This is a genomic window from Rhizobium sp. P1_C7, from assembly GCF_056406295.1.
Window position 1 is genome coordinate 334,148 of the sequence record NZ_JBFUAL010000001.1, and the last position, 56,231, is coordinate 390,378.

Consider the following 56,231-nt stretch of genomic DNA (forward strand, 5'->3'; position numbering starts at 1 on the left):
CGCCCACCTTCTCGAAGCCGAGCTTGCGGTAGAGGCCGAGCGCCGCGGCGTTTCCATCGTCGACCTCAAGGAACATGCTCTCGCCGCCGCGCAGCTTCGCCTCGCGCATCGCCGCCTGCATCAGCCGCCAGCCGAGACCGGCCCGCGCCACCTTCGTCTGCACGGCGATCGTCAGAATTTCCGCCTCCCCGGCGACCTCGCGGGCAAGTACGAACCCTGGCAGCGGCTTCTTCAAAAAAGCATTGGTCTGCCGCGCCACGAAGCCGAAGACATTGCTCTGTGTCAGCAGGCTATAGAACTCGCCATCGCCCCAGGGACGGGCAAAACGTTCGCCGTGCAGGGCCGCGACCGAGCGGCAGTCGTCGCTATCCATTGCGACGATTTCGAATTCCGGCTTCAGCGTCAGATAGGATTCCAGCATGGTCATACTCGCGCAATTGCGAACCCGGCCTGCGGCTTGGCGTCAGGTCCGCGCAGATAAAGGGGCTTCGGCTTTCCGGAAGAGGGATCGGCGGCGGCGCCGAGGCGCGCCACGATGGAGATCGGGAAGTGATTGGAATGGTCGCCGGTCGCGTCGGGCCTCAGCAGCGGTGTCGCCGAGCCGGTTACTGCACCATCGAACACCGTGGAAAACGCCTGCGCTTCCTCGATGGTGGCGGCACGTGCTTCATCGTGAGGCTTGCCCTCTGCGTCGAAAGCCTGGAGATAGATTTCGTTGCGCTTGGCATCCATGGCGGCGAGCACCGATTGTCCTGGCGACCGTAGTCGTTCGGCCTGCGCCATGACCGCGAGCGTCGTGACGCCGACGGCGGGAACGCCAAGCGACAGAGCAAAGCCGCGGGCTGCGGCCACGCCGACGCGAATGCCTGTGAAGGAACCCGGGCCGACGGTAACGGCGATGCGATCGACAGAGGAAAGAGCGATGCCCGCCTGGTCCAGCGCGCGATCGACGACCCCCATCAAATGCTCTGCATGCCCCTTGCCGATCATGTCCGATGCCTCCCCCAGCACCGTATCCCTGCCGCTGTCATAGAGAGCGGCAGCGCAATCCACACCTGCGGTGTCGAGCGCCAGTATGATCATGGCATCAATTTCCGAATAGAGCGTTCCTGACTGTCCATACATCGCGGCACCGCGTTTGCAAACGCTGCGCCATGGCGATTTCAGGTCCAGGTCGTCAGACGGCTTCGACTTCCTGCACTTCCGGAACGAAATGGCGCAGCAAATTCTGTACGCCGTGCTTCAGCGTTGCCGTCGAGGACGGGCAACCGGCGCACGAACCCTTCATGTTGAGATAGACCTTGCCGTCCTTGAAGCCGCGGAAGGTAATGTCGCCGCCATCCTGGGCGACGGCCGGGCGGACGCGCGTCTCGAGCAGTTCCTTGATCGTCAGCACGATCGACTCGTCACCCTCATCGAAGAACTCGCCGCCGGCATCGAGATCTTCGGACAGGATAGATGCGTCGCCCATGACCGGCTTGCCGGACATGAAGTGCTCCATGATCGAGCCGAGAATGGCGGGCTTCAGGTGCTGCCACTCCTGATCGTCCTTGGAAACGCTGATGAAGTCGTAGCCGAAATATACGCCGGTCACGCCGGGGATGTCGAAAAGGCGAGCCGCGAGCGGCGATGCCTGCGCCGCGTCGCCGCTCAGGAACTCTGCGGTGCCATTTTCCATGACGACCCGACCCGGCAGGAACTTCTGCGTGGCGGGATTCGGCGTGGCTTCGGTCTGAATAAACATCTCGTTCTCCGTGCGGCAGGCATTTTGCCCGAGCCGTCTTTAGAATTCTTCAAAAGAGAAAATAAGCCGATTGGGGACTCTATTCAAGAGATCAACACTCAAGAAAAGACGTCATGCCAGCGCGTCGAGTTCCTCGTCGGTCAGTGTATCGGGAAGCACGGTGACGGGAATGGGGAAAGCCGCTCCACGGCCGGCGACGGACGAAACCAGCGGTCCCGGCCCCTCCTTTGCGGAGCTTGCGGCAAGGACGAGGATCGCGATGTCCCGGTCCTCCTCGATCACGGCGTTGATCTGCTCGGCGGCACTGCCTTCGCGGATGACGATCTCCGGCTCGATGCCGATCGTCTCCCGCACCAGCTGCGCCGATTTCGCCACGACGGCCTCGGCTGCCTCACGCGCCTCGGCCCGCATGATCTCTTCCACGCCCAGCCACTGCTGAAAGTCGCCTTCCGGGATCAAGTAGACGAGCACGAGGCCGCCATTGGAGTTTTTTGCACGCCGGCCCGCATAGTGGACGGCGCGTTGGCACTCGGGCGTGTCATCGATGACCGCCATGAATTTGCGGCGATGGCCTTCGAGCCGGGAGAGTCGTTTTGATACCATGGAGCGGACTCTGACACGCGATCTTGAGGATTTGCAAGTCCTCGTTTTCACCTGAACCGATCGCTGGCAAAGCGATGGGATCAGGCAGGCACGAGGCCGTAAAGCAGCATGATTTCCTTCACATGCTCGATGTCGGGCTTGCCGACGACATTCATGGCCGCGGCGATTTCCTCGAAATAGCGACGGCCGATCAGTCCGGGAGTCATGGTGATCAGGACCCGGGCAGTCTCCACATGAAGGTTCTCGTGGGTGTGCACGAAGCCGCGTGGAATGAACACCGTTTCACCTGGGTGTACCTCGTGCTTCTTCCCGTCGACGGTGGTCGTCATCGTCCCTGATATTCCGTAGATCACCTCGTCCACGTCGCGGTGGAAATGCGCAGCCGGCACTCTGGTTTGCGAAGGTACGACGAACTCGAACATCACGAGGCTTTCCGAACTCTGATCCTCGTCGATCAGGAACCGGACTTCCATGGTGCCGATCTGGATGAGCCTGCGATCACGCATCAGAGCCTCCAACGGGTTCGATGAGAGTACGCCGTGGTCCCCGGTTCGACAAGTCCGGGCCGCCCGGGCCGCCCGGACGAGGTATCAGTGGAGGAAGCCGACGATGTCGCGGACTTCCTTCATGGTCACTTCGGCGCGGGCTCTGGCGCGCTCGCCGCCGTTGCGCAGGATCGCGTCGATGTGGCTCGTATCGCTCATCAGGCGGCGCATCTCGGCAGTGATTGGCGAGAGAACAGTGACGGCCAGATCAATCAATGCCGGCTTGAAGACCGAAAACTGCTGGCCGCCGAATTCGGCCAGCACTTCGGTCTTGGTCTTGTCGGCAAGTGCCGCATAGATGCCGACAAGATTGTCGGCTTCCGGGCGACCCTTGAGGCCGTCGAGCTCACCAGGCAGGCCGTCCGGATCGGTCTTTGCCTTGCGGATTTTCTTCGAGATCGCGTCCTCGTCGTCCATCAGGTTGATTCGCGAGAGGTCCGATGGATCGGACTTCGACATTTTCTTGGTGCCGTCGCGCAGCGACATGACACGCGGGGCCGGACCATCGATCAGCGGCTCCACCATCGGGAAGTACGCATGCACCGGCTCGTTGCCGACGGTGATGTCGATGCCGTAGCCCGCCCTGCGGATGTGCTCGGCATAGTCGAGGTTGAACTTCATCGCGATGTCGCGGGCAAGCTCAAGGTGCTGCTTCTGGTCGTCGCCAACAGGAACATGGGTTCCGCGGTAGGCCAGAATGTCGGCGGCCATCAGGCTCGGATAGGCATAGAGGCCTAGCGAGGCCTGCTCGCGGTCCTTACCGGCCTTGTCCTTGAACTGCGTCATGCGGTTCATCCAGCCGATGCGCGCGACGCAGTTGAAGATCCAGGCGAGTTCCGCATGCTGTGGCACGGCCGACTGGTTGAAGACGATATGCTTTTCCGGATCGATGCCTGACGCGATGAAAGAGGCTGCGATCGAACGGATCTGGTTCGGCATGTCCTCATGCACCAGCTGCGCCGTCAGCGCATGCATGTCGACGACGCAGTAGATGCAGTCGTTGCCGTCCTGCAGCGCCACGAACTTGCGGATCGCGCCGAGATAGTTGCCGAGATGGAGATTTCCCGTCGGTTGAACACCGGAGAAAACGACTTTCTTGAATTCGCTCATTCTGGCCTCGATTAGGCTTGTGGAGGGCCCCAGGGCCAACGGCCCATGTTGCTAACGTCGCGGCTTATGCACGGGGGAGGGGCAGCAATCAAGGGGCTCGGATCGGTTGGCTGTCGACCGGGACAGTCCTCCACGCGCGCCTCATCCGTCACGCGGCCTCGTCACTTGTGGTTTGACCATGCCATTCACTAGGACGGGGTACTGGAAATTGCCGCGAAGGAGTAAAAATAGATGGCGCTTCCCAGCGCCCGTTCGGCGGTTTTTGCGCGCAACTCCGGTCGCTCTGCATTCCCCTCTCAACGTCGCCCGGGGAGAAGCTTACGGTTCCCCCGGGGACCTTGTGCGCGGCACAGCCAAGTCCGGAGCTCAACTCGGCAAGGCATTCGCTCTGGCCGCCGTCTCCGGAGGGAGACCACTTTCTGAGAACCCTGGATGAGAGAGCATGTGTCGGTCTCCCGCACCCAGCCGGCCCCACCTCGCCGCAACGCCTTGCGGTGATCCGACGACGGGACGCGGGGATTGTAGATACGGGTTTGGGGAAATCGATTTTAATTTTTCTGTGAATTTTCTAATTCAATTTTAATTGTGCGGTAATTTATACCTCTTTTTAGGTATATTGAATTTATCAAATCGACGTAAATAAGGGGGTAAGAAAGGTATCACCAGTAATAAATTTCACAAAATCGCCATTTTTGGGGAATGCGTTTCCGTCCGCAAATATGAGCATCGGGCTTTGCCGATGTCGTTCTCGGGGGGGAATAACCATGCATACTGCATTTTCCATCGCGATTGCCGGACTTTTCAGCCTTTCCTGCTTTGACGGCGTTAGTGCCCAGAACGTGCGTAGATTGTCTATCGGACCTTTGAAACATCCCCAGGTCGTTGCCTACACCCTGCAAAACGTCAGCGTGCGAGCGAATTGTTTTCCGCCGCAACTGAGGGGGATTCTAGCTTATATTGCCCTGAAAACAGGACGCCGCCCGCTGGTCACATCGGGCTTCCGGCCGCATTCGGGACGGTCGCATTCGCAGCACCGCAACTGTGCCGCCGCCGATATCCGTATACCGGGGGTCTCGGATCGAACGATCATCGCGATCGCTGCCGGCGCGCCGGGCATAGGCGGCATCGGCCGCTATTGCAACGGCATAGTCCATGTCGACGTCGGCCCGAAGCGGCGATGGGTCTACTGCTAGGACGCAGGCTGCCTGGTGAGGGCTTCGCCTGAAATCCCGCTCTGTGATTTAGATCAGGATTCAGATGTTAGTTCGATTAGACGTACCTGAAGTCATCCTGATCTAGCCGTCCGTCTTAACAGCGGGCTTGCGGTTGATGTTGCGCCGGATCATGCCGAGGTTTGCGCCGCCGATCAGGAACGCGGTCGCGAAATAGACGATCATTGCAATGCCGATCAGCAGGCCGAGCGTTCCGACCTTCGTTACCAGCGGTGCTGCGGAAGCCAGCGACGGTTCCCAGCGGTGCTGCAGATACACGATCACCCCGCCCATGACCGCCGCCGAAATTACGAGCAGGGCGGCGCGGCGCGCGAGCGCCCATTCCCAGACGAGGTGGCCGCGACGCAGCAGCGTGCCGAACAGCAGCACGGTGCTGATCCAGCCCGCTGTCGCCTCGGCGACGGCGATGCCGGGCGCACCCAGACGTGGAAACAGCGTCAGCGCAGTGGCGCAGTTGATGGCGACGGCGACGGCCGAAAACCGCATCGGCGTCTTGGTGTCCTCGCGGGCGTAGAAGCCGGGCTGCAATGCTTTGATCAGCACGAAAGCGGGCAGGCCGATACCGTAGATCGCCAGGATGGAGGCGACGATCGCTGTGTTTTCCTGATGGAAGGCGCCGCGTTCGTAGAGCACGCGGATGATTTCGTCGGAGAGAATCCAGAGCGCGAAGGCCGCCGGGATCGTCAGGAACAGGACGAATTCGATCGAGCGGTTCTGCAGGTTCCCGGCCTCGCGCAGATTGCCGCCCTTGAGCGCCCGCGCGAGTTCCGGCAAAAGCACCACGCCGACGGCTACACCGACGACGCCCAGCGGAAGCTGATAGATGCGGTCGGCATACTGCAGCGCGGCAATGGCGCCCTCGCGGCTGGAAGCAATTGCCTGGCCGATCATCTGGTTGATCTGCGTAATGCCGCCCGTGACGGCTGCCGGAACCGCAAGGATCAGCAACCGTTTTACGTTGGGCGTGAAGCGGGGAAAGCGAAGCCCGATGCTCATGCCCGCGTGAAGGACGCCGAAATAGACGACGACAAGCTGCAGCACGCCCGCTACGAGCACGCCCCAGGAGAGATACCATGCGGTCGCAAGCGGTTCCGCGCCGGTGTAGAGCGCATAGAACAGCGCGCCGATCATCACGATGTTCAGGAAGACGGGCGCAATCGCAGCTGCAAAGAAATGATGCAGCGAATTCAGCATGCCGCTCATCATCGCCGTCAGCGACATGCACATGAGGTAGGGGAACATCACCGCAGCCATGCGCACGGTGATCGAGAACTTTTCCGGATCGTTCGTGAAGCCTGGCGCGATGACGAACCGCACCAGAAGCGGCATCGCCAGTTCCATCACGATGGTGATGAGCAGCAGCACTGAAAACAGGACACCGAAGACTTCCTCGGAAAAGCGTTTGGCACCGTCGATACCGTTCGCCTCGATCTCCTTGGCGAACAGCGGCACGAAGGCGGCGTTGAACGCGCCCTCGGCAAACAGCCGGCGGAACAGGTTCGGAAAACGGAAGGCGGCATAGAAGACGTCGGCCATCGGGCCGGTGCCGAGAGCTGCCGCCATCAGCGTTTCACGGGCAAAGCCGAAGATGCGGCTGCCGAGCGTGGCGCCGCCGACGGTGGCGAATTTCTTGACAAGGCTCATGCGTAAAGGCTCATGCGGTTGAATCCGCTTTCTTTTCAGTCGGGGCGCCGCTGCGTTGCGTGGTCGCCGGCGCGATGATGCCGGAGGGCATGCGCTCGCGCAGCTCGTCCTGCTCCTCGGCCATGACCGCCTTCATACGTGCGGTGATGTTTGATCGCTTGCTGTCGCCGGAGATCTTTTGGCCAACAAGGTCGGTGACGTAAAAGGTATCGATCACCTTCTCGCCGAAGGTGGTGATGCGCGCCGACTGGATGTCGAGCGACAGGTCGGAGAGCACGGCAGTCACCTCGGACAACAGGCCCGGCCGATCTAGGCACTCTATCTCGATGACGGTGAACTTGTTCGACAGGCTGTTGGAGATGTTGACCGACGGCGGAATGACGAAGGCCTTGCTCTTCTTGCGGTTCTTTGCGCGGGTGGCGATCACCTCGGGCAGGCGCTTGCGGCCGGAAAGAACGTCCTCGATCATCCGCCCGATGGTGCCGGCCCGGCGAAGCTCGTCTGCATCGTCCTTGAACTCGCGGCTGACATGGATAGTGTCGAGCGCACGGCCGTCCGATGTCGTGAAGATCTGTGCGTCGACGATGTTGGCGCCGGCGGCTGCGCAGGCGCCGGCGATGACGGCAAGCAGGCGCGGGTGGTCGGGCGAGAGAACCGTGATCTCGGTGATGGCGTGGAAGCTGTCGGTGCGCACCATCGTGGCCAGCGCCTGGCCCGATTTGTCGGCCTGGCGGATGAAGCCGGCGTGGCGCACCTGGTCTTCGAGCGGCACCGAAAGCAGGTAGGGCTGGTAGTGCAGCCTGCTGTAGATCTTACGGTCCTTCTGGTTCCACTCGGACAGCGCGTTGAACAGCGCCTCGGCCGCGAAATTGGCGCGCTCCTTGCGGGAGACTTCGGAGAAGCCGCCGGCGAGCAGCAGCTCGGTTTCGTAGTAGAGCGTGCGCAGCAGCTGCCCCTTCCATCCGTTCCAGACGCCCGGACCGACGGCCCGGATGTCGCAGATCGTCAGGATCAGCAACATTTTCAGCCGTTCGAGCGACTGCACCCGGTCGGCGAAGTCGGTGATCGTCTTGCGGTCGGTAAGGTCGCGGGTCTGGGCGACCATGGACATGGTCAGATGTTCCTCGATCAGCCAGACGACCGTCTCCGTCTGTTTCTGCGACAGCCCGAAGCGGGCGCAGAGTTTACGGGCGACGCGCGCCCCGGCGATCGAGTGATCCTCCTGGCGGCCCTTGGCGATGTCGTGCAACAGAACGGCGACATAAAGCGCGTCGCGGTCTTCGATCCCGGGCATCAGCTTGTTGGCAAGCGGGTGCAGGTCGTCGGCCTTGCCCTTGTCGATTTCCGACAGAACGTCGACGGTGCGGATCAGATGCTCGTCCACCGTATAGTGGTGGTACATGTTGAACTGCATCATGGCGACGATCTTGCCGAACTCGGGGATGAAGCGGCCGAGCACGCCGGCCTCGTTCATCCGCCTGAGGATAAGCGCCGGATCACGCTTGGAGGTGAGGATGGACATGAAGAGGCGGTTTGCCTCCTCGCCTTCCCGAAGCGTGTTGTCGATCAGGCTCAACGACCTTGTAACGCGCTTCAGTGCATCCGGGTGGAATTCGAGCCCGTTGATGTCGGCAACATGGAACAGGCGAATGATGTTGATGGGATCGCGCTTGAATACGTCGGGGCTGGCGAGCGCGATACGGCCACGATCCTCCATGAAATCGGTGCTGCCGGCAATCTTGCGGCTGCGATGGGCAAAGCGGCTGATGACGCCCGACAGTCCCGGCGTCGACTTGGCCTGCTGGTCTTCGAGCGCTGCGCAGAGAATGCGCGTGAGATCGCCGACATCCTTGGCCACCAGGAAGTAGTGTTTCATGAAACGCTCGACGGCCGAAAGGCCGGGGCGTGAATGGTAGCCGAGTGCCTCGGCGATCTCGCGCTGGATGTCGAACGAGAGCCGTTCCTCTGCCTTGCCGGTCAGGAAATGCATGTGGCAGCGCACGGCCCAGAGGAAGTCGTCGGCCTTTTCGAAAAGCCGGTATTCATGCCTGGAGAGAACGCCGAGGGCCACGAGTTCGGCGGTGTCACGGACGTGGTAGTAGTATTTGGAGATCCAGAACAGCGTGTGCAGGTCGCGCAGTCCGCCCTTGCCTTCCTTGACGTTCGGCTCCACGAGATAGCGGGTGTCGCCAGCCTTGCGGTGGCGCTCGTCGCGCTCGGCCAGCTTCGCGGCGATGAATTCCGGGCCGGTGCCAGTGACGATTTCCTTGTCGAAGCGCGTTTCGAGGTCCGTCTCCAGCGACTTCAGACCACAGATGAAGCGCATCTCGAGGATCGCCGTGCGGATCGTCATGTCGGACTTGGAAAGCGCGATGCATTCTTCCAGCGTGCGGGTCGCATGTCCGACCTTGAAGCCCATGTCCCAGAGGACATAGAGCATAAACTCGACGGCCCTGTGGGTTTCTTCCGCCGGTTTCGGCTGGAACAGGAAAAGCAGGTCGATGTCGGAGCCCGGCGCCAGCGTATCGCGGCCGTATCCGCCGACGGCTGTCACAGCGAACTTGTCTTTCTGCGCTGGAAAGACATACGCCGTCGCGAATCCGTAGAGGACGGTGATGATCTGGTCCTGCAGCCAGGAGATGCGGCGGGCACAATTGAGGCCGCTGCCGTCGACGGAAAGCAGCTCGCGTGCCTTGTCGCGGCCTTCGCTGCTTGCCTTCTTGAGGATGGCCAGCAGGTCGGAGCGCATGACATCCGGCCGGTTCGTGCTGGTCTCGGCCACACCGGCGCACATCTGACGCAGATAGGCAGTGTCGAGGATATCGGAGAAATCGATGGTGTTCGTCATCGCCATGCGCAGGGCGGCTTCCTGTTCGCGCGGCGCGACCGCGTCCGCCTCTCGTTTCGTCTGCATGCGCTATAGCCTCTTTGCCCCGTATTTGACACGGGTTTTCATACTGCAAGAACCTTTAATTTTGGCGAAAAGGTGATGTCCTCCCCCGCGTCGGGGAGAAGCCGGTAAACGCACCGCGATCAGGCTGCGAATTGTGCCTTCATGGAGTATAGGACCTGGCGCGTTTCGCTGGCGATTTCGTCAAGCGTCTCCTTGTCGCATTCGCGGTAGCCTGCCTTGGCGATAGACAGCGCGAGGTCGCAGATCACGGCGCAGCGACGGATAATCTCCAACTTTCCGCAGGGCGAGGCCCAGCCGCGCGGATTGCCGTGCTCGTCGGAAAGCCGTAGCGCTTCGACCGCAGTGAAGATGTTGGCGAGAAACTGCGTTTCGCGCAGCAGGCGGTCCAGGAACATCGGTCAACCCTGCTTGATCTTCTTCTTCAGGTCGTAGAGCGCATCCAGCGCCTCGCGCGGCGTCATGTCGTCGAGGCTCATGTTCTTGAGCGCTTCGTCGACCTTAGACGGCCCGCGTGCGGCATCCTCGCGGCGTACCGCCACCTGAAACAGCGGCAGGTCGTCGATCAACTGGCTCGCCGGGTTCTTGCGGTCGGCGTCTTCGAGCCGGGCCAGCACGTCGCGGGCGCGCGCCACGACCGACGCCGGCAGGCCCGCGAGACGGGCGACCTGGATGCCGTAGGAGCGGTCAGCCGCACCGGGTCCGACCTCGTGCAGGAAGATGACGTCGCCGTCCCATTCCTTCACGCGCATCGTCGCGTTCGATAGCCGCGCAAGCTTCTCGGAAAGCACGGTCAATTCATGGAAGTGGGTCGCGAAAAGCCCGCGGCAGCGGTTCGCTTCGTGCAGATGCTCGACGGATGCCCAGGCGATGGAAAGGCCGTCGAACGTTGCGGTCCCTCGCCCGATTTCGTCGAGGATCACCAGTGACCGCTCGGTCGCCTGGTTGAGGATCGCCGCCGTCTCGACCATCTCGACCATGAAGGTCGAGCGTCCGCGCGCGAGATCGTCGGATGCGCCGACGCGCGAGAACAGCCGGTCGACGATGCCGATATGGGCCGACATCGCCGGCACGAAGGAACCAATCTGCGCGAGGATCACTATCAGTGCGTTCTGCCGCAGGAAAGTCGATTTACCGCCCATGTTGGGACCGGTGAGCAGCCAGATCGCCCCGTCTCTGCCGTCGGTCACAGGCGAGAGGTCGCAATTGTTGGCAACGAAGGGACCGGAGGATTGGCGCCGCAACGCCTGCTCGACGACGGGATGGCGCCCGCCCTCGATCGCAAACATCTTCGAGCCGTCGACGACCGGCCGGCAGTAGGCCTGCTCTTCCGCCAGTAAGGCAAGACCGGCTGCGACATCGACAATGGCGAGCGCCCGGGCGCCGGCCTTGATCGATTCCGCTGAGTCAACAACGGTAGATGTCATCCGGTCGAACGCCGCGAGCTCGATCGAAAGCGCCCGATCGGCTGCGTTGGCGATCCGGCTTTCGAGGTCGGCAAGCTCGGTCGTCGTGAAGCGCATCGCGTTCGCCATCGTCTGGCGATGGATGAAGCGCGCCTTGGCTACGGCCGTATCCGTCATCGGCCCAGCATTGCCGGCTGTCACCTCGATGAAGTAGCCGAGCACATTGTTGTGCTTGATCTTCAGCGACTTGATCCCGGTCTCGTCGGCGTATTGCAGCTGCAGGCCGGCGATCACCCGGCGGGATTGATCGCGCAGTGCCCTGACTTCGTCGAGTTCGGCGCTGGCGCCCTCGCGCAGAAAGCCGCCGTCGCGTTTCAGAAGCGGCAGCTCGTCGCCCAGCGTTTCAAAGAGCAGTTGCGCCAGATCGGACGGCAAGTCGCGCAGACCGGACAGTGCCTCCGCAAGTTCCTCTGGCAGCAGCGCGCCGCCAAGCAACTCGGCCACGTCGGCTGCAGCCTTCAAACCCTGGCGGATCGCGGCCAGATCGCGCGGTCCGCCGCGGTCGAGCGCAAGGCGCGACAGTGCCCGCGGCATATCAGGAACATGCTTCAGTTGGTCGCGCAGGTCGCCGCATAGCGACGGTTCCTCAATGAGGAAGCCGATCGAATCCAGCCGCTCGGTGATGCGGACGGGATCGGTCAGCGGCGACATCAGCCGCTCGGCGAGCAGCCGCGCGCCGCTGCCGGTGACGGTGCGATCGATCGCCTTCAGCAGCGAGCCGTTGCGGTCGCCGGACAGCGTGCGAGCAAGCTCGAGGTTGGCCCGTGTCGCCGGATCGATGAAGAGGGTCGAGGCGGCACTTTCCCGCTCCGGCTTGCCGAGCGGCGGCCGCTCGGCAATCTGGGTCTTCTCGACGTAGGCGACGGCCGCGGCCGCGGCCGCCAGCTCGGCCCGCGAAAAAGTACCGAAGCCGTCAAGCGTCGAGACACCGAAGTAGCGCGCAATGCGGCCCTCCGCCGTGGCGCTATCGAACAGCACGGAGGGCTGCGGAACCGCAGTACGACCGAGAACGTCGAACACCGGCTTCAGCTCGGGATCGTGAAACATCGTATCCGGCAGGATCAGCTCGCGCGGATCAATCCGCAGGATATCGGCCAGAAGCCGCGACGCCTCCGTTTCCGCGAGCCGGAAGACGCCGGTAGAAATGTCGATCCAGGCCAATGCCATCAGGGGTTCCGACGCGCCGCGAATCCGGGTAAGCGCCATCAGGTAGTTCGATTCCGAAGGCGAAAGCAGCTTTTCTTCGGTGACCGTCCCCGGCGTCACCAGCCGGACAACGTCGCGCTTGACGACCGACTTGGCGCCCCGCTTCTTGGCCTCGGCGGGATCCTCGATCTGTTCGCAGACGGCAACGCGAAAGCCGAGCCCGATCAGCTTCTGCAGGTAGTCGTCGGCTGCATGAACCGGAACGCCGCACATGGGAATGTCCTGCCCCATGTGCTGGCCGCGCTTGGTCAGCGTGATGCCGAGCGCGCGGGACGCTGCCAGTGCATCCTCGAAGAACAATTCGTAGAAATCGCCCATGCGATAGAACAGCAGCGAGTCAGGGTTCTTGCCCTTGATCTCGATGAATTGCTCCATCATCGGCGTTGCGCAGGCGCGGCTTTCCTCCGTAGCAAGCTCGGCAGCCGAAAAGGCTTCGTGTCTGGAGTCCATTCGTTCGTTCACGGAGGTGCGTTTTTCCCAAAAAAGAGGTGCCAACCCTATCCGCCCGCCGCTATAGATGACAACCGCGATTGAGGAAGAGCAACGCGTCACCCACAGGACGTTGGAGGAAAAATGCCCGATACCGAAAAGAAGCAGCGGCCGCTGACGTCCGTGACTGACAGTGAAGCGCTTGAGTTTCATGCGATGGGCCGGCCCGGAAAGCTTGAGATCACTCCGACCAAGCCGATGGCGACGCAGCGCGACCTGTCGCTTGCCTATTCGCCAGGCGTGGCCGTTCCGGTGAAGGCGATCGCTGCGGATCCGGCGACCGCCTATGACTATACAACGCGTGGCAACATGGTGGCCGTCATCTCGAACGGCACGGCAATCCTCGGCCTCGGCAATCTGGGGGCATTGGCGTCGAAGCCAGTCATGGAAGGCAAGTCGGTGCTTTTCAAGCGCTTCGCCGACGTCGATTCCATCGATCTCGAAGTCGATACGGAAAATGTCGACGAGTTTATCAACTGCGTACGCTTCCTCGGCCCTTCGTTCGGCGGCATCAACCTCGAAGACATCAGGGCGCCCGACTGTTTCATCATCGAGCAGCGCCTGCGCGAGCTGATGGATATCCCGGTTTTCCATGACGACCAGCACGGCACCGCGATCATCGCCGCGGCCGGCCTCATCAACGCGCTGGAATTGACGGGCCGCGACCTGAAGACGACCAAGCTCGTCTGCAACGGCGCGGGTGCTGCGGCAATCGCCTGCGTCGAGCTTATCAAGGCGTTGGGGTTTGCGCCCGAGAACATCACGCTGTGCGATACCAAGGGCGTGATCTATCAGGGCCGCACCGAAGGCATGAACCAGTGGAAGTCGGCACATGCGGTGAAAACCAAGGCGCGCACCCTTGAGGAAGCCATGAAAGGCGCCGACATCGTTTTCGGCCTTTCGCAGAAGGGTGCCTTCTCCGACACGATGATCCGCTCGATGGCTGAGCGGCCGATCATCTTCGCGATGGCCAATCCCGATCCGGAAATCACCCCTGAGGAAGTTGCCGGCATCCGCGACGATGCAATCATGGCGACCGGCCGTTCCGACTATCCGAACCAGGTCAACAATGTCCTCGGATTTCCCTATATCTTCCGCGGTGCGCTCGATGTCCGTGCCACGACAATCAACGACGAGATGAAGATCGCCGCCGTCAAGGCGCTGGCCAGCCTGGCGCGCGAGGACGTGCCGGACGATGTTGCGGCCGCCTACCAGGGCAATCGCCCGCGCTTTGGCGCCCAATACATCATCCCGGTCCCTTTCGATCCGCGGTTGATTTCGGCGATCCCCGTGGCGGTCGCGCAGGCTGCGATCGATAGCGGCGTTGCCCGAAAGGCGATAGCCGATATGGCCGGTTACGCGCGCGAACTCTCGGCCCGCCGCGATCCGATCGCCTCGACGCTGGCAAGCCTCTATGAGCGCGTGCGCCGCCGCCCGAAGCGGCTTGTGTTTGCCGAGGCGGAAGAAGAGCAGGTGATGCGTGCGGCTCTCTCCTACGCCAACCAGGAGCTTGGCACGGCGATCCTGCTCGGCCGCGAGGACTTGATCCATGCGACCGCCGAGCGCGCCGGCATCGATCTCAACAGGCCGGGCCTGGAGATCGTCAACGCCCGCATCTCGACGCGCGTCGAGGTCTATATCGATTATCTTTACGCACGCCTGCAGCGCAAAGGCTACCTGCATAGAGATGCGCAGCGCCTGATCCATAACGACCGCAACCATTTCGCCGCGTGCATGGTGGCGCTCGGCGATGCGGACGGCATGGTCACCGGCATTACGCGCAATTATTCGACCGCGCTCGACGACGTGCGCCGCTGCATTGACATGAAGCCTGGACATCGTGTGATCGGCGTGTCGATCGCACTCTGCCGCGGCCGCACCGTCTTCGTCGCCGATACCGCCGTCCACGACATGCCGTCAGCCGAGGAGTTGGCCGATATCGCTGTCGAAGCGGCAGGTTTCGCGCGTCGCATGGGTTATCAGCCCCGCGTCGCGATGCTTGCCTACTCCACCTTCGGCCATCCATCGGGCGAGCGCTCGGAGCGGGTGCGCGAAGCGGTCAACATCCTCGACAAGCGCCGGGTCGATTTCGAATACGACGGCGAGATGGCAGCGGACGTGGCTTTGAACCGCAAGGTCATGGAGCAGTATCCCTTCTGCCGCCTGTCCGGCCCGGCAAACGTGCTTGTCATGCCGGCCTTTCATTCCGCCTCGATTTCCACGAAGATGCTGCAGGAACTCGGCGGCTCGACCGTCATCGGTCCGATCCTCGTTGGTCTCGACAAGGCCGTGCAGATCACCTCGATGGGCGCAAAGGATTCCGACATCGTCAACATGGCGGCGATAGCAGCCTACACGGCGGGATCGTAGCCGGGGGTGGTCAGAAATCAATCGACGTCACGCCAGTGGCTCTCCCTCATCCGACAGGCGGGATGAGGGAGTATCCTCTGACGGGCCGATGAAAATCAGCTGGAGAACCGCCCGGCGTCTGCGCCGTAGTAGTTCAGATAGCGATCCGAGATGCTGGCGATCGGAAGAACGATCAGCACATCCGTCGTGTTGAACGCCTGATCGATGACGGCTGTGGAGCCGACCATGGCGCCGAGGCGCAGGTAGCCTTTGATCAGCGGCGGCAACGCTGCCAGAGCCCGCTTCGGATTGACCGCCTCGACGGGCATCAGGTCCATGTCGCGGGCAAGGTGTGGCAGTGCGCCGACCGACCATTCGTCCTTTGCGACGACGTTGTGACGAAGGAACGACAGTGCCAGCGCGTGGCTTTCCGGGTGAACGCCCGGGAACGAGGCGCAGCCGAACATCGCGCTCATGCCATGCTTCAGGGCATAGGCCCAGTTGCCTTGCCAGAGAAGCTCGACGATGCGCTTGGTACGGTAATCAGGCAGAACGCAGGAGCGACCGAGCTCCATGAAGCGCTTATCCGGATGACGCGCGATGAGCTCGTCGATCGCGAACTCGGAAGCCGAGTAAAATCCGCCATTTGCCATTGCGACATCCTGGCGCAGCAGGCGGTAGGTGCCGACGATCTGGTCTTCGCTGTCGCCTTCGATCGAGCGGTCAAGCACCAGCAGATGGTCGCAGAAAGCGTCGTATGCATCGACATCACGCTTGCGTCGCATCGCCTCGGCCGGCAATTGCGCCTGCATTTCCTCGACGAACACGCGGTAGCGAACCGCCTGGGCAGCATCCACTTCGCTCGGTGTGCGGGCAAGGCGGGTTTCCAGATTGCCGATGCGGCCGAGGACATCGCCTTCCTTCGGCGCAGCCGCTCTTGACGGCGGGTGAGCCTCGGTAACGGTGTCACGCTTGAAGATGTCTACGGACATGACGATTCTTTCATTGCCGGCTCTCGAGACGCCATAGAACACTTATATGTTACATGAAAGTGACATTTTTAACCCCCTGATACGCAGGAAACGCAAGGGCTGGTTTGACCCTTATAGCGCCTCAGCGCGGCGTGCGGAGAGAGCGGCGACAGCTTGAACTTCCGTCAGAAGCCTTATCGGATCGACTGGCTTCAGCATGACGCGGTTTGCGCCATTCAGCAAGACTTGGCGACGCGATTCGTCACGCTTGTCTGCGGTCAGGACAATGATCGGCACGGGAGGAACGTCGAGCCGGCGTTCATGGCCGCGTAGCCGGCCAAGCATTTCGATGCCGTCACCGCCGGGCATGGAAAGATCGCTGATGATGATGTCGGGACGCACGCTCCCTTCCGCCAGTGCGGCGTCGAGCAGCGCCTCGAAGTGATCGACATGCTGGACGCTGTGTCCGGCCTTTTCGAGCATGGCGCGGATCAGCATGGCGTTGATAGGATCGTCCTCTGCAAGCAGGATCTTCAGCCCGCTCTGGATGCCCGCCTCCGGAATGGCCGCGCTGAAGCCCGGCTGATTGTCGTTCAGCGCATCGCGCTTTTCCATGCCGCGCATGCGCCCGCGCAGAACGTCGATCAGCGACTGCTCGCGCAGCGGCCGGATCAGCCATGAATCGAACAGATCGAGCGAGTGGGCATTGCGCTCCTCCGGGTTGACCAGGAAGATCTTGCGCAGGCCGAGTGCGGCGATATCCGCGCGGTCGGCAAGGTGTGTCGCGAACTCGCCGGACATGCGGTGATCGACGATGATATCGGTTGGGCGGCGGCCACGGCTGGCTATATCGAGCAGGGTTCGCCGTGCGGACTCGCCGTCCTCGACGAAATGGCAGCTGCCGCCAAGCGTTGCGATCGTTTCGGAGATGGCCGTGCGGGCGGCGCCGGCCGGCGCAAGCAGCACCACGATATTCCCGGCAAGCAGGCCGTCGCGTCGCGCCCGGGTGTGTTCGTCATGTTCGATGCCGAAGCGGATGCTGAATTCGCTGCCGGCTCCCTTTTCGCTGGCGACCGTCAGCGTGCCGCCGAATTCGCGCATGATGCGGGCGGATATGGCGAGGCCGAGGCCGGTGCCGCCGCTCTTCTCGACCATGCCGCCGCCCTGTTCGAATTCGCCGAAGATGCGCGACTGCTCCTCCTCCGTCATGCCGGCTCCCGTATCGGTCACGGTGATCAGCAGGTCGTCGTTCTCAAGCGAGACGCGGATGAAGACACCACCGAGCTGCGTGAACTTTACGGCATTGCCGATGACGTTGAACAGCACCTGGCGCAGGCGCGCTGGATCGAAGTTCATGACATCCGGGACATCCGACGACACCGTCGCGCCAATCTCGATTCCTTTTTCGTGCGCCCGGTGAGCGAGCATCTCGACGACGCTTTCCAACAGCTTGCGCAGCGATTCCGAGCGGGGCCGCAACTGGAAGCGGCCGACTTCGATCGTGGAGAAGTCCAGCAGGTCCTCGACGAGATGGGTCAGTGCATGGCCGGATTGGTGGATGCCGGTCAGGTAGTTCTGCTGCTCCTGCGTCAGTCGCGTCTCTGTCAGCAAATGCGCCATGCCGAGGATGCCGGAGAGCGGCGTGCGAATCTCATGGCTGACCGTGGCAAGCATTCGCGACTTGGCGGCGCTGTTGTACTCGGCCTTCTGCCGCGCCTCTTCGCGCCCCTGGGCGGCGAGGCGTTCCTCGGTCACGTCGCGTGCGATGCTGTGCAAGAGCAGCCGCCCGCCGCTCGCGTTACGCGTGATGACGTCCCGCCAGAAGAAGATGCGTTGTCCCTCAGGCGTCGAGATCTCCACGTCGTAGCGATGGGGTTCGGCTCCGGGCCGGAAGGCGATGCCGATCTCCTCGCAGGTCATGCCCTCGGGCGTGAGCCGACCGGTCAGCCGGCAAAACATGTCGTTTGCGCCGATGATCCGCCGATCCATGGTGCGGGTGACCGTGATGTCGCCAAGTGCGTCGTGGATGCTGGCAAAGAGATCGGCACCCCCGTGGCGGCCGGCAATCGCGCGCTGCTCGGCCGTTGTTGGGGCGATACGCCGTCGCGCAAGAACGGTGACGAAGAGGAGAGCTGCGACTGCGATGGTTCCAAGGCCGATCGAGAGCATCAGCTGCACCCTGGCATAGCCAATCGCCAGCAGGGCGAGCGAAGCGAGAAGGCCGGCGCCGCCCAGCCAACAGGACAGCAGTCTGCCCCTCGCGGCGAGGAAGGAAGATCTCCCGCGGGGTAGGGATGGGGAGGCGATAGTCTCTTGCGCCTGCTCATTTCCTCGATGAGCAGCATGCCCGCCAAATGCGGTAGCCAGCGTTTCATGCAATTGTCCCAGACCGTGCATGTGGAACCACTAACACGCAGGCCGTTCCGAATGCCTTCAGCAAACCGGTAAAACTTTAGCGATCTGAGCTTTTAGGTTGTATCAGTTCGTCCAAAATCACGCATCCCGCGCCGATTGTGATAAAACTGTCGGCCAGGTTGAAAACAGCGAACGACCACGTCTCTGTATGAAACAGGATGTAATCGATGACATGGCCGTAAAGGAAACGGTCAATCAGGTTGCCGAGCGCGCCGGCAATAATTAGCGCGTAGCCGAGATGCGCGAAGGTGCGCTGCTTTCCGGTACGGCGCCAGAGCCAGATGACGAAACCGACGATGATCAGCCGCATGCCGACGATGAACCAGCCGTCCATACCCGACAGCATCGAGAATGCCACGCCGAGATTGTAGGTGCGGTAGAGCGCCAGCATCGGGATGACGGGAACCATCTCCTGCAGCGGCAGGGTGTGGTCGACGACAATCTTGACGATCTGGTCGAGCACGACGGCGAGGACGATGAAGATCAGGATCGGCAGCGGGCGCGAGAAGAGCGCCGGTCGGTCTAGCGTCTGCTCGGTCATTTGGCCTCGGAAAGTGAGAGGAGATGGCGCCGCGCCTCGAACATCATGACCGCACTGGCGACGGCAAGGTTGAGCGAGTCGGCGCGGCCCTGTTGCGGGATGCGGGCAAGCGCGTCGGCTTCCTTCGCGAGCTGCTCGGGTAGGCCGGACTGCTCGTTGCCCATCAGGATGACCACCGGCTTCTTCTTGTAATCTATCGTCCGATAGTCGACCGACCCGGCAAGGTGCGTGGCGACGACGGAAACGCCGGCGTGTCTCTTCCAGGCGATGAATTCTTCCGGGGTGGCGCGGGCAAGAGGCACGGCAAAGACCGAGCCCATCGTGGCGCGCACGGTCTCCAGCGAGAACGGATCGGTGGTTTCGCCGACCAGGATGACGCCGGAAGCTCCGGCCGCGTCCGCGGTGCGGATGATCGTGCCGAGATTGCCGGGATCGCGGACGCGATCGAGCGCGATCCAAGTTTCGCCCTGCTTGGGATGGATATCGCGAAGCGCTTTCCAGCGACTTTCGAAAATACCGACTACCATTTGCGGATTGTCGCGCCGGGTGATCGAGGAGATCACCTTCTCGCTGACTTCGAGCACCAGTGCGCCGGAAGCGATGGTCTTGGCGGCCATCTGCTCGACCAGCGGCTTGCCCTTCGCGGCCTTGGCGTAGACAAGCGTGCGGATCGTCCAGCCGAGTTCGATCGCATCGATAACCAGCTTCAGGCCTTCGGCCAGGAAGGTGCCGCTCTCTTCGCGGGCCTTCTTGTTCGTCAGCCCTTTAATGTCCTTGATGATGGGATTGGCGAGCGAGGTGACCTCTTTCACCTGCCCGACCTTGTGAGGGCGGGAGCCCCTGTGTTCATGGCTCATTTCGGCACCCAGCGAGAGAAGAGGGAGGTGGAGAGCGCGCGGCTCGGCGTCTTGCCGTCCAGCCCCGCTTCGCGGATCACGAGTTCGCCTGACTCGACCGCACCGCCTGCGCCGCGCATCGTCTCGCGCATCAGCTCGTGAATCGAATAGAAGCTGGCCCGGATCGAATAGGCCGTCAGCACCAGGCCGACCGCCTTAGGCGACAGGATCTCGCGACAGACGTCGAGCATCAGCGGCAAATGGTCGAACAGGTGCCAGACTTCGCCGTTTGGGCCGCGACCGAACTTCGGCGGGTCGGTGAGAATGATGTCGTAGGTATTGCCGCGGCGTTCCTCGCGCAGGATGAACTTCATTGCGTCTTCGCAGATCCACCGGATTGGCGCCTTATCCAGGCGGCTCAGCGCCTGGTTTTCGCGCGCCCAGCCGATCGCCTTCTTGGAGGCATCGACATGGGTGACCTCTGCGCCGGCCGCTGCCGCAACCAGTGAAGCGACGCCGGTATAGCCGAAGAGGTTAAGCACCTTCAGCGGGCGGCCGGCCGCCTCGACCTGCTGCTTCATCCAGGTCCAGTGGACGATCTGCTCTGGAAATACGCCGACATGGCGGAAGGAGGTGAAACGTCCGAGGAAATCGACGCCGAGCAGGTTGAGCGGCCAGGTCTCGCCAAGCGCGTCCTTGGGGAAGCGCCAGCGTCCCGTGCCCTCCTCGTCAGTATCGCCGGTAAAGGCGGCATCGACCTTTTCCCAGACATGCACGGGCAGCGACGGACGCCACAGCGCCTGGCCTTCCGGCCGGATGATGCGATAGGGGCCATACTGCTCAAGCTTCTCGCCATTGCCGCTGTCGATCAGATGGAAGTCGCCGGCACCGAGCGATTCGAGAATGACGGGCACCCGTTCGGCCGGACGCTCTCCGGTTCGATCCATCAGCGTTCGTTCGCTCGCAGCCGGGGCGGCGGGGTCGCGCGGTGCCTCCCGCGCGGGCGCGGGCTTGCCCGCAGGCTTGAGCGGGCGGCTGGTACCGCGATCGTCGTTGCGGCGTCCGCCGGGGGGGGCGGCGGCGGACTTCTGGCCCGGCCGGCGTTCTTTCTGTCTCAACGTGGTCTTCCGCGTGCTGAATTCGATAGAGTTGGTGCAAATAGCATTCCGTTTCACCTTGGCAAAGCGCTTTCCCGCTGTGATAGTTTGAGGCAGGTCGAAATGGGAGGATTTCGGATGGACTTGACCGGTGAAGAACGGATCACGGCTCCGCGCGATGTCGTATGGGCTGCCTTGAATGACCCGGAGGTGCTGAAGCAGTGTATCCCCGGTTGCCAGAACCTGGAGCTGAAGTCGCCGACGGAGCTCGCCGCAACCGTCAAAATCAAGATCGGCCCCGTCTCTGCCACCTTCAACGGTGAGGTCACGCTCTCCAATATCGACGCGCCGGCAAGCTATACGATATCAGGTGAAGGCAAGGGCGGCATTGCTGGCTTTGCTAAGGGCGGCGCCGACGTGACGCTTAAGGAGGACGGCGACGAAACGATCCTGCAGTACCGGGCGAACGCCCAGGTCGGCGGCAAGATCGCACAGCTCGGGGCCCGGCTGATCGATTCCACCTCGCAGAAGCTGGCACAGCAGTTCTTTTCGGATTTCAACGCTGCCGTAAGCTCAAAAGCCGCGGAATAGGGAGCACGAAACAGTTGGCAGGGCTCTTAGCGTCGTCTAATCCGATATCCACGAAGTGGATCGTTAGAGCACCCGAAAGGCCTGACCGCGAAGAACTCGCCGATATCTATCTCATCGTCCGCCGCGAGACCTTTACCTGGGTTGCCCCGTCCCAATTTCAGCACGGGGACTTCCTTGCACATACGCAAGGCGAGGTCGTTTGGCTGGCGGAGACGCCGGAAGGCAAGATCGCCGGTTTCATGACGCTGTGGCCCCCCGACGATTTCATTCACATGCTCTACATCCGCAAGGAGTGGCAGGGGAAGGGCGCGGGCAGCGCCCTGCTGCGGGCATTGCCGGATTGGCCGCGCCAGAAATACCGGCTGAAGTGCCTCGTCAACAACAGCCGCGCCAAGGCCTTCTATCAGGCGAATGGCTTTGCCGTGACCGGCGCCGGCAGCTCGGCCGAAGGCGATTTCGAGGAAATGAGCTTCATTCCTGCAGAATAGCGGCCACGCCCGCTGCAAGTCGCTGTCGCATGTTGACTGCTGAGGTTATCGATCTTTCACTGCCTGGCGATGCCTTACTGCAGTTGCGGCTTTCTGAGAAAAGTGTTCCGGTCGGCTGACCGCACACGCAGCCAGGCTTCGCGGCCATCGCGCAGAACTCGAATGGGAATTTCGGCGCCTGCAGCGCCGCTGCTCCAGACCTTCCGATAGAAGTCGGCGAGACCGTCGACTTCCCCGTCGCGGATCTCCGAGATGATGTCGCCCTGCTGCAGACCCGCCTGATCGGCAGGGCTGCCCTCGGCGACGCTCATGACGATAACGTCGCCATTGCTCTCGGCGGAAAATGCGCCAAGCCATGGCCGTGGCGGCTTGTTGACCTGCCCGCGTGTCAGGAGGTCGTCGAGGATCGGCGGCAAGAGGTTGATCGGCACCACCATATTGATGTCCGCGACCTCGCCGCTCTGATTCATCTGCAGGCGCAGCGACCCGATCCCCAGGAGCTTCCCGCTTAAATCGACGAGCGGCGCGCCGCCCCAGGAGGGGTGGGCGGGCGTCGTGAAGATCGCTTCGTCAAGCAGGTACTCCCAGTAACCGGCGAACTCCTGCTTGGCGACGATCTTTGCCTCGACGAACTGCCCGATGCCGTCTGCCAGCACAACGGGGTCGCCAACGCCCGCTTTGGCCGCATCGCCGAAATCCAGCGCGGGAAGCCCTAGCTCGCCCAGCGCTTGCAGCAGGCCAAATCCGGTTTCCTGGTCGTATGCCAGCGCGTGAGCGGCGACGACACGTCCGTCGCTGGTCGTCAGCCAGACCTCTTCCGCTTCGGTGATCAGATAGCCGATCGTCAACACCAGTCCGGACTCTTTGATGACAACGCCGCTACCCTCCCGGCGGATGCCAAGCGCATCGGCCGTGAAGGCGTCTTCCGGAATTGAGGTACGTACGGCCACGACCGACCGCAGGATTCTATCGATATTCATGGTTTCATCCTCCCTGAGGCGTGGCGCTGAGGCGGTGAAACTGCTGTGTAGGGCAGACGCGCAACGGATCTTTTGTCTATAGCTATGGAGGCAGATCGCTCGCGGCAACCCTTCGCCATCCGAATTTCTTGGCGACAGTGCGCGCGGCAGCCGCGCTCCCTCTCGCTATCGCGGTGGCAGCTGCCCTGCAATTTCCTCGGCGCGAGTCTTGTGCCGATCGGCCTCGCTCTGCCACCGCACGGCTTCCTTGGCCTCGGAACGGGCACGCTTGCGGTGTTTGCTCTGGTTGAGCCATGTGGCCGCCGAGCCGACGAACATGCCGATGATGAGCGCGACAAATACGAAAACGAAGAAGGGAGCGGAGAGCGAGAGAACCTGATCGTCCGGTCGGAAGGGGTTAAACGCCATCGACACGCTCTGCCGGTTGGCGACGCAGAAGACGATCAGGATGATGCCGAGAGGCAGAAAAATCAGAAGGTTAAGGATCTTCTTCGTCATGTTTCGGTCTCCGTATGCCTCAGCGCGCGCTCGTTGGTGCGGCACCGCCTTTCAGCCACAGGATAGAAAAGGCAGCGTGAAGTTCAAGTGCGTTTTCGCGCGCGGCAGCGCCAGATGACGATCAATCGTCTTGGTCGTTCTGGCCGGGATTCAGCCGTTCGCGCAGCTCCTTGCCGGTCTTGAAGAAGGGCACCCATTTCTCCTCGACAAACACCGTATCGCCGGTGCGCGGGTTGCGGCCGGAGCGCGAGGGACGGTTCTTCACCGAAAAGGCACCAAAGCCGCGCAGCTCGACTCTATTGCCTCCCGCGAGCGCGTCCGTGATCTCGTCGAGGACCGCGTTGACGATATTTTCGACGTCGCGATGATAGAGATGCGGGTTGCGTGCCGCAACTATCTGCACCAGTTCGGACTTGATCACAGTTGCCCCCTTAAATTATTGATTTCTTATCAATCATGGCCAACCTGCCAAACTGAAAGGAGCCCGTCAAGAAGCAACTTCTGCGGCAGAATTCCGCTAAGGTTTTCGCTTCTCGCAAGATCGCCGTAGCCGAGAACAGTCAGTACCCGCGACGCGGCCCCGGCGAGCAGAAATGGCGTGCTGCTCTTCTTGTTCCAGTCGATTTCCGGTAAGTCCTTGTCGACTTTTCGCTTCGCCAGATAGGCGCGGATTTCGTCGTTGCCGCCGATCTGGTCGATCAGCCTGACCTTGAGCGCCTGGCGTCCGGTGAAGATCGTACCGTCGGCAAGTTTCAGCACCTCGTCGCGCGGCAATTTGCGCCGGTCGGCGACCAGATCGACGAACCAGCCGTAGCTGTCAACGACCATGCCGTTGATCATCGCCTTGGCCGCCTCGCTGGCGGGATGGAAGGGAGAGGGCTCTGCCTTCAGCGGCGAGGACTTGATCTCTTCCAGCGAGACGCCGAGCTTGTCGAGCAGCGGCTTGACCTGCGGATACTGGAATATGACGCCGATCGAGCCGGTGATCGAGCTGTCGCCGGCGATTACCATGTCGCCTGCCGTTGCGATCATGTATCCAGCCGAGGCGGCAAGCGTGCGCACATCCGAGACCACGGGCTTCTTGGCGGAGATGGCGCGGATCGCCTTGAAGATCCGTTCGCCGCCGTAGGTGGTGCCGCCCGGCGACGAGATGGAGACGATGACGGCCTTGACCGCGTCGCTCTTCTCGATTGTGTCGAGCCGATCGAGAAGTTCGCTGTCATCGGTGATCAGCCCCGAAATAGTGATGTGGGCGACATGCGGCCGGCTTGTTCCGGAATCACCAAGAAGAAATCGGTAGGCGGCAAGCCCGAGCGCTACGATCAAGAGCACGGCGACGATGCGCCAGAAGCCAAGCTTGCGGCGCAACCTGCGGCGATCCGCGATCATCGAACTGTCCATTCTTTCCTCCAGATCCGCAGTGCTCGGGCAACTTCATCCATCTAGAGTTCCGCAGAGGTGCGGAAATGCCGCTTTGCCGGATTTTGTGGTTTTCTTGCTTGTTGCAGAAAAAAATCCATATTGGCAAGCCAGTGTAATAATGCGAAACGAACTGTGATCTGGCGAGGCAATGCTTATATACGCTACCGATCATCGACACGGACCGGATTTATGCTCAACACATTAAAGAACGGCGGACAGGCTGCCTATGCGAAATCCGCGAGGAACGCCTATGGCGACGCGCGGTTTCATTCTGTGCGGGTTCGTAGGCTGAAGGTGCTTCTGCCAGTGGCTGCCGTGATCGTTTCTTTGGTGTTCATCGGCGTTTCGGTGATCCGCACCTACCTGCCCGAGAACATCAAGATCGAAGGTGCAAGGATCGAAAACGGCAAGGTCGTTATGGAAAAACCCGCGATCGCGGGCCGCAACGCCGCCGGGATCAATTATTCGATGCTTGCCGAGCGTGCGCTGCAGGACATCAAGAATCCGAATCTCATCACGCTCGAAACCGTCAAGGCGGCGGTGCCGATCAAGGACGATCTGATCGCCCGCGTTGAGGCGACGACGGCCGACTACGACCGCGCAACCGACAACCTCAACGTCAAATCGCCTTTCACCATCAACTTGAGCAACGGCCTCACAGCCAAGTTCCAGACCGCCCAGGTCGACGTCAAAGGTGGGAAGCTGACGACCAGCGATCCCGTTACGATTCAAAAAGTTGGAGCATCGGTTGTTGCGCGCTCGCTCAAGATGACGGATAAGGGGCGGACGGTCACATTCGAGGGGAATGTACGCATGAATGTTGATCCATCCGTCATTCGCAAACAGGGCACCTAACAAGCCGGGTCACTATGGCAAACGATTGTCGCATTTCCACCCGCAAAACGGGTGCAGTAGTTTTTAACGGTGCGCTCGCGCTCCTGTTGTTGGCCGGGGCCGCGCTGGCGCAGGCGACCACCAGTCAGATGAGTGGGCTGAAGCTCAACAGGGATGAGCCGATCCAGATCGAGAGCGACAAGCTGGAGATCCACGATCAGGAACACACCGCCGACTTTACCGGCAACGTCAAGGTCGTGCAGGGCACGACCACGTTGCAGGCCGGTCACATGACGGTCTTCTACAAGCCGAAGGAAGGCACTGCCGATGCCAAGGGTGCCGCGACGAAGGCATCCGAGACAAAGGCAGCCAGCAAGGAGGCTCCGGCTTCCATCGCGTCGGGCAATACCGATATCGATCACATCATAGTCACCGACAATGTGTTCCTGAGCTCAGGCACGCAGACGGCGACGGCAGACAACGGCTCGTTCGACATGGCCAAGCAGCTTTTTATCCTTAAGGGTGACAAGGTGGTGCTGTCCGACGGGCCGAACGTCTTTACCGGTTGCCAGCTCACGGTGCACATGGAGACGGGCGAGGCTCAACTGGACAGTTGTGGGGGACGCGTCCAGATTCAGCTTGATCCGAAATCACAGAATAAGAACTGACCTCGGCCTCACCACGTGAAATTATTCTCGCTATCGACCAAGTTCGGCAAGGCCGGTTCGCACGCTGCAACCGATGCTGCTGCCCCGGATAAGAGCCGCTACCAGGGCACGCTTATTGCGCGCGGTCTGACCAAGACCTACAGCACCCGGCGTGTCGTGAACGGCGTCTCGCTGGTTGTCCGGCGCGGCGAGGCTGTCGGCCTGCTGGGCCCAAATGGGGCGGGCAAGACGACCTGCTTCTATATGATCACCGGCCTGGTGCCGGTTGACGAAGGCACGATCGAGATCGACGGCAATGACGTGACGTCGATGCCGATGTATCGCCGTTCCCGTCTTGGCGTCGGCTATCTGCCCCAGGAAGCCTCGATCTTCCGCGGGCTCACGGTCGAAGAGAATATTCGTGCGGTTCTGGAAGTGCATGTCAAGGACAAGGCAGAGCGCGAGAAGAAGCTCGATGAGCTGCTGGACGAGTTTCACATCCGCAAGCTTCGTGAGAGCGCGGCGGTGTCCCTGTCGGGCGGCGAACGCCGCCGCCTGGAAATTGCCCGTGCGCTCGCCACCGATCCGACCTTCATGCTTCTCGACGAACCGTTCGCGGGCGTCGATCCGATCTCTGTTTCCGACATCCAGAATCTGGTCCACCACCTGACGGCGCGCGGCATCGGGGTTCTCATCACCGACCACAATGTGCGCGAAACGCTCGGCCTGATCGATCGCGCCTATATCATCCATGCGGGCGAAGTTCTGACGCATGGCAGGGCGAACGACATCGTCAACAACCCGGAAGTGCGCAGGCTCTACCTCGGTGACAATTTCAGCCTTTGACAGCGCTTGGATGCCACGGTAATTCACGTTCCTGTCACAACCCGCTTGACCAAGTAGAATAAAAAAGCAATTTTTGGGCCAACTTGGATTTCCGTGGCCTGAGCCCCGTTATAGGACATGGTTTCCCGGAGGAAATGAACGGGAGTTTCGCGTCCGCTATGGCACTTTCGGCCAATCTCTTCCTACGCCAAAGTCAATCGCTGGTCATGACGCCGCAGCTGATGCAGTCGATTCAGCTTCTTCAGATGACGCATTTCGAGCTTACCCAGTTCATCGCGCAGGAAGTCGAAAAGAATCCTTTGCTCGACTTTCCGTCAAATGACGCGGAAATAGGCGGTGAGCGCAGCGCAGCGGAAGACGATGCCTATGCGCGCCAGGCGGAGGAGGCAGGCTCAGACGGCGAATACGACAGCCGCACGGAAGTCTTGTCCGGCGATTGGTCGGATCGGACCGACGGTGCCGGCGCGGACCGCATGAACGATGAGCTGGACGCCAATTACTCGAATGTGTTCCCCGACGACGGCGTTCCGCAGCGGGCAGATGCACCCGAACTGATCAGCCAGTGGAAATCGATGCCCGGCGGCGGCGGGGACGGGACGGACTCCTACGATCTTGATGATTTCGTTGCCGGCCAGGTGTCGCTTCGCGACCATCTGGCGCAGCAACTGCCGTTCCTCCTGGCCGACATGGCGGATCGGTTGATTGCTCAGTACCTTGGCGATCAGCTCGATGAAGCCGGTTACCTGCACGCGGATCTCGCCGAAGCCGCCGAGCGGCTCGGCGCCACCTTGGACGATGTTGAACGCGTTCTTGGGTCGCTGCAGACACTGGATCCGCCCGGCGTTTTTGCCCGAAACCTGTCTGAATGCCTTGCAATCCAGCTTCGCCAGAAGGACCGCTACGACCCCGCGATGCAGTCTTTCGTCGGCAATCTCGAGCTTCTGGCGCGCCGCGATTTCGCCACGCTGAAGCGAGTTTGCGGCGTGGACGAAGAAGATCTGCTCGACATGCTGAGCGAGATCCGTCAGCTCAATCCCAAACCCGGCAGCGGCTTCGAGGCCAGTGTTTCGGAAGGCATCATGCCGGATGTCGTCGTCAGAGCAGCGTCTGACGGCAGTTGGCAGGTCGAACTCAATCCTGACACGCTGCCGCGCGTCCTCGTCAGCCAGTCCTACTTTGCCAATGTGACGAAGAACGGCGACGATCATGCTTTCCTGTCGGACTGCCTGCAGAGCGCCAATTGGCTGACGCGCAGTCTGGATCAGCGGGCAAAGACGATTATGAAGGTCTCCAGCGAGATCGTTCGCCAGCAGGATGCTTTTCTTCTTCATGGCGTCGACCACCTGCGTCCCCTCAATCTGAAGACGGTGGCTGATGCAATCAAGATGCATGAGTCCACCGTCAGCCGCGTTACCTCCAACAAGTACATGCTGACGCCGCGGGGACTCTTCGAACTAAAATATTTCTTCACGGTGTCGATCGGCGCCGTCGAGGGAGGCGACAGCCATTCGGCCGAGGCCGTGCGCCATAAAATCCGTGCGCTCATCATGCAGGAGAGGCCGGAGGCGGTTCTCTCCGATGACGATATCGTGGATATCCTCAACAAGGGTGGTATCGAGCTTGCTCGGCGGACGGTTGCGAAGTATCGTGAGGCAATGAATATTGCTTCGTCCGTTCAGCGCCGGCGGGAGAAGCGGGCCCTCGCCAAAGTCGCGGGCTTCTGAGGAGTAGGGTCGGTACGACCCGTGTGTGCATTTCCGCGTGAAATAGACCTGTTGTTGACTTTTTGGTAACTTCTGGCTAGAAGCCGCCGCGATCGGCGCTGTGAATAGCGTCGGAGGTTATCCCCATCATCCTCAGGGCGCCCGCAGCCGAGAACTTCGGCCGATCTTGCTTGAGATCGAGCGAAGTGCTTGGATGCTGATGAGCCTTGGCGTAAACTGGTACTCGCAAACCACATAAGAAGGGAAACTCCATGAGTGTGCGTGTATCCGGTAAACATATGGAAATTGGTGACTCCTTCCGTCAGCGGATAGAGGACCAAATTGGTGTGGCCGTCACGAAATACTTCGACGGAGGGTATTCTAGTCAGGTCATCGTGCAGAAGGCCAACGCCCGCTTTTCCGCTGATTGCAAGGTTCATCTCGACAGCGGCGTCGTGTTGCACGCCGCAGGCGAGGCGATGGATCCGCAGTTGGCTTTCGATGCCGCTTCCGCACGAATTGAGAAGCGACTTCGCCGCTACAAGCGCAAGCTTAAGGATCATCATGCCGGGAACCATCTGAATGGCTTTGCGGAAGTCGCCTATACCGTCATGGACGGTATGCCGGATCACGACGAGGAGGTTGCTGACGACTTTGCCCCGGCGATCGTCGCGGAAAGCACGAAGCAACTGAAGACCATGTCTGTCGCGACCGCCGTCATGGCGCTCGACATGACGGACGAACCGCTGCTGCTGTTCCGCAGCCCCGGCAAAGAAGAATTGAACATCGTTTACCGTCGGCAAGACGGCAACATTGGCTGGATAGACGCAGCCAACATCAAAGGCTGAGATCAAGGGGAGGAGCGGCAGGCCAACTGCCGCTCCCCCAAGTCTCGGCACAGAAGGAAAAAGAAATGGCATTGGCAGATTTGCTGCAGCAAAATGCGATCATTCCCGGTCTCAGGGTAAATTCCAAGAAACAGCTCTTGCAGGAATTGTCGGCCAAGGCGTCGAAGGTGACCGGGCTATCCGAGCGGGAAATTTTCGACATTGTTCTGCAGCGCGAGCGCCTCGGTTCTACCGGTGTCGGCAATGGCATCGCCATCCCGCATGGCAAGCTCGCAAGCATCCATTCCATCGTCGGAATCTTCGCGCGTCTCGACCAGCCGGTGGATTTCGAAGCATTGGACGACCAGCCTGTCGATCTGGTGTTTCTGCTCCTGGCTCCGGAGGGCGCCGGTGCCGATCATTTGAAGGCACTGTCGCGGATTGCCCGCGTGCTGCGCGACCACGATCTCGTGGCTAAGCTGCGAGCAACGGATTCCGCTTCGGCGATCTATGCGTTTCTGAACGAAGAGCAAACGTCCAACGCGGCCTGATCATCCCGACATGAATACGGAAGAGGCGCCTGATTGCTCAGGCGCCTCTTCTTGTTTTCAAAATGTTGTTCGGGCTCAGAATTCTTCCCAGTTGCCCTGCGCAAGCGCTGCAGAACCATGGGACTGTGCGATGGCGCGACGGGGTGCTGGCGTTGCTGCCTGGCGGTAGCTTGTCGCAGCGGCCGGGGCGCGCATCTGCTGCAAGGTCGAACGCAGCGCCGACGCGTTGCTGGAACCGGCGACCCGGAAGCGCATGACGAGCTGCTTCAGCGTCTGGGCCTCGTCGTTCAGCGTCACGCTGGCGGCGGTCGTTTCTTCGACCATCGCGGCGTTCTGCTGGGTCACCTGGTCCATCTGGTTCATGGCCTGGTTGATTTCCTTGAGACCGATCGCCTGCTCGCTAGCGGATGCGGAAATCTCGCGGATCAGGCTGTTGATGCCCATCACCTGCTCGGAGATCTTATGCAGCGTGTCGCCGGCGCGACCGACGAGATCGACGCCTTCCTTGACCTGAACGGCCGAGGTGTTGATGAGGGTCTTGATCTCCTTGGCGGCATTTGCAGATCGCTGTGCGAGTTCACGGACTTCCTGGGCAACGACGGCGAAGCCCTTGCCGGCTTCACCGGCGCGTGCAGCCTCGACGCCTGCATTGAGCGCCAGAAGGTTCGTCTGGAAGGCAATCTCGTCGATGACGCCGATGATGCGGGAGACTTCCGTCGAGGACTGCTCGATGCCATGCATGGAGGAGATCGCCTTGCGCACGACTTCGCCGGACTTCTCGGCGTTCTCGCAGGCATGGTTGACGTTGTCGGCCGCCGTGCGGGCGTTCTCGGCGCTGGAATTGACCTGCGCGGTGAGTTCGTTGAGCGCCGCTGCCGTTTCCTCCAGGCTCGCAGCCTGCTGTTCGGTGCGCTTGGCGAGATCGGAAGCGCTGCCGCTGATTTCGCTGGTACCGGAGCCGATGTTCACGACGCTGTGGTTCATTGTGTTGATGGTTTCCTCAAGGCTTGCGAGGGCAGCATTGAAGTCCTGCTTCAGCTTGTCGTATTCGCCCGGGAAATCGTCGGTGATGCGGTGACCAAGGTTGCCTTGCGACAGTTCCGAAAGGCCCGCGCCGACGATGGAAACGATTTGACGCTGCAGGCTGACCGCCTGCTGACGTTCGGTTTCCGAACGGCCGCGTTCGCTCTCGGCGGCGTCGCGCTGGCTGTTCGCTTCGGCCTCCAGACGCTGGGTATCGGCAAGTGCGAAGCGAAAGCCTTCCAGGGCCTTGGCGACGGAACCGATCTCGTCGGCGCGGTCCTGGCCGGTGACCGGTTGTTCGTAGCGGCCGTCGCTGAGCGCCTTGACGCTGGCCACCAGGCCGCTCAAAGGCCGCTGGACGAAGGAGCGGACAGCGAAGAAGAGGGCAAGCATGACAGCTGCCAGAACCAGAATGCCGGCGACGACCATCATGAAGGTCTGGTCCTTTACCGGCGCATTGATGGCGCTGTGCGGGACATCGACCAGCACGACCCAAGTCGTGTTGATATCAGGCAGGGCGAACGGATAGACGACTCGATCGAACGCCTCGTAGCCGTCGTAGGTCAGGTTGGGGATGACGGACGGCTTCAAGGAGGCAAGCGCGCCCTGGACTTCATGCGTGCCTTCGCCGTCATACGCCTTCATGGACAGATCGGCCCTCGGCGGAACGATCCACTTGCCGGTCTGCGAGAGCAGCGTAACGCGGCCGGTTCCGAAGGGATGGAGCGTCGAAAGTTTGTCCGCGAGAGACTTGAGCGAAATATCCACGCCGCTGACGCCGATCATCTTGCCGCCGGACATGACCGGATAGGCAATCGAAGTCATGGCCGTGTTTTCGCCGGTGGTCGTCTCTGCATAGGGCGGCGACAGTGCGCCCTTCTTGCTTGCCGCAGCAAGGGCGTACCAATCGGCCTTGTAATCGGAATCGAAGGTCGAGAAGGCAAAGCCCCCGTCCTTGCGCTTGGTCCAGTATGGATTGAAGGTGCCGTCCTTGGCAGCGCCGAAATCGGCTTTGCCGGCCATGCTGGGCGACTGGCCGTCGAAGGCGTTCGGCTCTTCTGCGAACCAGCTGCCGAATGCAAAGGCGTTGCGCTCGACGTTGGCCTTCAGCATGTCCAGCACGGCCTTTCGGTCGAGGTATTTGCCTTCCTGGCCACGGCCGATCGAGCCGGCCATCGAACGGGCGGCGCCCGCCAGTTCGCCAACCGACGAGGCGACTTCGTTGGCGATCGATTTCGCCTCGAGATTGGCCTGGTCCATCGTCAGCGTCTGGACGCGGTCGCGGGTCTCGTCGATGAGGAAGAAGTTTGAAACGAAGAGAACGAGCGCGATGGCCACGCCCGTAATCAGGATAAGCTTGGCCGCTAGCGACTTCATGCGAAGGATGGACATGGATTCCTCGGGAGCAAGGATGTGCCGGACAATGCATTCATCGGCACAGAGACAAAGGCATCGCCCCTTCATGGAGCCGCCGTGACGAAAGCCATCCCTCTGAGAGAGAGTCTGGCGCTCAAGCGAAAGATCGCCAGAAATCTCTTAAATTTGAGTGAAATACCATCAAGTAGGTGAGCCGCGGCGACGAAGCGTCCCGAAATGTCGCCGGCAGAAACGACTTATAGTTTGTTTGCGACGGCGGTGTTAAGCGGGATGGATGGCTGGGCGCCCTGCGTCAGGCATGCAAGCGACCCGGCGACCGCGGCACGGCGCAGCGCGGCCTCGAAATCGATACCTTCATCGAGGCCGGCGGCGAAATAACCGCAGAAGGTATCGCCAGCCCCGACGGTATCCACCGGTTCGATCTTCAGCCCCTTGGCGCGAGAAATAACGCCATCACGGATCGCGATGACGCCATCTGCACCGAGCGTGACGATCAGCGTCTGCCCCGTTTCGCCGTTGAGGCGCTTCAGCGCAGCCTCGCGATCGTCGGGCCCCATGCTCTCCTGGCCCGCCAGACGCTCGAATTCCGTCTCATTGGCAATGACGACATCGACAAGACGCCCGAGCCGCGCCGCGTCTTCGATCAGCGGCGCAAGATTGAGAACGGAGACAACGCCGCGGGCTCGTGCCGCAGCCAACGCCCGCTCGACGGCCGGAACCGGAATTTCAAGCTGGAGCATGAGGATGTCGCCCTTGCTCATGGCGCCGACCGCAAGTTCGGCGTCCGCCGCGGTCACGGTGCCGTTTGCACCCGGCACGACGGCAATCATGTTTTCGCCGTCGCCGCCGACCAGGATCAGGGCGGTTCCCGTTGGCTCGTCAACCTGCTTGACGGCTTCGAGCCGCGTGCCCGCGTCCTTCAGAAGCGCGAGCGCCGGTTCGGCGAACCCGTCCTTGCCGACGGCGCCCGCCATGTGCACCGTGCGGCCTGCACGCCGGGCAGCGAGCGCCTGGTTGGCGCCCTTGCCGCCAGCAGCCGTCGAAAAGCTGTTGCCCGCAACCGTTTCGCCAGGTTTTGGCAGCCGTTCTGTTGTGGCGATGAGATCCATGTTGATGGAGCCGAAAACTGTGATCATGAGGGTGTCCCGTCCGGTGCTTTTCTTTAGTGGGACACTGCCCGAACGGCTTACTCGTCGTCAACCACCCTCAGCTTCAGAAGTCCCGTGCGGCTGTCGACGGATTTAGGCGGCGGATCGCTGTCGTGGCCCGATCTGCCGGTCTCGCCGCCCTCGAATTCGAGAGCCTCGATCCTCCCGCCTCGCTTGCTCAGCTTGTCGGCCGAGGTGACGATCATGTCGACGTCCTTCTGGGCCATGGCGAAATGGCCCTGCAGCTTGCGGACGCGTTCGTCCAGCCGGCCGAGGTCGTCCATGAGATTGGCAACCTCGCCCTGGATCACATGCGCCTGCGCCCGCATCCGCTGGTCCTTCAGCACAGCCTGGATGACCTGGATCGACAGCATCAGTAGTGACGGCGAAACGATCACGATGCGGGAGCGATGGGCCTTCTGCACGACCGCCTCGAAATTCTCGTGGATCTCGGCGAAGATGGATTCAGACGGGACGAACAGGAACGCAGTCTCCTGCGTCTCGCCCTGGATCAGGTACTTTTCCGAAATATCCCGGATGTGCGTTTCCATATCGCGGCGGAACTGCTGCGACGCAACCTTGGCAAGATCCGGCCCCCCGGCCCCGCGGATGGCATTCCACGCTTCAAGCGGAAACTTCGCGTCTATGACAAGCGGCGGCGCGCCGTTCGGCATGCGGATGGTGCAGTCCGGGCGGAATCCGTTGGAAAGCGTCTGCTGGAAGGCAAAGGCGCCCATCGGCAGCCCATCGGCGACGATGGTCTCCATGCGCGACTGCCCGAAGGCGCCGCGCGTCTGCTTGTTGGAGAGGATTGCCTGCAGCCCGACGACGTCTTTTGCAAGCGTCTGGATGTTGTTCTGCGCGGCGTCGATCACCGCCAGCCGCTCCTGCAGGCGCTGCAGGTTCTCGTGCGTCGATCTGGTCTGCTCCGTGATGGTGCTGCTGACGCGCTGCGACATTCCGTCCAGGCGCTGGTTGATCGCCTGGTTGAATTCCGCCTGACGGGAGCCGAACACCTCGGTCATCGCAGCGATGCGCCCGTGCATCTCCGCCTGGATCTTCAAAAGCTCGGCCATGCGGGCATCGGCTTCGGCGGCGCGCTCACCTGCCTCCTCGGCCTGCTCCTGGCGCAGCTGGCTGCTGCGGACGAGAAGGACGATCATCAAGACGATCAGCGCGGCGATCCCACCCCCGGCAAGCGCCAGCATGGAGGGACTGATCTGGGAAAGGATGGCGGAAAGCGAGTCGGGGGTAGCGTTCATCCTGCCACCATAGCAAACTCGATTCTGTTGGCTAGATCAAAACGTGAACAAGCCGCGCTTCTTGTGCTTGCAGTCACGAAGCTCTAGCCGACAAATCGGGTCGCGATTTAACCTCTTTTAAACTATATTCGGCAAAAGCTCCGCTTAAATTTCTCTTTCAGCATCAATTACAAAGCAGAGACGTGATGACCAGTCAGCAATCCGACAATGCGCTCAAGCAACGCCTCGATTTCATCGAGCTGGACGACGGGGCGCGGGCGGCGTTGCGTGAAATGCGTCCCACGATCTCGGTTCTGCTCAGCGGTGCGTTGGACAGGTTTTACGGCAAGCTGGCAAAAACGCCTGCCGTTTCGAGCTTCTTCGCCGACAAGTCGCACATGAACCATGCCAAGAAGCGCCAGGAGGATCACTGGGCCAATCTAGCGGGTGGGAATTTCGATGAGGCCTATGTCAAGGGCGTCATGGCCGTGGGCAAAACGCACGCCCGCATCGGCCTTGAGCCGCGCTGGTACATCGGCGGCTACGCGCTGCTGATGAGCGATCTCATCAAGGGGCTGATGGACAAGCAATGGCCTTCCATGTTTGCGCGCCAGCAAGGCAAGGCGCTTGCCGAGAAGCTCGCGGCCGTCGTCAAGGCCGCCATGCTCGACATGGATTATTCCATTTCGGTATATCTCGAAGCGCTCGAAGAAAAGCGCCTGAAGCTGGAGCAGGAACGCGCAAAGGCAGAGTCCGACCAGACAATCGCGCTCGATCATCTTCGCCGGGGCCTGGAAGCGCTGTCGAATGGCGATCTCGAAGCCACCCTACCGGCGGAAATGCCCGGAAGGTTCAAGGACATGGCAGAGGACTACAATCGCGCCGTCGCCGCGTTGCGCACGTCCTTCGCGTCCGTCCGGGCAACCACGGGCGAAATCCTGCAGGGCACCGACGTGATCGCAAAGGGCTCGGACGATCTGGCGCTGCGCACCGCGCAGCAGGCAGCTGGCGTAGAAGAAAGCTCGGCCGCCCTGCAGCAGCTCTCCGTCAGCGTTGGTCAGACGGCCGCAAACGCCGAAAAAGCCTCCGATGCCGTGCGCGACACGCAGCAGAAGGCAAAGAACTCCGGCGAGCTCGTCAACAGCGCGGTCTCGGCAATGGCGGGAATCGAAAAGTCCTCGACGGAGATCGCCAAGATCATCGGCGTCATCGATGAGATCGCGTTCCAGACCAACCTGTTGGCCTTGAACGCCGGCGTCGAGGCGGCCCGTGCAGGCGACGCAGGCAAGGGCTTCGCAGTTGTCGCGCAGGAAGTCCGCCAGCTTGCGCAGCGCACGGCGGATGCGGCAAAGGAGATCAAGAAGTTGATCTCGGAAAGCTCGGTTCAGGTCAACGAGGGTGTCGGCATCGTCAGCAGCACCGGCGAGGCGCTGAGCGACATGATCACCCGCATCGACATCATCAACCGTTTCGTTGCCGATATCGCCGCCGCCGCCCGCGATCAGGCAACCGGCGTCAACGAGGTCAGCGTTGCAATTCGCAACATGGACACCATTACGCAGCAGAACTCGGGCATGGTCGAACGCACGTCTTCCGAGACCAGACGCCTCAGAAGCGAAGTCGAAAGCTTAGTCGATCTGCTGCAGCGGTTCCGCACCGGCGGCCACGAGCGCTCCGTTCCCGCAGCGTCGCGCCGCGCCGCCTGAGCCCAAATCCGTCAAAATTCGGGAGGCGACGCAAAAAAGAGCCGCCTCCGGCTTGCGGATAATTCCATCGGGCAAAAAGATGGGTTATGGGGAACCTCATGACCATCAAGCCACTCATCATTCTCCCCGACCCGCTGCTCCGTCAGGTTTCCAAGTCGATCGAACGCGTGGACAGCGATCTCCAGCGTCTCGCAGACGACATGCTCGACACCATGTACGATGCACCGGGCATCGGCCTTGCTGCCGTACAGATCGGCGTTCCGCGCCGCATGCTTGTCATCGACGTCTCGCGCGAAGGCGAAGAGAAACAGCCGCTCGTCGTCATCAACCCGGAAATCGTAAAGTCCTCGGACGAACGATCGGTCTACGAAGAAGGCTGTCTGTCCATTCCCGATTACTATGCCGAGGTCGAGCGTCCAGCCACCGTCGGCGTCAGGTATCTCGACCTTGACGGCAAGGAACAGCTTGTCGAGGCCGACGGGCTGCTCGCGACTTGTCTGCAGCACGAGATTGACCACCTGAACGGCGTGCTCTTCATCGACCACATATCGCGGCTCAAGCGCGAAATGGTGGTCAAGAAGTTCACCAAGGCTGCGAAGTCTGCCAAGTCTCTCTGAGTTCTGCTGAACTGGCGGCCGTCGCGATATCATAGTGGAAGTTCCGCATGGCGATCTCCTGATCCGGGATGTTGATCAGGGCTTGAAGCGGTAGCTTCAAGAAAGAGCTCAGGGAGCAGTCCAGCACTGCTGCCACACAACGCCTAAGGTCGCTGATAAGCGACGAGCGCCTGACCGGCGACGAGGCGAAGGCGATCGCGGATTTGCGTCGTGACTCTGATCGTGGAACCGTCGCATTTCGACAAATGATCGTTCTCGATACGAATGTCATATCTGAAATGCAGGGGCGTTGGCTCAGCGAACGGATTCTCCTGTGGCTGGACAGGTACGACATCGAGACGTTGTTCCTGACGACTTTCAATAGGCGAGATGCGTTACGGTCTGGAATTGCTGGACGACGGCAAGCGCAAGGCCGCCCTCGTCGCCGCATTCGGACGGATCGAGACTGACTTTACCGGCCGTATTCTCGGCTTCTCAGTCGACGTTGCCCATCGTTGCGTCACCTCGGCTGTCACGCGTAGAAGAGCAGTCCATCCCTTGGAAACGAAGGACGCCATGATCGCCGCCATCTGCCTCGCGCATGCAGCAACGCTGGCGACAAGCAACAAAAGACTTCGAGGGGCTTGATCTCAAGCTCGTAAACCCGTTTGAAGAGGGCTGATCCTACAGACTGGCGAGAAAGAATGTCTCTTCGCATCATTTTCATGGGAACGCCGGAGTTCTCGGTCCCGACCCTGCGCATGCTGGTGGATGCGGGGCACACGATCGTCGCGGTCTATACGCAGCCGCCGCGTCCGGGCGGCCGGCGCGGGCTCGACCTGCAGAAGTCGCCGGTACATCAGGCCGCGGAGCTTCTTCGCATTCCCGTCTTCACGCCCGTCAACTTCAGGAACCCGGAGGAGCGCGCACGTTTCGCGGACCACGGGGCCGATGTCGCCGTCGTTGTCGCCTACGGCCTGCTGTTGCCCGAAGCGATCCTTAGCGGCACACGCTACGGCTGCTACAACGGCCACGCTTCGCTGCTGCCGCGCTGGCGCGGTGCCGCTCCCATCCAGCGGGCCATCATGGCCGGCGATAAAAAGACCGGCATGATGGTGATGAAGATGGACAGGGGACTGGATACAGGCCCCGTGGCGCTCACCCGTGAGGTCGAGATCGGCCCCCACATGACCGGCGGCGAGCTGCACGACAAGCTCATGCATGCCGGCGCAAAAGCGATGGCCGAAGCGATGGTGAAGCTCGAAATGGGCGATCTGTCTCTAACGGAGCAGCCGGCGGGAGGTGTTCTCTATGCCACGAAGATCGACAAGAACGAGACGCGGATCGATTTTTCCAGGGATGCGGCCGACGTGCACAATCATATCCGCGGATTGGCGCCGTTTCCCGGCACATGGTTCGAGCTGGCCGTCGGGGATAAGCGCGAGCGCGTGAAGGTGTTGGGCTCCGAACGTGCGGAAGGCGCCGGGGCTGCGGGCGAATTGCTGACGGACGATCTCGTGGTTGCGTGCGGCTCGGGAGCGGTCCGCCTGACCAAGCTGCAGAAAGCGGGAGGCAAGCCTTTGGCGGCTGCCGATTTCTTGCGCGGTACGCCGCTAGCCGCCGGCCTGAGGCTCGCCTGATGCACCGCTATCGCATGACCGTCGAATATGACGGGGCGCCTTATGTCGGCTGGCAGCGGCAGGACAACGGCCCGTCCGTCCAAGGGGCGATCGAGAAGGCGATTCTCTCGGCGAGCGGCGAGACGGTATCGGTCCGCGGCGCGGGGCGCACGGATTCCGGCGTGCACGCGACGGGGCAGGTCATCCATGCCGATCTCGCCAGGGAGTGGGCGCCCTTCAAGCTGCAGAATGCGTTGAACGCCCACCTGAGGCTCGCAGGCGAGCGTGTCGCGATCGTTGAGGTCGACGCAGCCAGCGAATTCTTCGACGCGCGCTTTTCGGCGCTGCGCCGCCACTATCTATACCGGATCATCACCCGACGCGCGCCGCTGGCGATCGAAGCCGGCAAGGCGTGGTGGGTGCCGAAGACGCTTGATCACGAGGCGATGCATGCCGCCGCGCAGACGCTGGTCGGCAGGCACGATTTCTCGACCTTCCGCTCGTCGCACTGCCAGGCCAACAGTCCCGTTCGCACGCTCGACCGCCTGGATGTGACCCGCAATGGAGAGCTGATCGAAATTCGTGCCACGGCGCAGAGCTTCCTCCACAATCAGATCCGTTCCTTTGCCGGCACGCTGAAGCTGGCGGGCGATGGGAAGTGGACGCCGGAAGATGTGCAGGCGGCTCTCGACGCGAGAGACCGCAAGGCCTGCGGCCCCGTGGCGCCGCCGGACGGGCTCTATTTCATGCAAGTCGACTATCCCGAGGTGATCATCGACCTCCGCCGGGAGACGGGAGCGCGCAGTGACGACGACGATCTATCATAACCCGGCCTGCGGCGTCTCGCGCAACGCGCTACCGTGATCCGCCAGTCCGGCGAGGAGCCGAAGGTCATCGAATATCTGAAGACGCCGCCGACGCGCGAAAAGTTGGTGGAGTTGATCGCTATGATGGGCATTTCGCCCCGCGCGCTCCCTCGACAGAAGGGCACGCCCTATGAAGTGGACTTGGCAACCTATCGCTCACGGGTGATCAGCTGCTGGATGCCATGGTCGAGCATCCTATCCTCATCAACCGCCCGATCGTGTCACCGACAAGGGCGCGCGCCTTTGCCCCCCGTCGGAGCCAATCCTCAATCGGCACGTTCGCCCGGGAAGACGGCGAAATCGTTCGCGGTGCATGGCCGGTCAGACCGGGTAGATGCCGAGAAAACGCTGAAGATATTCCGACAGCAGCAGGGATGGCACGAGCAGAACCAGTGTCAGTGCTCCGACGATCAGGCCGTTGCCGTGGAGGATCATCCTGAGGATACGGGCGATGGAGAAGACCTGCACCAGCATGAAGGCAAGCAGCAGCAGCGAGACGAGGCCTACCAGCCCCGGCAGGAAGAAGACAAGCGCGAGCAGCAGTCCGTTGATATAGGAGAGCGGTACGCCCAGCCAGTTGACGCTGACAATCAGCGCCGAGAAGCGTTCGCCTTTGTGAAATGCAAGCAGCAGCAGGCCGGCCAGCACGAGCGGCACGAACCAGTTTGCGGTCTCGACAAGCCCAAGGCGGAAGTAGAAGAGCATGCCGACATCGGTGTGCGGCGGCATGGTCTGCAGGAAGGCTTGGCGCCACCACAGCCACGATATGCCCATGGGCGGCAGGCACCACAGGATCGCCCAGAAGGAGCGATTGACGCCGCGCTCGGACATGTCGAGAAACCGGAAGCCGCGCGGGTCCATGCGGATCAGCAGCCACAGCCCTGCCAGATAGTACTGAACTTCCCTAATGCCCGGCATTCTCGAACCAGCGCTCGATGAAGGTTTCGTAGATGACTGTGAGGCGCTCGAGGTCGGAAACCGCGACCCGTTCGTCCACCATGTGCATGGTCTGCCCGACGAGGCCGAACTCGACGACCGGGCAATAATCCTTGATGAACCGGGCGTCGGAGGTGCCGCCTGTCGTGGAAAGCTTAGGCAATTGACCCGTCACGCTTTCGACGGCCGAGGACAGAGAGGCGATCAGCGCATTGTTGCGCGTCAGAAACACGTGGCTCGGACGCTCCGCCCAGACGATGTCATACTCGAGCGGGGCGCGACCTGGACGCAGCACGCCCTCGCTGGCGGCGGCATCGAGGCGGCGCAGGATCTCATGCTGGAGCCTCTCGGCCGTCCAGCTGTCGTTGAAACGGACGTTGAAGCTCGCCGTTGCCTTGGCGGGAACGACGTTCGTCGCCGGATTCCCGACGTCGACGGTCGTCACTTCGAGGTTGGATGGCTGGAAATTGTCGGTACCGGCGTCAAACGGCGGGTCCATAAGCGCCTGCGTCAGCTGCAGGATGCCGCGCACGGCATTGTCTGCAAGATGCGGATAGGCAGCATGACCCTGGACGCCGTGAACGGTGATTCTGCCGGAGAGCGAACCGCGACGACCGATTTTGATCATGTCGCCGAGCCTCTCCGGGTTAGTGGGTTCGCCGACGAGACAGGCATCCCAGCGCTCGCCGCGCTCGGCCGCCCACTTGAGCAGCTTGGTCGTGCCGTTGATCGCAGGGCCCTCCTCGTCGCCGGTGATCAGCAACGAGACCGAGCCCTTCGGCGGTCCGTGCTTTTCGATTTGGCGGGCAATTGCCGCGACGAAGCAGGCGATGCCGCCCTTCATGTCGACCGCGCCGCGGCCGAAAACGTCGCCATCAGCGATCTCGGCGGCAAAGGGCGGATGCGTCCAGGCGGCTTCGTCGCCAACCGGCACCACGTCGGTATGGCCGGCAAACATCAGATGCGGGCCGTCATCGCCCATCCGCGCGTAGAGGTTTTCGATGTCGGGCGTGCCGGCTTCGGTGGCCTTCACCTTGTCCACCTTGAAGCCGAGCGGAGACAGCATCGTATCCAGCGCCGAAAGCGCGCCACCTTCTGCTGGTGTGACGGACGGGCAGCGGATCAGGGTCTGGAGATTGGCGACGGGATCGGTAGCGGTCATGGAAGTGGAGTTATCCGGCGGTAGTGGCAAAGAAAAGGCAAGGCGGCATGACCGCCCTGTGGAATATGCCGTCCGTTTACCGGATCGATGTCCGGCCGACAGCGTGCCGGCGGTGCGCGCCCTGGTAGATGCGCGGGTCGCCAGGAGGTTCGGATTGCATCAGTCGCGCAGCAATTCGTTGATGCCGGTCTTGGAACGGGTCTTTTCATCGACGCGCTTGACGATGACGGCGCAGTAGAGATGCGGCGCGGGCAGACCGTTGGCCATCGTCGCATTGCCGGACGGCATGGAGCCGGCGACGACGACGGAATAGGGCGGCACTTCGCCGTACATTACTTCGCCGGTGGCGCGGTCAACGATCTTCGTGGACTTGCCGATGTAGACGCCCATGCCGAGAACCGAGCCCTCGCGGACGATGCACCCTTCGACGACTTCCGAGCGGGCGCCGATGAAGCAGTTGTCTTCGATGATCGTCGGGCCTGCCTGCATTGGCTCCAGAACGCCGCCAATGCCGACGCCGCCGGAGAGATGCACATGCTTGCCGATCTGCGCGCAGGAGCCGACCGTCGCCCAGGTATCGACCATCGTGCCTTCATCGACGAAAGCACCGAGGTTGACGAAGGACGGCATCAGCACGACGTTCTTGCCGATATGGGCGGAGCGGCGCACGACGCAGTTCGGTACGGCGCGGAAGCCGGCGGCGCGATACTGGTTCTCGCCCCAGTTCTCGAACTTCGACGGCACCTTGTCCCACCAGGTCGAGTTTCCCGAACCGCCCTTGACGACCTCCATGTCGTTGAGACGGAAGGAGAGCAGAACGGCCTTCTTCAGCCACTGGTTGACCTTCCAGACGCCATCGGTGCCGCGTTCGGCAACACGTGCCTTGCCGCCGTCGAGAAGCTCGAGCGCGGCTTCGACCGCATCGCGCACTTCGCCCTTGGTCGAGGTGTTCACATTGTCGCGGTTGTCAAAAGCGGTTTCGAGAGTCTTTTCGAGGGAGGAAAGGTCGGTGGCGCTCATGGGAATTCCTTAAACTTCGATCTTTATCGTGGAGACCCAAAGGCTCCGGGAATTGTGATAGGCGGGATGCGATCTGCTCTATCGCATGCAGGGCGAAAATGGAATGATTTTTCGGGACCAGATCAATCTCCCGATCAAACGCATGAAACGACATACCGGCAGTGGCTGCCGGCTGGACTGAAGGGCATTTCGACATGGCAAAAGGACGAAACGGCAGGCTGCGGCGCAAGGACGGCGTCTGGGATCCGTTGAAGACGAGCGAGACCGACAAGCAACGCGCCGAGGCAGTGCCGAAGACGCCACAGACGCTGTCGCCGGCCTATCGCCTTGCCTATGCGGACGAGGAATTTCTGTGCCGCGAGGAGCTGCGGCCGATCCGTCTGCAGCTGGAATTGATGAAAACCGAAATGATGCTGACCGAGCGTGGCATCAAATCGACGGTCGTCATGTTCGGCGGCGCCCGCATCCCCGCACCCGGCCAAAGCGCCTGGGCGGCGAGAAACGAGTTGCAGCGCGTCAACCTGGAAGCGGCATCGGTCTATTACGACGAGGCGCGCAAATTCGCCCGCCTCTGCTCGAAATACTCGGCCGGGTTCGATTTCCATGAGTATGTCATCGTCACCGGCGGCGGACCTGGCGTCATGGAGGCGGGCAATCGCGGCGCGGCAGACGAGGGCGCGCCATCGATCGGCCTCAACATCGTGCTCCCGCACGAGCAGGCGCCAAACGTCTACGTCACGCCGGAGTTGAGTTTCAATTTCCACTACTTCGCGATCCGCAAGATGCATTTCATGGTGCGCGCCAAGGCAATCGCGGTCTTTCCGGGCGGCTTCGGCACGCTTGACGAGTTTTTCGAGTGCCTGACGCTGATCCAGACCGGCCGCATGGAGAAGATGCCGCTCATTCTGTTCGGTGAGACGTTCTGGCGCAGCATCGTCAATTTCGAGGCGCTGGCGGAATTCGGCACGATCGCGCCCGATGACGTCGATCTGATTAGTTTCGTCGATACCGCCGATGCCGCCTGGAAAATCATCCAGGATTTCTACGAGCACCACGACTAGAAAAACCCGCCGCAACGATCGCGGCAGGTTTCGTTGTCGGTAAGTTTTGTCTTACGGGAATGGGCGATCCGGCATGTCGGCGATCGAGATCGTGCCGTCCTTGTCGCGGTCCATCCACGTGAAGAACTTGTCGAACGCGGCTTCGGCTTCCTGCTTGGAAATCTGGCCGTTTTCGTCGGTGTCGATCCGCTGCATCATCATCATGCCGCGCATCATCCCGCCGCGTTCCATTCCGTCACGATGCGGGCCGCCATTGGGACCGCCTCGCGGTGGTGCGGGCTGCGCGCTGTCTGAATCGGCAGGCGGTGCCATGGGTGCACCGTCATCATCGGCAATGTCGTCGGCGGGAGCCTTTGCCTTGGCCATCTGGGCTTCCCGGTATTTACGGATTTCGCCCGGTGTCAGCGAGCCGTCCTTGTCGGTATCGACCGCGACGAAGATCGCCTCCATGCCGTCCTTGGCTTCCTGCTTGGAGATTTGGCCGTCCTTGTTCGTATCGAACTGTTGAAGCATTCGAACGAAGATCACCTCGCGCATGGCCGCCATGCGCGGGCCCCCCATCATCATGTTCATCACAGGGTGCGCGCGTGCCGGATGGTGCTTCTTGTCGTGAGGTGCGGCAAGGCTGGTGCCGGCTGCGGTGCCGACGATCAAGATGGAGGAAAGTGCGGCCAGTATCAGCTTGTTCCGAGACATCCTGTTTCCTTTCAGTGTGCAATCTCATTGGGATCACACGGGAAAAGTAGGGCCGGCGCCGCAACTTGCCCAATTAAAGATCGGTAAGCTGGGTGAAGCTTTCGTAATCTAGGCAGTAATCTTCCCAAGGAAATCAGCAAGATCGTCGGTGACGAAATCGATGTGGTCGTCATCGCCGCTGGTTTTTTCCCACCACTCGACGACCGTTTCCTCGAGATTGTTCGGCACCAGCAGAACCGTCTGCATGCCTAGAGCCTTCGGAACCTTGAGATTGCGCGGCAGGTCTTCGAACATCGCCGCCTTGCCGGTCTCGACCCGCTGCAGCGCCGTGAATTTGTCGTAGGTCGCCTGCGCGGGCTTCGGCACGAAGTCGGCCGCGACGATATCGAAGATGTCGTCGAAGTGCTCGAGGATACCGAGCGCGCCCGCCGTCATCTCGGCATGCTTGACGCTGCCATTGGTGAAGATGAACTTGCGGCCGGGAAGAGCCTTGATCGCCGCACCCAGGTCCGGCTGCGCGGTCAGGCTCGAATAGTCGATCGCATGCGCCTTTTCGAGAAAGTCGTTCGGATCTATGCCGTGATGGATCATCAGACCCTGCAGCGTCGTCCCGTGTTCCAGATAGTACTGCTTCTGCAGCTTGCGCGCCTCGTCCCGCTCCATCTGCAGCAGCGCCGAGACATAGGCTGTCATGTTCTTGTCAATTTGCGCGAAGAGATTGACATGATGGGGATAGAGCGTGTTGTCGAGGTCGAACACCCACTCGGTCACGTGCGAAAAATCGGATCTGGTCGGTGTGCGGTCTATCTTGGTCATGGCGGCGTTATGGCACGGCTCGCGTTCCATGCCAAAGTCTTTAAACGCCATCCTTCACGAAAATGCCGTGGAAATTATCAACTTTAAGCCGATAAAGCCTGATTTATGCCGCCGTGCGGGTCTGTTCTGCGGGCTCTGCGACCGAGGTATATCCAGTGAAGATCGCTCTGATAAATTCGCAGCACACTGCAATCGGCAGCCGCATCCCCGACCACCATCTGCCGCCACATGGGCTGTTGTCGATCGGTGGTCCGCTGATAGTGCGGGACATGACGTGGTGCTGATCGACGCGGAGTTCGGCCCGCTGCCCATCGCCGAGATTCGCCAGGTTCTCCGACGATCGCCTGACATCGTTCTGATCGGCCATTCCGGCTCGACGCCGGTGCCCCCGAGGGCGGTCGACCTTTGCATCGGTCCGCATCATTACGTATGGTGGAGTGTTCCCGGCATATTACTGGCGCGACTGACCGACACCGATGTTTTCGTCGTGATGGTCTGAGGCGAAGGCGAAGAGACGGTCGTCAATCCGATCGATGCGATTGCAAGCGACCAGCCGCTTCAACCGGTGTCTGGCATCGCCTTTTTGGACGGCGATGGCGAACCCCTAGCAACCCAACCGCCCGGGCAATCGCGTCGCTGGACAGCTATCCCGTCGGTTGGGAGCTGATCGACCACACCCGCTACAGCTATTGGGGCGGCAAGCGTGCGGTGGTGATGCAGTTCTCCAGTGGCTGTCGGCATCTCTGCAACTACGGCGGTCAGCGCGGCTGCTGGACTCGCTGGCGCCACCGCGATCCGGTTCTCTTTGCCAGGGAAATCGCCCGAGGTGGCGATACAGACGCGCCCGAAGGCGCTGATCCGTATCCTCTTCACCGCGATCCGGGGCAGCGGAATTCGATGCGCTAGTACACGCAGATGGGACGGCGCGTCTGGTTTCATGAGCTGCAGAGTTCGCCTTCCCGGCGGCGGATGATGAAGAACGGCCCGACACTCGAGGCATTCTGGGGCGCACCGCAGGATCCGGAGGAAGAATCGATGCTCCTGCCGGCTCGCACCACCAGTATGCGCCCTCGCGTCATAGATGCCGCCGAATGAAATAGACGCCCGATTTTCGGCGGACAGAGAATGGCTCCAATGGTAGAAAGCAACATGCTTTTCGACCTCCCCAACGAAGACACGCTCTACGATGCGTTGATTGCCCGCAGCTCCGACTATGAGGGCCTTGCCTATGTCTGCGTGAAGACAACAGGCGTCTTCTGCCGGTTGACCTGTCCGGCGCGCAAGCCGAACCGGGAGAACACGCTCTTTTACGATTCCATCGCCACCTGCATGCAATCGGGGTTCCGGCCATGCCGGCGCTGCAAGCCGCTGGAGCCGCCCGGCAAGGAGCCCCTCATCGAGGAATTGCTGGCAGCGCTCGATCGCGATCCGGCGGCGCGGTGGACGGAGGACGAACTGGTCTGCAGGGGATACGACCCTTCGACCGTGCGACGCACCTTCAATCGGTCGCTCGGCATGACCTTCCTCGATATCGCACGCTATCGCCGCCTCGGCGAGGCGGCAAGGCAGCTTGCTGGCGGCGCGCGTGTCATCGATGCGCAGTTCGATGCGGGCTACGAGTCCAGCAGCGGTTTCCGCGCCGCGTTTCAGCGGCTGATCGGTGCGGCGCCTGTCATGTCGCAGAACCGTGAGCTGCTGTGTGCGGACTGGTTCGACACGCCGCTCGGGCCGATGGTGGCGGTGGCCGATCGGACCCATCTGCATCTTTTGGAGTTTCACGATCGCAAAGCGCTGCCGGCGGAGCTTGAAAGCCTGCAGCGCAAGACGCGCTCGAGGGTTGCCGCGGGGCGACCCCCCCCAATCTACCAGATCGAGGCCGAACTTAGGCTCTATTTCAAAGGACGATCCGCCGATTTCAGAACGCCCCTGGCGCTCGGCGGCGGCACCGCCTTCGAACGGGAGGTCTGGGCGAAGCTTATGAATATCCCTGTCGGCGAAACGCGCGCCTACGGCGACCTCGCCCGGGGGATGGACAATCCGCAGGTCGTGCGCGCTGTCGGCCGCGCCAACGGCGCAAACCAGATCGCCATCGTCATTCCCTGTCATCGCGTGATCGGTGCAGATGGATCGCTCACAGGCTATGGTGGCGGACTATGGCGCAAGCAATGGCTTCTGCGGCATGAGGGAAAAATGAGGCCCAAGGGGTTGTTTGAGGAGGGAATGCAATGAATCAGGCGGAAAAGGCGGGGGTGTTCGGCGCGCTGCACCGGAAGGGAAACCCTGTTGTCCTCTACAACATCTGGGATGCAGGAACCGCAAAGGCGGTCACCGAAGCAGGCGCCAAGGCGCTGGCGACCGGCAGCTGGTCGGTCGCGGCGGCGCAGGGCTATGGGGATGGCGAGAGGATTCCGCTAGACGCCTTGGTGGCCGTAGCGCGCCAGATCACGGCAGTCAACGACCTTCCGCTATCCGTCGATTTCGAAGGGGCGTACTCGACTGAGCCAGCCGGGGCGGCTGCCAATGTCGCCAAGCTGATCGACGCAGGTGCCGTAGGCCTCAATTTCGAAGATCGGGTGGTCGGCGGAAGCGGCCTGCACGCCGTTGAAAAGCAGGCAGCCCGCATCCGAGCGATTCGCGACGCGGCTGAAAGCAAGGGCATCGCCTTCTTCATCAATGCGCGCACCGACCTCTTTCTCGCCGAGAGCGACCAATCGAAGCATGCCGGCTTGGTCGATGAGGCGATCGAGCGTGGCAAGGCTTACGCGGCCGCCGGTGGCAGCGGCTTCTTTGTGCCGGGTCTGGTCGACGAAGGCTTGATCGACAGGATCTGCCGTGCCTCGGAACTGCCGGTCAACATTATGATGTGGCCGGGGACTCCCGATCTGAAGACTCTTGCAAAGCTTGGCGTCGGCCGCGTCAGCTATGGTCCGGGGCCATACCGGGCAATGATGGAAAAGCTGAAGCAGGACGCTGCGGCGGTCTTTGCCGTCGCGGGCTAGCGCAATGCCGAGGAAAAGCGGAAATGCCCTATCGTCTGGTTAGGGAACGATCAGCGTTCCGGCGCCATGCTCGGTGAAGATTTCGAGCAGGACCGAATGGGCGGTCTTGCCGTTCAGGATGACGACGCCCTCTACACCTGCCTTGATGGCATCGATGCAGGTCTCGACCTTCGGGATCATGCCGCCGGAGATCGTGCCGTCGGCGATCAGAGCGTGTGCCTGGGAAACGGAGAGTTCCTTGATCAAGCTGCCCTGTTTGTCGAGCACACCGGGAACATCGGTGAGGAACAGCAGGCGCGTGGCGTTCAACGCACCGGCGATGGCGCCGGCAAATGTGTCGGCATTGATGTTGTAGGTCGCGCCGTCGCGCCCGGGAGCCACCGGCGCGATGACCGGGATCATTTCCGAACGCGCAAGCAGGTCGATTAGCGTCCGGTCGACCTCGACGACTTCGCCGACGAAGCCGAGGTCCAGAACCCTCTCGATGTTGGAATCGGGGTCCTTGATGGTCTTGCGCGCCTTTTCGGCGAAGACCATGTTGCCATCCTTGCCGCAAAGGCCGATCGCCCATTCGCCCGTCTGGTTGATTAGCGCCACGATCTCCTTGTTGATCGAGCCGGCAAGCACCATCTCGACGATCTCGACCGTCTGGGCGTCGGTGACGCGCAAGCCACCCTCGAATTTCGATTCGATCCCCATCTTCGTCAGCATCGCGCCGATCTGCGGCCCGCCACCGTGGACGACGATCGGATTCACCCCGGATTGCTTCAACAGCGCGATGTCGCTGGCGAAAGCCTTGCCGAGCTCGGGATTGCCCATGGCATGGCCGCCGTATTTCACGACAATCGTCTTGTTCTCGTAACGCTGCATGAACGGCAGTGCCTTAGCCAGGAGGCGTGCCTGAGTTTCACTTTCGGTCTCGATCATGGATACCCCGCGGAAATTGGTTGCGGCCTTTTATCCCAAGTTTTTGACAGATGGAATAATCCAGACCGCATTAGTTTACCGTATCTGCTCGTACAAGGGCGGCGTGTCACGTGCTGCGCACCGCCCTTACTCAGGCGACAGCACAGGGAAGAGGCACGGCATGACGAGCGAGAAAATCGCAGGACTGATCGGCCGCGTTGCCATTGGCGACCGCAAAGCCTTCGCAGCACTCTATCGCGACACCGGGCCGAAACTTTTTTCGATCTGCCTGCGTATTTTGAACGACCGCACAGAGGCAGAGGAGGCACTGCAGGAAGTCTATATCAAGATCTGGCAGCGCGCCTCGGCTTTTGCGGCCACCACGGGCGCGCCGTCGTCCTGGCTGGCAGCAATTGCGCGCAACCAGGCGATTGATGCGCTGCGCAGCCGCAAACCCGTCGCTGACGAACTGGATAGCGCGTACGACCTTGCCGACGGCGAACTCAATCCAGAGGAGCGGACAATGATCCGGGATGAAGGAAGGCGGATTGACACCTGCATGGAAGAGTTGGAAGCTGATCGGGCGGTGGCAGTGCGAAGGGCCTATGTCGAAGGACTGAGCTATCTGGAGCTGGCCGCTCAGTTCGGCGTACCTTTGAATACGATGCGCACATGGCTGCGGCGCAGCCTCCTAAAGCTGAGAGAGTGCATGGAACGATGACATCGTCGGATCAAAGCAAAGGCGGCCGTTCCCGCGACGAAGTGCTCGCAGGCGAATATGTGCTCGGCGTTCTCTCCTTCAAGGACCGGCAGGTGGTGGAAGAGCGCATGCGCCGCGACCGTCCGTTCGCCGCCATCGTCAGCCGGTGGGAAGCCAATCTGTCTACCTTCAACGACGACTATGATGTCGTCACTCCAAGTCAGGAAACCTTCAAGCAGGTCGAGGCACGCCTGTTCGGCTCACCCGATAGAGCCTCAGTGCCTAACCACGGTCTTTGGAATTCGGTGCTCTTCTGGCGGTCGCTCACAGCCGCATCCCTTCTGCTGACCGCCGCCGCACTCGTGCTCGCCTTTGCGGCGGTCTCTCCTCCGAAGCCAGGTGCGCCGCTCGTAGCCGAGATGTCTGCACCGGGCAGCCAGGTCAACCTGCTCGCATCCTACGAGGCCCAAAGCGGCCGTATGAAGATCATCCCGGTTGCTGCCGGCAAGCCTGAGGAGAAATCCCTCGAACTCTGGATGGTGCCGGCAACGGGCGCGCCGAAGTCGCTTGGCATCTTCCCGCCGGGGCAGACCGGCGAGCTTGTCGTTCCGGCCGACATGCGCAGCGGCATCGGCGATGGAACCACATTTGCCGTCAGCCTCGAGCCCTTCGGCGGCTCGCCGACGGGGCAGGCCACCGGGCCGATCGTCGCCAGCGGCAGTGCGCACAGGCGGTAGATTTTTTTCTCTGAAACTCTTTTTGCCGCCGCCTCGTAGATCCTCATGTCCGGGCAGGGCTTAGGCATTCGGCCAACGATCTGCCAACGGACGCAAGAGGAGAACAATCATGATCAAGTCCGCACTGCGCACCATCGCGCTTGCAACTGCCGTGTCCGCACTCGCTATCGCTGCGCAGGCCAAGAACCCCATGGTTGGTGGGGCCGCAATGTATCCGACGAAGAACATCGTCGAGAATGCGGTGAACTCGAAGGATCACACGACGCTGGTTGCGGCCGTCAAGGCAGCCGGTCTCGCCTCGACGCTTGAGGGCAAGGGCCCGTTCACCGTCTTCGCACCGACCAACGAAGCCTTCGCGGCACTCCCCGCCGGCACGGTCGATACGCTGCTGAAGCCCGAGAACAAGGTCAAGCTCACCAAGATCCTGACCTGCCACGTCGTTGCCGCGGACGCCATGTCCAAGACGGTCGCCAAGATGATCAAGGATGACGGTGGCGAACACGACATCAAGACGGTCGGCGGCTGCGTGCTCAAGGCCAAGGAAAGCATGGGCAAGATCGCGCTCACCGACGAGAGCGGCGGCGTGGCGCATGTGACGATTGCCGACGTGAAGCAGTCGAACGGCGTCATCCACGTCGTTGATAAGGTTCTGCTGCCAAAGATGTAATCGAGTACAGGCAGCCTTTAGAGGCGCCCTCTTCCATCCCGGGGCGCCTCTTTCACTTCCAGTTGGCGATGCCGACGGTCTGCGCTATCGCTTCGCGCAAATCATCCAGGCCCTCGCTCTTTTCGGATGAGGTGGCGATGATGCCCGGATAGGCGGCCGGGCGCTTCTTGACCTTTTCGGCCGTGTCGGCGAGCAGCTTCGTCACCGCCGGCGGCTTGATCTTGTCGGTCTTGGTCAGCACGACCTGATAGGAGACGGCGGCCTTGTCGAGCAGGTCCAGGACCTCGTCGTCGTTCTTCTTGATCCCGTGGCGGCTGTCGATTAGTACGTAGACGCGCTTTAGCGTTGCACGGCCGCGCAGGTAATCGAACACAAGCTTCGTCCACGCGTCCACATGCTCCTTCGGCGCCTGCGCATAGCCGTAGCCCGGCATGTCGACCAGCGCCATCGGCGGAAGATCGCCGCCTTCGCCGGAATATCCCTCGGGCACGAAGTAGTTGAGCTCCTGCGTGCGCCCAGGCGTGTTGGACGTGCGCGCCAGCCCCTTGTGGCCGACGAGCGCGTTGATCAGCGACGACTTGCCGACATTCGAGCGGCCGGCGAACGCAACCTCCATCGGTCCCTCCGGCGGCAGGAATTTCAGGGAAGGCACGCCGCGGATGAATATCCACGGACGCCCGAAGAGCGGCTTGTCGTTGTTATCGGTCATTCGGCCTTTTCCAGCGCGTCCAAATCCAATGAACCTATGGCATTCAGGTTTCGGGTGATTTTGTCAACCGGTGGGCAGAAAAGAGAAAGCCCCGCCGAAGCGGGGCTTTCGTTACTTTTCCGTTGGCGACGGCTTTCGCCGGAACAGGCCCTTCAGATTGTCGAAGAGCTCGATCTTCACGCCATGCCGGCGCATGATCACGCCCTGCTGGATCACCGAGAGCGTGTTGTTCCAAGCCCAGTAGATGACGAGGCCGGCCGGGAAGCTTGCCAGCATGAAGGTAAAGACCAGCGGCATCCAGTTGAAGATCATCGCCTGTGTCGGATCCGGCGGCGTCGGGTTCATGCGCATCTGCACGAACATCGTTACACCCATGATCAGCGGCCAGACGCCAAGATGCAGGAAGGTCGGAGCCGCAAACGGCAGCAGGCCGAAGAGGTTGATGAACGAGGTCGGATCGGGCGCCGAAAGGTCCTGGATCCAGCCGAAGAACGGCGCATGACGCATCTCGATGGTGATGTAGATCACCTTATACAGCGAGAAGAAAATCGGGATCTGAAGCGCGATCGGCCAGCAACCGGCAATCGGATTGATCTTCTCTTCCTTGTAAAGCTGCATCGTCGCCTGCTGCAGGGCCATGCGGTCGTCGCCGAACTTGGCCTTGAGCTCTTCCATCTTCGGCTGCACGCGCTTCATGTTCGCCATGGAAGCGTACTGCTTGCTGGCGAGCGGGAAGAAAAGCGCCTTGACGACGATGGTCGTCATCAGGATCGCGACGCCGAAGTTGCCGAAGTAGCGAAAGAAGAAGTCCATCAGCCGGAACATCGGCTTCGTCAGGAAGTAGAACCAGCCCCAGTCGATCAGGCGGTCGAACTTCGGGATCGAATAAGTCTTCTCATAGCCGTCGATGACGGGAACTTCCTTGGCACCGGCAAAGACGAGGTTCTTGAGCTCGACCGACTGGCCCGGCGAAACGGTGACCGCATTCTGCTTGTAATCGGCCTGGAAGCGCGGCTGACCGTCGGTGAAGTGGCTGAAGCGCGCGTCATAGGCCGTCTGCTGCGGCGGAATGATCGTTGCTGCCCAGTACTTGTCGGTGATCCCGAGCCAGCCGCCTGTTGCCGTTGCCGGCGCGACAGCTTCCTTTTCGACGGCTGCGTACTTGCTCTCGATGAGGCTGTCGCCGATGACGCCGATGAAGCCTTCGTGCAGCACGTATGTCGAAGCGACCGCCGGCTTGTTGTAGCGTGTTACGCGGCCATAGGAGGAAAGCGCCGCCGGGGCTTGGCCGGCGTTGGTGACCTTGTCCGTGACGGTGAACATATAGTGCTCGTCGACGGAGATCGTGCGGGCGAAGGTGATGCCCTTGTCGTTGGTGTAGGTCAGCGTGACCGGAGCCTTCTCGGTCAGCTTCGCGTCTTGCGGCGCCGTCCACACGGTGGATGGGCCTGGAACGCTGCCGGTGGCATCGTCGCCGACGTAGCCGAGCTCGGCAAAGTAGCCATCCTTGGTTTCAGACGGGCTGAAGAGGGTAATGATCGGGCTCGAGTCGTCAACGGTCTCGTGGTAGCCCTTGAGCTTCAGGTCGTCGAGGCGAGCGCCGGCGAGGTTGATGGAGCCGGAAAGCGCCGGCGTGTCGATCGCTACACGCGGGTTCTTGGCAAGCGCATCGGCAAGCGAGGTGGTGGCCGGAGCCTGGCCGGTCGGAGCTGTGCCGTTCGTCTGCGCGGTCGTCGCGCCGCCGGCTGCTGGTGTCTGCGTCTGCGTCTGCGTCTGCTCGGAGTGCTGCTGCGCCTTTTGGGCAAGCTCGGCCTTGCGCTGAGCTTCGATGCGCGGGTTCATATACAGGAATTGCCACCCGAGAACGATCAGCACGGAGAGAGCGATCGCAATGAAGTAGTTGCGGTTGTTTTGCATCATACGTTCCTGGGGCGGCCGTCTCCGGACCGCTTGTGTTTCGGCTTTGTCTCGACGCGAGCTTTGAGCTCTGCGGCTAATTCTGTGAAGGTTGCTTTGAGCACGTCCCTTCGCGCGACAACCACATAGTCGTGTCCGGGCTGCATTGCAAACCCTGCATGAAGTCGCACCGCCTCTTTAAGGCGCCGCCTCATGCGGTTTCTTTCGACCGAGTTGCCGTGTTTCTTGGTGACGGTGAAGCCGACTCGGGCTTCGGTCTCGGGTTCTTTCCGGTCGAGAACCTCGAGCAGGAAGAAGCCGCCTCTGCGTTTTTCGCCATTGCGAACAGCAAGAAACTGCGGGCGGTTTTTCAGCCGCCCGGCAGTGTTTTTGGGGTCTTTCGTCGTCAATTCGCCCGCCATCTTATCGGGCAATTCCGGCTTAAGCCGAAAGACGCTTGCGGCCGCGGCCGCGGCGAGCAACGATGACCTTGCGGCCGCCCTTGGTAGCCATACGTGCACGGAAACCGTGACGGCGCTTGCGAACAAGCTTAGATGGTTGGTAGGTACGCTTCATTTATTTTAAACACCGCGGAGTGCGGCCCTTCTTGAATTTGCATAAAGCAAGGAGCGTTGTTTTTCGAACGATCGAGGCTATGAAATGCCTAGTATGACCGGACGTGCGGCGGCTTATACGGATGAAGGTCGCGAAAGTCAATTATGGCCAGAAATTTCCGGATTTGCCATATTTGCACGGCAAAAACCCCGCCGACCCCGTTAAGGTTTGTGACTGCGGGCAAGTCGTCAGAGTGCGCGAATTTATTCTCCAGTTTCAACCGATACGCGCATTATTTGGCCTCGGCCGTCCACTGAACGAAAAAAACGGCGTGCTGATGACTAAGTACGGGTAATTTTTTGTAGTGTCGCGACCAAACATCGGAAATCTCACGTTAATTTATTTAGGTCAAATTTAGCTATCAGCCGGATAGCTTTCCCGGCGCGTCATCAGTTCCAGGGGGTCATCCTTTGAAAATTCGCGGTAAGATCAATCTACTCGTCTCGGCCATGTGCGGCGTCGCGCTGCTTATCGGTGGGACGGCATTGTGGGCGGTGCATCAGTACGACCAGAACCTCTCTGCCTACGAGGATGCGGCAGAGCGCGCCTATGCCGGCGAGCGCCTCAACCGCTTCGTGACGGCGACCGTCATGGAGGCCCGCGGTATCTATGGTGCGCCATCGACGAAGGAAGCGGGGGCGTTCGCCAAGGGTCTGCTGACGGATCTCGACCAGATCGACAACGTTATCGCATCTTGGGCGCCGCTGGTTCCGGCAGAACAGAAAGACGCCTTTACCAAGTTGGGTGATCGCGCCAAGGAATTCCGCGCCTTCCGCGCAGAGACTGCGCGTCTCGGTACCGAGGTCAGCCCTCAGGCCGCCAACGATCAAGGCAACAACGACGCCAACCGTGCAAACCGAAAGGCCTTCCAGGCCGAGATCGATGCGGTCGTCGCAACGGACAAGGCTACCCTCGACGCCGTCAACGTGCAGGTCGAGAGCTCGCGTGCTTCGATTCTCTGGCTGGTCCTCGGGATCACCGGCGTCGGTATCGCCGTTGGGGTCGGTATGGGCTTCTACATCGGCACCATCCAGCTCAGCCGCCCGATCAAAAAGGTCACCGACGCGATCAAGGAAGTCGCTGATGGCAACTTCAATGCCGAGGTGCCCTTTGCCGGCCGTCAGGATGAAATCGGCGAGATGGCCGCAGCCGTCGCCGTCTTCAAGGAAAATGGTCTGGCCGTGCGCCG

The 56,231-nt window shown here is 61.4% G+C and carries 54 protein-coding genes and 3 pseudogenes (2 of these 57 running past the window's edge); 25 read left to right on the plus strand and 32 right to left on the minus strand.

Features of this window, described 5'->3' with window-relative positions:
- From AC1D2R_RS01690 to trpS, 6 genes are all read right to left on the minus strand, one after another.
- Positions 1-427, minus strand: the 5' portion of a protein-coding gene (locus AC1D2R_RS01690; RefSeq protein WP_477964123.1) for a GNAT family N-acetyltransferase. Its footprint begins 74 nt before the window's first position; only the first 427 of its 501 coding nucleotides appear in the window; it begins with the start codon at positions 425-427; its stop codon lies off the left edge, out of view.
- On the minus strand, positions 424-1,083 hold the full coding sequence (gene tsaB, locus AC1D2R_RS01695) for a tRNA (adenosine(37)-N6)-threonylcarbamoyltransferase complex dimerization subunit type 1 TsaB (protein WP_477964629.1): 660 nt from the start codon (positions 1,081-1,083) through the stop codon (positions 424-426). Before tsaB ends, AC1D2R_RS01690 begins: the two co-directional genes overlap by 4 nt.
- Positions 1,084-1,177: 94 nt before the next feature.
- On the minus strand, positions 1,178-1,744 hold the full coding sequence (locus AC1D2R_RS01700) for a NifU family protein (RefSeq protein ID WP_477964125.1): 567 nt from the start codon (positions 1,742-1,744) through the stop codon (positions 1,178-1,180).
- A gap of 111 nt (positions 1,745-1,855) precedes the next feature.
- Positions 1,856-2,347, minus strand: a complete 492-nt coding sequence (locus tag AC1D2R_RS01705; RefSeq protein WP_477964127.1) for a universal stress protein — start codon at positions 2,345-2,347, stop codon at positions 1,856-1,858.
- A gap of 80 nt (positions 2,348-2,427) precedes the next feature.
- Positions 2,428-2,853, minus strand: coding sequence for a cupin domain-containing protein (locus AC1D2R_RS01710; protein ID WP_477964129.1), 426 nt, complete (start codon positions 2,851-2,853; stop codon positions 2,428-2,430).
- A gap of 84 nt (positions 2,854-2,937) precedes the next feature.
- Positions 2,938-4,002, minus strand: a complete 1,065-nt coding sequence (trpS, locus tag AC1D2R_RS01715; protein WP_477964130.1) for a tryptophan--tRNA ligase — start codon at positions 4,000-4,002, stop codon at positions 2,938-2,940.
- Between the two features lie 764 nt (positions 4,003-4,766).
- Here trpS and AC1D2R_RS01720 point away from each other — a divergent pair.
- Positions 4,767-5,195 (plus strand): peptidoglycan L,D-endopeptidase MepK, encoded by a 429-nt coding sequence (locus AC1D2R_RS01720; protein WP_477964132.1) that lies wholly within the window; start codon positions 4,767-4,769, stop codon positions 5,193-5,195.
- 102 nt (positions 5,196-5,297) lie between these two features.
- Here the strand turns inward: AC1D2R_RS01720 and murJ are convergent, their stop codons facing one another.
- The 4 genes from murJ to mutS form a co-directional block, all read right to left on the minus strand.
- Positions 5,298-6,878, minus strand: coding sequence for a murein biosynthesis integral membrane protein MurJ (murJ, locus tag AC1D2R_RS01725; RefSeq protein WP_477964134.1), 1,581 nt, complete (start codon positions 6,876-6,878; stop codon positions 5,298-5,300).
- A 10-nt stretch (positions 6,879-6,888) separates the two neighbouring features.
- The gene (locus AC1D2R_RS01730) at positions 6,889-9,792 is read right to left on the minus strand and encodes a [protein-PII] uridylyltransferase (RefSeq protein ID WP_477964137.1); all 2,904 of its coding nucleotides are present in this window, start codon (positions 9,790-9,792) and stop codon (positions 6,889-6,891) included.
- A 119-nt stretch (positions 9,793-9,911) separates the two neighbouring features.
- Positions 9,912-10,187: a hypothetical protein gene (locus AC1D2R_RS01735; RefSeq protein WP_477964139.1), complete on the minus strand. Its 276-nt coding sequence runs from the start codon at positions 10,185-10,187 to the stop codon at positions 9,912-9,914.
- 3 nt (positions 10,188-10,190) lie between these two features.
- Positions 10,191-12,911: a DNA mismatch repair protein MutS gene (mutS, locus tag AC1D2R_RS01740; protein ID WP_477964141.1), complete on the minus strand. Its 2,721-nt coding sequence runs from the start codon at positions 12,909-12,911 to the stop codon at positions 10,191-10,193.
- A 123-nt stretch (positions 12,912-13,034) separates the two neighbouring features.
- Between mutS and AC1D2R_RS01745 the strand changes: the two genes are divergently transcribed.
- Complete coding sequence (locus tag AC1D2R_RS01745; protein WP_477964143.1) at positions 13,035-15,320, plus strand: NADP-dependent malic enzyme; 2,286 nt, start codon at positions 13,035-13,037, stop codon at positions 15,318-15,320.
- 95 nt (positions 15,321-15,415) lie between these two features.
- On the opposite strand, the gene olsB is transcribed toward AC1D2R_RS01745, so the two are convergent.
- The 5 genes from olsB to AC1D2R_RS01770 all read right to left on the minus strand — a co-directional run bounded on the left by olsB (position 15,416) and on the right by AC1D2R_RS01770 (position 21,180).
- Entirely contained in the window at positions 15,416-16,291 is an 876-nt protein-coding gene (olsB, locus tag AC1D2R_RS01750; RefSeq protein ID WP_477964145.1) for a l-ornithine N(alpha)-acyltransferase, read from the minus strand.
- A gap of 111 nt (positions 16,292-16,402) precedes the next feature.
- Positions 16,403-18,667, minus strand: a complete 2,265-nt coding sequence (locus AC1D2R_RS01755) for a hybrid sensor histidine kinase/response regulator (protein WP_477964147.1) — start codon at positions 18,665-18,667, stop codon at positions 16,403-16,405.
- Between the two features lie 55 nt (positions 18,668-18,722).
- Positions 18,723-19,226 carry a signal peptidase II gene (gene lspA, locus AC1D2R_RS01760; protein WP_477964149.1) on the minus strand — a complete coding sequence of 168 codons (504 nt, stop codon included), beginning with the start codon at positions 19,224-19,226 and terminating at the stop codon, positions 18,723-18,725.
- Complete coding sequence (locus AC1D2R_RS01765; protein WP_477964152.1) at positions 19,223-20,083, minus strand: TrmH family RNA methyltransferase; 861 nt, start codon at positions 20,081-20,083, stop codon at positions 19,223-19,225. The genes lspA and AC1D2R_RS01765 overlap by 4 nt, the downstream gene beginning before the upstream one ends.
- On the minus strand, positions 20,080-21,180 hold the full coding sequence (locus AC1D2R_RS01770; RefSeq protein ID WP_477964154.1) for a class I SAM-dependent methyltransferase: 1,101 nt from the start codon (positions 21,178-21,180) through the stop codon (positions 20,080-20,082). Before AC1D2R_RS01770 ends, AC1D2R_RS01765 begins: the two co-directional genes overlap by 4 nt.
- 117 nt (positions 21,181-21,297) lie before the next feature.
- Here AC1D2R_RS01770 and AC1D2R_RS01775 point away from each other — a divergent pair, with 117 nt between their 5' ends.
- Positions 21,298-21,750: an SRPBCC family protein gene (locus AC1D2R_RS01775; RefSeq protein ID WP_477964156.1), complete on the plus strand. Its 453-nt coding sequence runs from the start codon at positions 21,298-21,300 to the stop codon at positions 21,748-21,750.
- Positions 21,751-21,794: 44 nt separating this feature from the next.
- Positions 21,795-22,238, plus strand: a complete 444-nt coding sequence (locus tag AC1D2R_RS01780) for a GNAT family N-acetyltransferase (RefSeq protein WP_477964631.1) — start codon at positions 21,795-21,797, stop codon at positions 22,236-22,238.
- Positions 22,239-22,312: 74 nt separating this feature from the next.
- Here AC1D2R_RS01780 and AC1D2R_RS01785 read toward each other — a convergent pair whose 3' ends face one another.
- The 4 genes from AC1D2R_RS01785 to sppA all read right to left on the minus strand — a co-directional run bounded on the left by AC1D2R_RS01785 (position 22,313) and on the right by sppA (position 25,117).
- Positions 22,313-23,218, minus strand: a complete 906-nt coding sequence (locus tag AC1D2R_RS01785; protein ID WP_477964158.1) for a S1C family serine protease — start codon at positions 23,216-23,218, stop codon at positions 22,313-22,315.
- Between the two features lie 165 nt (positions 23,219-23,383).
- On the minus strand, positions 23,384-23,716 hold the full coding sequence (locus tag AC1D2R_RS01790) for a DUF1049 domain-containing protein (protein WP_477964160.1): 333 nt from the start codon (positions 23,714-23,716) through the stop codon (positions 23,384-23,386).
- Positions 23,717-23,837: 121 nt separating this feature from the next.
- Positions 23,838-24,137 (minus strand): integration host factor subunit beta, encoded by a 300-nt coding sequence (locus AC1D2R_RS01795; RefSeq protein WP_477964162.1) that lies wholly within the window; start codon positions 24,135-24,137, stop codon positions 23,838-23,840.
- Between the two features lie 29 nt (positions 24,138-24,166).
- On the minus strand, positions 24,167-25,117 hold the full coding sequence (gene sppA / locus AC1D2R_RS01800) for a signal peptide peptidase SppA (RefSeq protein WP_477964164.1): 951 nt from the start codon (positions 25,115-25,117) through the stop codon (positions 24,167-24,169).
- 210 nt (positions 25,118-25,327) lie between these two features.
- Between sppA and lptC the strand changes: the two genes are divergently transcribed.
- From lptC to ptsN, 6 genes are all read left to right on the plus strand, one after another.
- Positions 25,328-25,993 (plus strand): LPS export ABC transporter periplasmic protein LptC, encoded by a 666-nt coding sequence (gene lptC / locus AC1D2R_RS01805; RefSeq protein ID WP_477964633.1) that lies wholly within the window; start codon positions 25,328-25,330, stop codon positions 25,991-25,993.
- Positions 25,994-26,007: 14 nt separating this feature from the next.
- Positions 26,008-26,640 (plus strand): LptA/OstA family protein, encoded by a 633-nt coding sequence (locus AC1D2R_RS01810; RefSeq protein WP_477964166.1) that lies wholly within the window; start codon positions 26,008-26,010, stop codon positions 26,638-26,640.
- Positions 26,641-26,655: 15 nt separating this feature from the next.
- Entirely contained in the window at positions 26,656-27,465 is an 810-nt protein-coding gene (lptB, locus tag AC1D2R_RS01815; RefSeq protein WP_477964168.1) for an LPS export ABC transporter ATP-binding protein, read from the plus strand.
- A 158-nt stretch (positions 27,466-27,623) separates the two neighbouring features.
- Complete coding sequence (gene rpoN / locus AC1D2R_RS01820) at positions 27,624-29,189, plus strand: RNA polymerase factor sigma-54 (protein ID WP_477964635.1); 1,566 nt, start codon at positions 27,624-27,626, stop codon at positions 29,187-29,189.
- Positions 29,190-29,440: 251 nt separating this feature from the next.
- Entirely contained in the window at positions 29,441-30,016 is a 576-nt protein-coding gene (gene hpf / locus AC1D2R_RS01825) for a ribosome hibernation-promoting factor, HPF/YfiA family (protein WP_037060549.1), read from the plus strand.
- Positions 30,017-30,081: 65 nt separating this feature from the next.
- Positions 30,082-30,546, plus strand: a complete 465-nt coding sequence (gene ptsN / locus AC1D2R_RS01830) for a PTS IIA-like nitrogen regulatory protein PtsN (protein WP_477964170.1) — start codon at positions 30,082-30,084, stop codon at positions 30,544-30,546.
- 75 nt (positions 30,547-30,621) lie between these two features.
- On the opposite strand, the gene AC1D2R_RS01835 is transcribed toward ptsN, so the two are convergent.
- The 3 genes from AC1D2R_RS01835 to AC1D2R_RS01845 form a co-directional block, all read right to left on the minus strand.
- Entirely contained in the window at positions 30,622-32,961 is a 2,340-nt protein-coding gene (locus AC1D2R_RS01835; protein WP_477964172.1) for a methyl-accepting chemotaxis protein, read from the minus strand.
- Between the two features lie 221 nt (positions 32,962-33,182).
- A complete protein-coding gene (locus tag AC1D2R_RS01840) occupies positions 33,183-34,082 on the minus strand; it encodes a ribokinase (protein WP_477964174.1) in 900 nt (299 codons plus the stop codon).
- Between the two features lie 50 nt (positions 34,083-34,132).
- On the minus strand, positions 34,133-35,356 hold the full coding sequence (locus AC1D2R_RS01845; protein ID WP_477964176.1) for a DNA recombination protein RmuC: 1,224 nt from the start codon (positions 35,354-35,356) through the stop codon (positions 34,133-34,135).
- 185 nt (positions 35,357-35,541) lie between these two features.
- Here AC1D2R_RS01845 and AC1D2R_RS01850 point away from each other — a divergent pair, with 185 nt between their 5' ends.
- The 6 genes and pseudogenes from AC1D2R_RS01850 to AC1D2R_RS01875 all read left to right on the plus strand — a co-directional run.
- Positions 35,542-37,041, plus strand: a complete 1,500-nt coding sequence (locus AC1D2R_RS01850) for a methyl-accepting chemotaxis protein (protein ID WP_477964178.1) — start codon at positions 35,542-35,544, stop codon at positions 37,039-37,041.
- Positions 37,042-37,139: 98 nt separating this feature from the next.
- Positions 37,140-37,658, plus strand: coding sequence for a peptide deformylase (gene def, locus AC1D2R_RS01855; protein WP_477964180.1), 519 nt, complete (start codon positions 37,140-37,142; stop codon positions 37,656-37,658).
- Between the two features lie 245 nt (positions 37,659-37,903).
- Positions 37,904-38,319 (plus strand): annotated as a pseudogene (locus tag AC1D2R_RS01860) (PIN domain-containing protein).
- Positions 38,320-38,341: 22 nt separating this feature from the next.
- Positions 38,342-39,277, plus strand: a complete 936-nt coding sequence (fmt, locus tag AC1D2R_RS01865) for a methionyl-tRNA formyltransferase (RefSeq protein ID WP_477964182.1) — start codon at positions 38,342-38,344, stop codon at positions 39,275-39,277.
- On the plus strand, positions 39,277-40,083 hold the full coding sequence (gene truA, locus AC1D2R_RS01870; protein ID WP_477964184.1) for a tRNA pseudouridine(38-40) synthase TruA: 807 nt from the start codon (positions 39,277-39,279) through the stop codon (positions 40,081-40,083). The genes fmt and truA overlap by 1 nt, the downstream gene beginning before the upstream one ends.
- Positions 40,061-40,436 (plus strand): annotated as a pseudogene (locus AC1D2R_RS01875) (arsenate reductase family protein); the annotation flags it as partial. The gene truA and the pseudogene AC1D2R_RS01875, both read left to right, overlap by 23 nt.
- Positions 40,437-40,443: 7 nt before the next feature.
- Here the strand turns inward: AC1D2R_RS01875 and AC1D2R_RS01880 are convergent.
- From AC1D2R_RS01880 to dapD, 3 genes are all read right to left on the minus strand, one after another.
- On the minus strand, positions 40,444-41,040 hold the full coding sequence (locus tag AC1D2R_RS01880) for a hypothetical protein (RefSeq protein ID WP_477964186.1): 597 nt from the start codon (positions 41,038-41,040) through the stop codon (positions 40,444-40,446).
- Complete coding sequence (gene dapE / locus AC1D2R_RS01885) at positions 41,027-42,220, minus strand: succinyl-diaminopimelate desuccinylase (RefSeq protein ID WP_477964188.1); 1,194 nt, start codon at positions 42,218-42,220, stop codon at positions 41,027-41,029. The genes AC1D2R_RS01880 and dapE overlap by 14 nt, the downstream gene beginning before the upstream one ends.
- A gap of 159 nt (positions 42,221-42,379) precedes the next feature.
- Positions 42,380-43,240, minus strand: a complete 861-nt coding sequence (dapD, locus tag AC1D2R_RS01890; protein WP_477964190.1) for a 2,3,4,5-tetrahydropyridine-2,6-dicarboxylate N-succinyltransferase — start codon at positions 43,238-43,240, stop codon at positions 42,380-42,382.
- Positions 43,241-43,434: 194 nt separating this feature from the next.
- Between dapD and AC1D2R_RS01895 the strand changes: the two genes are divergently transcribed.
- Entirely contained in the window at positions 43,435-44,301 is an 867-nt protein-coding gene (locus tag AC1D2R_RS01895) for an LOG family protein (RefSeq protein WP_477964192.1), read from the plus strand.
- A 51-nt stretch (positions 44,302-44,352) separates the two neighbouring features.
- Here AC1D2R_RS01895 and AC1D2R_RS01900 read toward each other — a convergent pair whose 3' ends face one another.
- A complete protein-coding gene (locus AC1D2R_RS01900) occupies positions 44,353-44,997 on the minus strand; it encodes an EF-hand domain-containing protein (protein WP_477964195.1) in 645 nt (214 codons plus the stop codon).
- Between the two features lie 108 nt (positions 44,998-45,105).
- Positions 45,106-45,813 (minus strand): pyrimidine 5'-nucleotidase, encoded by a 708-nt coding sequence (locus tag AC1D2R_RS01905; RefSeq protein WP_477964197.1) that lies wholly within the window; start codon positions 45,811-45,813, stop codon positions 45,106-45,108.
- Between the two features lie 155 nt (positions 45,814-45,968).
- Between AC1D2R_RS01905 and AC1D2R_RS01910 the strand changes: the two are divergent.
- The 4 genes and pseudogenes from AC1D2R_RS01910 to AC1D2R_RS01925 form a co-directional block, all read left to right on the plus strand.
- Positions 45,969-46,638: pseudogene (locus AC1D2R_RS01910) on the plus strand (B12-binding domain-containing radical SAM protein); the annotation flags it as partial.
- A 90-nt stretch (positions 46,639-46,728) separates the two neighbouring features.
- On the plus strand, positions 46,729-46,908 hold the full coding sequence (locus AC1D2R_RS01915; RefSeq protein WP_477964199.1) for a hypothetical protein: 180 nt from the start codon (positions 46,729-46,731) through the stop codon (positions 46,906-46,908).
- 54 nt (positions 46,909-46,962) lie between these two features.
- Positions 46,963-48,042, plus strand: a complete 1,080-nt coding sequence (locus AC1D2R_RS01920; RefSeq protein ID WP_477964637.1) for a bifunctional transcriptional activator/DNA repair enzyme AdaA — start codon at positions 46,963-46,965, stop codon at positions 48,040-48,042.
- Positions 48,039-48,812 (plus strand): isocitrate lyase/PEP mutase family protein, encoded by a 774-nt coding sequence (locus tag AC1D2R_RS01925; protein WP_477964201.1) that lies wholly within the window; start codon positions 48,039-48,041, stop codon positions 48,810-48,812. The genes AC1D2R_RS01920 and AC1D2R_RS01925 overlap by 4 nt, the downstream gene beginning before the upstream one ends.
- 39 nt (positions 48,813-48,851) lie before the next feature.
- Here the strand turns inward: AC1D2R_RS01925 and argB are convergent, their stop codons facing one another.
- Positions 48,852-49,739: an acetylglutamate kinase gene (gene argB / locus AC1D2R_RS01930; RefSeq protein WP_477964203.1), complete on the minus strand. Its 888-nt coding sequence runs from the start codon at positions 49,737-49,739 to the stop codon at positions 48,852-48,854.
- A gap of 160 nt (positions 49,740-49,899) precedes the next feature.
- Between argB and AC1D2R_RS01935 the strand changes: the two genes are divergently transcribed.
- The 3 genes from AC1D2R_RS01935 (at position 49,900) to AC1D2R_RS01945 (ending at position 51,822) form a co-directional block, all read left to right on the plus strand.
- Positions 49,900-50,439 (plus strand): sigma-70 family RNA polymerase sigma factor, encoded by a 540-nt coding sequence (locus AC1D2R_RS01935; protein WP_477964205.1) that lies wholly within the window; start codon positions 49,900-49,902, stop codon positions 50,437-50,439.
- Complete coding sequence (locus AC1D2R_RS01940) at positions 50,436-51,155, plus strand: anti-sigma factor (RefSeq protein ID WP_477964207.1); 720 nt, start codon at positions 50,436-50,438, stop codon at positions 51,153-51,155. Before AC1D2R_RS01935 ends, AC1D2R_RS01940 begins: the two co-directional genes overlap by 4 nt.
- Before the next feature lie 109 nt (positions 51,156-51,264).
- Positions 51,265-51,822, plus strand: coding sequence for a fasciclin domain-containing protein (locus AC1D2R_RS01945; protein WP_477964209.1), 558 nt, complete (start codon positions 51,265-51,267; stop codon positions 51,820-51,822).
- A 52-nt stretch (positions 51,823-51,874) separates the two neighbouring features.
- Here the strand turns inward: AC1D2R_RS01945 and yihA are convergent, their stop codons facing one another.
- The 4 genes from yihA to rpmH form a co-directional block, all read right to left on the minus strand.
- The gene (gene yihA, locus AC1D2R_RS01950; RefSeq protein ID WP_477964211.1) at positions 51,875-52,531 is read right to left on the minus strand and encodes a ribosome biogenesis GTP-binding protein YihA/YsxC; all 657 of its coding nucleotides are present in this window, start codon (positions 52,529-52,531) and stop codon (positions 51,875-51,877) included.
- A 111-nt stretch (positions 52,532-52,642) separates the two neighbouring features.
- A complete protein-coding gene (yidC, locus tag AC1D2R_RS01955) occupies positions 52,643-54,448 on the minus strand; it encodes a membrane protein insertase YidC (RefSeq protein ID WP_477964213.1) in 1,806 nt (601 codons plus the stop codon).
- On the minus strand, positions 54,448-54,849 hold the full coding sequence (gene rnpA / locus AC1D2R_RS01960) for a ribonuclease P protein component (protein WP_477964215.1): 402 nt from the start codon (positions 54,847-54,849) through the stop codon (positions 54,448-54,450). Before rnpA ends, yidC begins: the two co-directional genes overlap by 1 nt.
- 19 nt (positions 54,850-54,868) lie before the next feature.
- Positions 54,869-55,003 (minus strand): 50S ribosomal protein L34, encoded by a 135-nt coding sequence (rpmH, locus tag AC1D2R_RS01965; RefSeq protein WP_065689331.1) that lies wholly within the window; start codon positions 55,001-55,003, stop codon positions 54,869-54,871.
- A 449-nt stretch (positions 55,004-55,452) separates the two neighbouring features.
- On the opposite strand from rpmH, the gene AC1D2R_RS01970 reads away from it, so the two are divergent.
- Positions 55,453-56,231: the 5' end (the start) of a methyl-accepting chemotaxis protein gene (locus tag AC1D2R_RS01970; protein WP_477964217.1), read on the plus strand. Its footprint extends 1,219 nt past the window's final position; 779 of the gene's 1,998 nt are visible here — the first part of the coding sequence; the start codon lies at positions 55,453-55,455; its stop codon lies beyond the right edge, outside the window.

Bases quoted from the DNA above. Each gene is read 5' to 3' on its own strand.
- tsaB (WP_477964629.1), bottom strand. From the start codon at position 1,083: ATGATCATACTGGCGCTCGACACCGCAGGTGTGGATTGCGCTGCCGCT.
- AC1D2R_RS01700 (WP_477964125.1), bottom strand. From the start codon at position 1,744: ATGTTTATTCAGACCGAAGCCACGCCGAATCCCGCCACGCAGAAGTTC.
- AC1D2R_RS01705 (WP_477964127.1), bottom strand. From the start codon at position 2,347: ATGGTATCAAAACGACTCTCCCGGCTCGAAGGCCATCGCCGCAAATTC.
- AC1D2R_RS01710 (WP_477964129.1), bottom strand. From the start codon at position 2,853: ATGCGTGATCGCAGGCTCATCCAGATCGGCACCATGGAAGTCCGGTTC.
- trpS (WP_477964130.1), bottom strand. From the start codon at position 4,002: ATGAGCGAATTCAAGAAAGTCGTTTTCTCCGGTGTTCAACCGACGGGA.
- AC1D2R_RS01720 (WP_477964132.1), top strand. From the start codon at position 4,767: ATGCATACTGCATTTTCCATCGCGATTGCCGGACTTTTCAGCCTTTCC.
- murJ (WP_477964134.1), bottom strand. From the start codon at position 6,878: ATGAGCCTTGTCAAGAAATTCGCCACCGTCGGCGGCGCCACGCTCGGC.
- AC1D2R_RS01730 (WP_477964137.1), bottom strand. From the start codon at position 9,792: ATGCAGACGAAACGAGAGGCGGACGCGGTCGCGCCGCGCGAACAGGAA.
- AC1D2R_RS01735 (WP_477964139.1), bottom strand. From the start codon at position 10,187: ATGTTCCTGGACCGCCTGCTGCGCGAAACGCAGTTTCTCGCCAACATC.
- mutS (WP_477964141.1), bottom strand. From the start codon at position 12,911: ATGGACTCCAGACACGAAGCCTTTTCGGCTGCCGAGCTTGCTACGGAG.
- AC1D2R_RS01745 (WP_477964143.1), top strand. From the start codon at position 13,035: ATGCCCGATACCGAAAAGAAGCAGCGGCCGCTGACGTCCGTGACTGAC.
- olsB (WP_477964145.1), bottom strand. From the start codon at position 16,291: ATGTCCGTAGACATCTTCAAGCGTGACACCGTTACCGAGGCTCACCCG.
- AC1D2R_RS01755 (WP_477964147.1), bottom strand. From the start codon at position 18,667: ATGCACGGTCTGGGACAATTGCATGAAACGCTGGCTACCGCATTTGGC.
- lspA (WP_477964149.1), bottom strand. From the start codon at position 19,226: ATGACCGAGCAGACGCTAGACCGACCGGCGCTCTTCTCGCGCCCGCTG.
- AC1D2R_RS01765 (WP_477964152.1), bottom strand. From the start codon at position 20,083: ATGAGCCATGAACACAGGGGCTCCCGCCCTCACAAGGTCGGGCAGGTG.
- AC1D2R_RS01775 (WP_477964156.1), top strand. From the start codon at position 21,298: ATGGACTTGACCGGTGAAGAACGGATCACGGCTCCGCGCGATGTCGTA.
- AC1D2R_RS01785 (WP_477964158.1), bottom strand. From the start codon at position 23,218: ATGAATATCGATAGAATCCTGCGGTCGGTCGTGGCCGTACGTACCTCA.
- AC1D2R_RS01790 (WP_477964160.1), bottom strand. From the start codon at position 23,716: ATGACGAAGAAGATCCTTAACCTTCTGATTTTTCTGCCTCTCGGCATC.
- sppA (WP_477964164.1), bottom strand. From the start codon at position 25,117: ATGGACAGTTCGATGATCGCGGATCGCCGCAGGTTGCGCCGCAAGCTT.
- lptC (WP_477964633.1), top strand. From the start codon at position 25,328: ATGCTCAACACATTAAAGAACGGCGGACAGGCTGCCTATGCGAAATCC.
- AC1D2R_RS01810 (WP_477964166.1), top strand. From the start codon at position 26,008: ATGGCAAACGATTGTCGCATTTCCACCCGCAAAACGGGTGCAGTAGTT.
- rpoN (WP_477964635.1), top strand. From the start codon at position 27,624: ATGGCACTTTCGGCCAATCTCTTCCTACGCCAAAGTCAATCGCTGGTC.
- hpf (WP_037060549.1), top strand. From the start codon at position 29,441: ATGAGTGTGCGTGTATCCGGTAAACATATGGAAATTGGTGACTCCTTC.
- ptsN (WP_477964170.1), top strand. From the start codon at position 30,082: ATGGCATTGGCAGATTTGCTGCAGCAAAATGCGATCATTCCCGGTCTC.
- AC1D2R_RS01835 (WP_477964172.1), bottom strand. From the start codon at position 32,961: ATGTCCATCCTTCGCATGAAGTCGCTAGCGGCCAAGCTTATCCTGATT.
- AC1D2R_RS01840 (WP_477964174.1), bottom strand. From the start codon at position 34,082: ATGATCACAGTTTTCGGCTCCATCAACATGGATCTCATCGCCACAACA.
- AC1D2R_RS01845 (WP_477964176.1), bottom strand. From the start codon at position 35,356: ATGAACGCTACCCCCGACTCGCTTTCCGCCATCCTTTCCCAGATCAGT.
- AC1D2R_RS01850 (WP_477964178.1), top strand. From the start codon at position 35,542: ATGACCAGTCAGCAATCCGACAATGCGCTCAAGCAACGCCTCGATTTC.
- def (WP_477964180.1), top strand. From the start codon at position 37,140: ATGACCATCAAGCCACTCATCATTCTCCCCGACCCGCTGCTCCGTCAG.
- fmt (WP_477964182.1), top strand. From the start codon at position 38,342: ATGTCTCTTCGCATCATTTTCATGGGAACGCCGGAGTTCTCGGTCCCG.
- truA (WP_477964184.1), top strand. From the start codon at position 39,277: ATGCACCGCTATCGCATGACCGTCGAATATGACGGGGCGCCTTATGTC.
- AC1D2R_RS01880 (WP_477964186.1), bottom strand. From the start codon at position 41,040: ATGCCGGGCATTAGGGAAGTTCAGTACTATCTGGCAGGGCTGTGGCTG.
- dapE (WP_477964188.1), bottom strand. From the start codon at position 42,220: ATGACCGCTACCGATCCCGTCGCCAATCTCCAGACCCTGATCCGCTGC.
- dapD (WP_477964190.1), bottom strand. From the start codon at position 43,240: ATGAGCGCCACCGACCTTTCCTCCCTCGAAAAGACTCTCGAAACCGCT.
- AC1D2R_RS01895 (WP_477964192.1), top strand. From the start codon at position 43,435: ATGGCAAAAGGACGAAACGGCAGGCTGCGGCGCAAGGACGGCGTCTGG.
- AC1D2R_RS01900 (WP_477964195.1), bottom strand. From the start codon at position 44,997: ATGTCTCGGAACAAGCTGATACTGGCCGCACTTTCCTCCATCTTGATC.
- AC1D2R_RS01905 (WP_477964197.1), bottom strand. From the start codon at position 45,813: ATGACCAAGATAGACCGCACACCGACCAGATCCGATTTTTCGCACGTG.
- AC1D2R_RS01915 (WP_477964199.1), top strand. From the start codon at position 46,729: ATGGGACGGCGCGTCTGGTTTCATGAGCTGCAGAGTTCGCCTTCCCGG.
- AC1D2R_RS01920 (WP_477964637.1), top strand. From the start codon at position 46,963: ATGCTTTTCGACCTCCCCAACGAAGACACGCTCTACGATGCGTTGATT.
- AC1D2R_RS01925 (WP_477964201.1), top strand. From the start codon at position 48,039: ATGAATCAGGCGGAAAAGGCGGGGGTGTTCGGCGCGCTGCACCGGAAG.
- argB (WP_477964203.1), bottom strand. From the start codon at position 49,739: ATGATCGAGACCGAAAGTGAAACTCAGGCACGCCTCCTGGCTAAGGCA.
- AC1D2R_RS01935 (WP_477964205.1), top strand. From the start codon at position 49,900: ATGACGAGCGAGAAAATCGCAGGACTGATCGGCCGCGTTGCCATTGGC.
- AC1D2R_RS01940 (WP_477964207.1), top strand. From the start codon at position 50,436: ATGACATCGTCGGATCAAAGCAAAGGCGGCCGTTCCCGCGACGAAGTG.
- AC1D2R_RS01945 (WP_477964209.1), top strand. From the start codon at position 51,265: ATGATCAAGTCCGCACTGCGCACCATCGCGCTTGCAACTGCCGTGTCC.
- yihA (WP_477964211.1), bottom strand. From the start codon at position 52,531: ATGACCGATAACAACGACAAGCCGCTCTTCGGGCGTCCGTGGATATTC.
- yidC (WP_477964213.1), bottom strand. From the start codon at position 54,448: ATGCAAAACAACCGCAACTACTTCATTGCGATCGCTCTCTCCGTGCTG.
- rnpA (WP_477964215.1), bottom strand. From the start codon at position 54,849: ATGGCGGGCGAATTGACGACGAAAGACCCCAAAAACACTGCCGGGCGG.
- rpmH (WP_065689331.1), bottom strand. From the start codon at position 55,003: ATGAAGCGTACCTACCAACCATCTAAGCTTGTTCGCAAGCGCCGTCAC.